This window comes from Amycolatopsis roodepoortensis, assembly GCF_024628825.1.
Lineage (GTDB): Bacteria > Actinomycetota > Actinomycetes > Mycobacteriales > Pseudonocardiaceae > Amycolatopsis > Amycolatopsis roodepoortensis.
In genome coordinates this window covers 458,210-515,043 of sequence record NZ_CP102415.1, presented here as the reverse complement: position 1 = coordinate 515,043, position 56,834 = coordinate 458,210, and the positions used below count along the sequence as shown (strand labels likewise).

The 56,834-nt window shown below is 68.1% G+C and carries 56 protein-coding genes (2 of these 56 running past the window's edge); 24 read left to right on the top strand and 32 right to left on the bottom strand.

What is annotated here, in order from left to right; all coding sequences use genetic code 11:
• The 6 genes from NQK81_RS02490 to NQK81_RS02465 form a co-directional block, all read right to left on the bottom strand.
• On the bottom strand, positions 1-235 hold the 5' end (the start) of the coding sequence (locus NQK81_RS02490) for a hypothetical protein (RefSeq protein ID WP_257486854.1). The gene continues 902 nt to the left of window position 1, outside the view; only the first 235 of its 1,137 coding nucleotides appear in the window; the start codon lies at positions 233-235; its stop codon lies off the left edge, out of view.
• A gap of 699 nt (positions 236-934) precedes the next feature.
• Positions 935-2,236 carry a hypothetical protein gene (locus NQK81_RS02485; protein WP_257486853.1) on the bottom strand — a complete coding sequence of 434 codons (1,302 nt, stop codon included), beginning with the start codon at positions 2,234-2,236 and terminating at the stop codon, positions 935-937.
• Positions 2,237-2,349: 113 nt separating this feature from the next.
• Positions 2,350-3,179, bottom strand: a protein-coding gene (locus NQK81_RS02480; RefSeq protein WP_371878847.1) for an IS5 family transposase whose coding sequence is annotated in 2 segments (ribosomal slippage) — positions 2,350-2,828 and positions 2,828-3,179 — 831 coding nt in all. Because the reading frame shifts where the segments join, the coding sequence is not laid out codon by codon here.
• 471 nt (positions 3,180-3,650) lie between these two features.
• The gene (locus NQK81_RS02475) at positions 3,651-3,866 is read right to left on the bottom strand and encodes a hypothetical protein (protein ID WP_257486852.1); all 216 of its coding nucleotides are present in this window, start codon (positions 3,864-3,866) and stop codon (positions 3,651-3,653) included.
• A gap of 157 nt (positions 3,867-4,023) precedes the next feature.
• Complete coding sequence (locus NQK81_RS02470) at positions 4,024-4,512, bottom strand: hypothetical protein (RefSeq protein WP_257486851.1); 489 nt, start codon at positions 4,510-4,512, stop codon at positions 4,024-4,026.
• Positions 4,513-4,841: 329 nt separating this feature from the next.
• Complete coding sequence (locus tag NQK81_RS02465; protein ID WP_257486850.1) at positions 4,842-6,545, bottom strand: hypothetical protein; 1,704 nt, start codon at positions 6,543-6,545, stop codon at positions 4,842-4,844.
• A gap of 264 nt (positions 6,546-6,809) precedes the next feature.
• Between NQK81_RS02465 and NQK81_RS02460 the strand changes: the two genes are divergently transcribed.
• Positions 6,810-7,202: a hypothetical protein gene (locus NQK81_RS02460; protein WP_257486849.1), complete on the top strand. Its 393-nt coding sequence runs from the start codon at positions 6,810-6,812 to the stop codon at positions 7,200-7,202.
• A 311-nt stretch (positions 7,203-7,513) separates the two neighbouring features.
• On the opposite strand, the gene NQK81_RS02455 is transcribed toward NQK81_RS02460, so the two are convergent.
• Both NQK81_RS02455 and NQK81_RS02450 read right to left on the bottom strand, forming a co-directional pair.
• The gene (locus NQK81_RS02455) at positions 7,514-7,999 is read right to left on the bottom strand and encodes a hypothetical protein (RefSeq protein WP_257486848.1); all 486 of its coding nucleotides are present in this window, start codon (positions 7,997-7,999) and stop codon (positions 7,514-7,516) included.
• A gap of 1,223 nt (positions 8,000-9,222) precedes the next feature.
• Positions 9,223-10,062, bottom strand: a complete 840-nt coding sequence (locus NQK81_RS02450; protein ID WP_257486847.1) for an aminoglycoside phosphotransferase — start codon at positions 10,060-10,062, stop codon at positions 9,223-9,225.
• Between the two features lie 108 nt (positions 10,063-10,170).
• Between NQK81_RS02450 and NQK81_RS02445 the strand changes: the two genes are divergently transcribed.
• Positions 10,171-10,902, top strand: coding sequence for an AAA family ATPase (locus NQK81_RS02445; RefSeq protein WP_257486846.1), 732 nt, complete (start codon positions 10,171-10,173; stop codon positions 10,900-10,902).
• On the opposite strand, the gene NQK81_RS02440 is transcribed toward NQK81_RS02445, so the two are convergent.
• Positions 10,899-11,822, bottom strand: a complete 924-nt coding sequence (locus NQK81_RS02440) for a radical SAM/SPASM domain-containing protein (protein ID WP_257489980.1) — start codon at positions 11,820-11,822, stop codon at positions 10,899-10,901. The genes NQK81_RS02445 and NQK81_RS02440 overlap by 4 nt on opposite strands.
• A 426-nt stretch (positions 11,823-12,248) precedes the next feature.
• On the opposite strand from NQK81_RS02440, the gene NQK81_RS02435 reads away from it, so the two are divergent.
• From NQK81_RS02435 to NQK81_RS02425, 3 genes are all read left to right on the top strand, one after another.
• On the top strand, positions 12,249-13,145 hold the full coding sequence (locus NQK81_RS02435; RefSeq protein ID WP_257486845.1) for an endonuclease domain-containing protein: 897 nt from the start codon (positions 12,249-12,251) through the stop codon (positions 13,143-13,145).
• A 246-nt stretch (positions 13,146-13,391) separates the two neighbouring features.
• Complete coding sequence (locus tag NQK81_RS02430) at positions 13,392-14,708, top strand: hypothetical protein (RefSeq protein ID WP_257486844.1); 1,317 nt, start codon at positions 13,392-13,394, stop codon at positions 14,706-14,708.
• Between the two features lie 141 nt (positions 14,709-14,849).
• Positions 14,850-15,368: a hypothetical protein gene (locus NQK81_RS02425; protein ID WP_257486843.1), complete on the top strand. Its 519-nt coding sequence runs from the start codon at positions 14,850-14,852 to the stop codon at positions 15,366-15,368.
• A gap of 154 nt (positions 15,369-15,522) precedes the next feature.
• Here NQK81_RS02425 and NQK81_RS02420 read toward each other — a convergent pair whose 3' ends face one another.
• Entirely contained in the window at positions 15,523-15,888 is a 366-nt protein-coding gene (locus NQK81_RS02420) for a hypothetical protein (protein ID WP_257486842.1), read from the bottom strand.
• A 142-nt stretch (positions 15,889-16,030) separates the two neighbouring features.
• On the opposite strand from NQK81_RS02420, the gene NQK81_RS02415 reads away from it, so the two are divergent.
• Positions 16,031-16,306: a hypothetical protein gene (locus tag NQK81_RS02415; RefSeq protein ID WP_257486841.1), complete on the top strand. Its 276-nt coding sequence runs from the start codon at positions 16,031-16,033 to the stop codon at positions 16,304-16,306.
• Positions 16,307-16,325: 19 nt separating this feature from the next.
• Here NQK81_RS02415 and NQK81_RS02410 read toward each other — a convergent pair whose 3' ends face one another.
• The 9 genes from NQK81_RS02410 to NQK81_RS02370 form a co-directional block, all read right to left on the bottom strand.
• Positions 16,326-16,490, bottom strand: a complete 165-nt coding sequence (locus tag NQK81_RS02410) for a hypothetical protein (RefSeq protein WP_257486840.1) — start codon at positions 16,488-16,490, stop codon at positions 16,326-16,328.
• A gap of 23 nt (positions 16,491-16,513) precedes the next feature.
• Positions 16,514-17,125 carry an ATP-dependent DNA ligase gene (locus NQK81_RS02405; RefSeq protein WP_257486839.1) on the bottom strand — a complete coding sequence of 204 codons (612 nt, stop codon included), beginning with the start codon at positions 17,123-17,125 and terminating at the stop codon, positions 16,514-16,516.
• Positions 17,126-17,892: 767 nt separating this feature from the next.
• Positions 17,893-19,299: a pyridoxal phosphate-dependent decarboxylase family protein gene (locus NQK81_RS02400; RefSeq protein ID WP_245976228.1), complete on the bottom strand. Its 1,407-nt coding sequence runs from the start codon at positions 19,297-19,299 to the stop codon at positions 17,893-17,895.
• Positions 19,300-19,307: 8 nt separating this feature from the next.
• The gene (ribA, locus tag NQK81_RS02395; RefSeq protein WP_116050402.1) at positions 19,308-20,573 is read right to left on the bottom strand and encodes a GTP cyclohydrolase II; all 1,266 of its coding nucleotides are present in this window, start codon (positions 20,571-20,573) and stop codon (positions 19,308-19,310) included.
• Complete coding sequence (locus tag NQK81_RS02390; protein WP_116050404.1) at positions 20,566-21,900, bottom strand: MFS transporter; 1,335 nt, start codon at positions 21,898-21,900, stop codon at positions 20,566-20,568. The genes ribA and NQK81_RS02390 overlap by 8 nt, the downstream gene beginning before the upstream one ends.
• Positions 21,901-21,934: 34 nt before the next feature.
• The gene (locus NQK81_RS02385; RefSeq protein WP_116050406.1) at positions 21,935-23,071 is read right to left on the bottom strand and encodes an LLM class flavin-dependent oxidoreductase; all 1,137 of its coding nucleotides are present in this window, start codon (positions 23,069-23,071) and stop codon (positions 21,935-21,937) included.
• A gap of 5 nt (positions 23,072-23,076) precedes the next feature.
• Positions 23,077-23,910, bottom strand: a complete 834-nt coding sequence (locus NQK81_RS02380) for an alpha/beta fold hydrolase (RefSeq protein ID WP_116050408.1) — start codon at positions 23,908-23,910, stop codon at positions 23,077-23,079.
• Positions 23,907-24,314 carry a RidA family protein gene (locus NQK81_RS02375; RefSeq protein WP_116050410.1) on the bottom strand — a complete coding sequence of 136 codons (408 nt, stop codon included), beginning with the start codon at positions 24,312-24,314 and terminating at the stop codon, positions 23,907-23,909. The genes NQK81_RS02380 and NQK81_RS02375 overlap by 4 nt, the downstream gene beginning before the upstream one ends.
• The gene (locus tag NQK81_RS02370) at positions 24,295-24,840 is read right to left on the bottom strand and encodes a flavin reductase family protein (protein ID WP_116050412.1); all 546 of its coding nucleotides are present in this window, start codon (positions 24,838-24,840) and stop codon (positions 24,295-24,297) included. Before NQK81_RS02370 ends, NQK81_RS02375 begins: the two co-directional genes overlap by 20 nt.
• Before the next feature lie 129 nt (positions 24,841-24,969).
• Here NQK81_RS02370 and NQK81_RS02365 point away from each other — a divergent pair, with 129 nt between their 5' ends.
• The gene (locus NQK81_RS02365; RefSeq protein WP_162830257.1) at positions 24,970-25,608 is read left to right on the top strand and encodes a TetR/AcrR family transcriptional regulator; all 639 of its coding nucleotides are present in this window, start codon (positions 24,970-24,972) and stop codon (positions 25,606-25,608) included.
• Here the strand turns inward: NQK81_RS02365 and NQK81_RS02360 are convergent.
• Positions 25,598-27,034 (bottom strand): aldehyde dehydrogenase family protein, encoded by a 1,437-nt coding sequence (locus NQK81_RS02360; protein WP_116050416.1) that lies wholly within the window; start codon positions 27,032-27,034, stop codon positions 25,598-25,600. The genes NQK81_RS02365 and NQK81_RS02360 overlap by 11 nt on opposite strands.
• Positions 27,031-28,632, bottom strand: a complete 1,602-nt coding sequence (locus NQK81_RS02355) for a class I adenylate-forming enzyme family protein (RefSeq protein WP_162830258.1) — start codon at positions 28,630-28,632, stop codon at positions 27,031-27,033. Before NQK81_RS02355 ends, NQK81_RS02360 begins: the two co-directional genes overlap by 4 nt.
• 103 nt (positions 28,633-28,735) lie before the next feature.
• Between NQK81_RS02355 and NQK81_RS02350 the strand changes: the two genes are divergently transcribed.
• Positions 28,736-29,956, top strand: coding sequence for an acetyl-CoA C-acetyltransferase (locus tag NQK81_RS02350; protein ID WP_116050421.1), 1,221 nt, complete (start codon positions 28,736-28,738; stop codon positions 29,954-29,956).
• 221 nt (positions 29,957-30,177) lie between these two features.
• On the opposite strand, the gene NQK81_RS02345 is transcribed toward NQK81_RS02350, so the two are convergent.
• The 4 genes from NQK81_RS02345 to NQK81_RS02330 are packed head-to-tail and all read right to left on the bottom strand — an operon-like array spanning position 30,178 to position 34,549.
• Positions 30,178-32,535: a site-specific integrase gene (locus tag NQK81_RS02345; RefSeq protein ID WP_116050423.1), complete on the bottom strand. Its 2,358-nt coding sequence runs from the start codon at positions 32,533-32,535 to the stop codon at positions 30,178-30,180.
• 17 nt (positions 32,536-32,552) lie between these two features.
• A complete protein-coding gene (locus tag NQK81_RS02340; RefSeq protein ID WP_116050425.1) occupies positions 32,553-32,885 on the bottom strand; it encodes a helix-turn-helix domain-containing protein in 333 nt (110 codons plus the stop codon).
• A gap of 13 nt (positions 32,886-32,898) precedes the next feature.
• On the bottom strand, positions 32,899-34,071 hold the full coding sequence (locus NQK81_RS02335; RefSeq protein WP_211323322.1) for a tyrosine-type recombinase/integrase: 1,173 nt from the start codon (positions 34,069-34,071) through the stop codon (positions 32,899-32,901).
• A 43-nt stretch (positions 34,072-34,114) separates the two neighbouring features.
• Positions 34,115-34,549, bottom strand: a complete 435-nt coding sequence (locus NQK81_RS02330; protein ID WP_257486838.1) for an ATP-dependent DNA ligase — start codon at positions 34,547-34,549, stop codon at positions 34,115-34,117.
• Between the two features lie 465 nt (positions 34,550-35,014).
• On the opposite strand from NQK81_RS02330, the gene NQK81_RS02325 reads away from it, so the two are divergent.
• The 3 genes from NQK81_RS02325 to NQK81_RS02315 all read left to right on the top strand — a co-directional run bounded on the left by NQK81_RS02325 (position 35,015) and on the right by NQK81_RS02315 (position 36,691).
• The gene (locus tag NQK81_RS02325; RefSeq protein ID WP_257486837.1) at positions 35,015-35,149 is read left to right on the top strand and encodes a hypothetical protein; all 135 of its coding nucleotides are present in this window, start codon (positions 35,015-35,017) and stop codon (positions 35,147-35,149) included.
• Between the two features lie 49 nt (positions 35,150-35,198).
• Complete coding sequence (locus NQK81_RS02320) at positions 35,199-35,570, top strand: hypothetical protein (RefSeq protein ID WP_257486836.1); 372 nt, start codon at positions 35,199-35,201, stop codon at positions 35,568-35,570.
• Positions 35,571-35,971: 401 nt separating this feature from the next.
• Positions 35,972-36,691, top strand: a complete 720-nt coding sequence (locus NQK81_RS02315) for a hypothetical protein (protein WP_257486835.1) — start codon at positions 35,972-35,974, stop codon at positions 36,689-36,691.
• 76 nt (positions 36,692-36,767) lie between these two features.
• Here NQK81_RS02315 and NQK81_RS02310 read toward each other — a convergent pair whose 3' ends face one another.
• Positions 36,768-37,841 carry a DUF5005 domain-containing protein gene (locus NQK81_RS02310; RefSeq protein WP_257486834.1) on the bottom strand — a complete coding sequence of 358 codons (1,074 nt, stop codon included), beginning with the start codon at positions 37,839-37,841 and terminating at the stop codon, positions 36,768-36,770.
• Positions 37,842-38,245: 404 nt separating this feature from the next.
• On the opposite strand from NQK81_RS02310, the gene NQK81_RS02305 reads away from it, so the two are divergent.
• Together NQK81_RS02305 and NQK81_RS02300 are read left to right on the top strand one after the other, a co-directional pair.
• Positions 38,246-38,920, top strand: coding sequence for a class I SAM-dependent methyltransferase (locus NQK81_RS02305; protein ID WP_257486833.1), 675 nt, complete (start codon positions 38,246-38,248; stop codon positions 38,918-38,920).
• Positions 38,913-39,527, top strand: a complete 615-nt coding sequence (locus tag NQK81_RS02300) for a DUF6624 domain-containing protein (protein ID WP_257486832.1) — start codon at positions 38,913-38,915, stop codon at positions 39,525-39,527. The genes NQK81_RS02305 and NQK81_RS02300 overlap by 8 nt, the downstream gene beginning before the upstream one ends.
• Positions 39,528-39,546: 19 nt before the next feature.
• Here the strand turns inward: NQK81_RS02300 and NQK81_RS02295 are convergent, their stop codons facing one another.
• The 3 genes from NQK81_RS02295 to NQK81_RS02285 all read right to left on the bottom strand — a co-directional run bounded on the left by NQK81_RS02295 (position 39,547) and on the right by NQK81_RS02285 (position 41,644).
• Positions 39,547-40,371, bottom strand: coding sequence for an SAM-dependent methyltransferase (locus NQK81_RS02295; protein ID WP_257489979.1), 825 nt, complete (start codon positions 40,369-40,371; stop codon positions 39,547-39,549).
• 195 nt (positions 40,372-40,566) lie between these two features.
• A complete protein-coding gene (locus tag NQK81_RS02290) occupies positions 40,567-40,923 on the bottom strand; it encodes a histone-like nucleoid-structuring protein Lsr2 (protein WP_257486831.1) in 357 nt (118 codons plus the stop codon).
• A 196-nt stretch (positions 40,924-41,119) separates the two neighbouring features.
• The gene (locus NQK81_RS02285) at positions 41,120-41,644 is read right to left on the bottom strand and encodes an NUDIX domain-containing protein (protein WP_257486830.1); all 525 of its coding nucleotides are present in this window, start codon (positions 41,642-41,644) and stop codon (positions 41,120-41,122) included.
• 136 nt (positions 41,645-41,780) lie between these two features.
• On the opposite strand from NQK81_RS02285, the gene NQK81_RS02280 reads away from it, so the two are divergent.
• Together NQK81_RS02280 and NQK81_RS02275 are read left to right on the top strand one after the other, a co-directional pair.
• Positions 41,781-43,145 (top strand): UDP-N-acetylglucosamine--N-acetylmuramyl-(pentapeptide) pyrophosphoryl-undecaprenol N-acetylglucosamine transferase, encoded by a 1,365-nt coding sequence (locus NQK81_RS02280; protein WP_257486829.1) that lies wholly within the window; start codon positions 41,781-41,783, stop codon positions 43,143-43,145.
• Between the two features lie 538 nt (positions 43,146-43,683).
• Positions 43,684-44,220: a hypothetical protein gene (locus tag NQK81_RS02275; protein ID WP_257486828.1), complete on the top strand. Its 537-nt coding sequence runs from the start codon at positions 43,684-43,686 to the stop codon at positions 44,218-44,220.
• 176 nt (positions 44,221-44,396) lie between these two features.
• Here the strand turns inward: NQK81_RS02275 and NQK81_RS02270 are convergent, their stop codons facing one another.
• Positions 44,397-45,524, bottom strand: coding sequence for a helix-turn-helix domain-containing protein (locus NQK81_RS02270; protein ID WP_257486827.1), 1,128 nt, complete (start codon positions 45,522-45,524; stop codon positions 44,397-44,399).
• Between the two features lie 136 nt (positions 45,525-45,660).
• Entirely contained in the window at positions 45,661-46,071 is a 411-nt protein-coding gene (locus NQK81_RS02265) for an NUDIX hydrolase (protein WP_257486826.1), read from the bottom strand.
• A gap of 152 nt (positions 46,072-46,223) precedes the next feature.
• Between NQK81_RS02265 and NQK81_RS02260 the strand changes: the two genes are divergently transcribed.
• The 8 genes from NQK81_RS02260 (at position 46,224) to NQK81_RS02225 (ending at position 55,247) form a co-directional block, all read left to right on the top strand.
• A complete protein-coding gene (locus NQK81_RS02260; RefSeq protein ID WP_257486825.1) occupies positions 46,224-47,024 on the top strand; it encodes a TauD/TfdA family dioxygenase in 801 nt (266 codons plus the stop codon).
• A gap of 248 nt (positions 47,025-47,272) precedes the next feature.
• Positions 47,273-48,520 (top strand): class I SAM-dependent methyltransferase, encoded by a 1,248-nt coding sequence (locus tag NQK81_RS02255; RefSeq protein ID WP_257486824.1) that lies wholly within the window; start codon positions 47,273-47,275, stop codon positions 48,518-48,520.
• A gap of 46 nt (positions 48,521-48,566) precedes the next feature.
• Complete coding sequence (locus tag NQK81_RS02250) at positions 48,567-49,283, top strand: uracil-DNA glycosylase family protein (protein WP_257486823.1); 717 nt, start codon at positions 48,567-48,569, stop codon at positions 49,281-49,283.
• 89 nt (positions 49,284-49,372) lie between these two features.
• Positions 49,373-50,152, top strand: a complete 780-nt coding sequence (locus tag NQK81_RS02245) for a TIR domain-containing protein (RefSeq protein ID WP_257486822.1) — start codon at positions 49,373-49,375, stop codon at positions 50,150-50,152.
• Positions 50,153-50,315: 163 nt separating this feature from the next.
• Positions 50,316-52,103, top strand: coding sequence for an AMP-binding protein (locus NQK81_RS02240; protein ID WP_257486821.1), 1,788 nt, complete (start codon positions 50,316-50,318; stop codon positions 52,101-52,103).
• Positions 52,100-53,236 (top strand): beta-ketoacyl synthase N-terminal-like domain-containing protein, encoded by a 1,137-nt coding sequence (locus NQK81_RS02235; protein WP_257486820.1) that lies wholly within the window; start codon positions 52,100-52,102, stop codon positions 53,234-53,236. The genes NQK81_RS02240 and NQK81_RS02235 overlap by 4 nt, the downstream gene beginning before the upstream one ends.
• Positions 53,233-54,201, top strand: coding sequence for a beta-ketoacyl synthase N-terminal-like domain-containing protein (locus NQK81_RS02230; RefSeq protein ID WP_257486819.1), 969 nt, complete (start codon positions 53,233-53,235; stop codon positions 54,199-54,201). Before NQK81_RS02235 ends, NQK81_RS02230 begins: the two co-directional genes overlap by 4 nt.
• Positions 54,202-54,245: 44 nt before the next feature.
• Positions 54,246-55,247, top strand: a complete 1,002-nt coding sequence (locus NQK81_RS02225; RefSeq protein ID WP_257486818.1) for a thioesterase domain-containing protein — start codon at positions 54,246-54,248, stop codon at positions 55,245-55,247.
• A gap of 69 nt (positions 55,248-55,316) precedes the next feature.
• Here NQK81_RS02225 and NQK81_RS02220 read toward each other — a convergent pair whose 3' ends face one another.
• Entirely contained in the window at positions 55,317-55,691 is a 375-nt protein-coding gene (locus NQK81_RS02220; protein ID WP_257486817.1) for a hypothetical protein, read from the bottom strand.
• Positions 55,692-56,166: 475 nt separating this feature from the next.
• Here NQK81_RS02220 and NQK81_RS02215 point away from each other — a divergent pair, with 475 nt between their 5' ends.
• Positions 56,167-56,834, top strand: the 5' portion of a protein-coding gene (locus NQK81_RS02215; protein ID WP_257486816.1) for a phosphotransferase enzyme family protein. The gene runs 433 nt beyond the window's last position; 668 of the gene's 1,101 nt are visible here — the first part of the coding sequence; its start codon is at positions 56,167-56,169; its stop codon lies off the right edge, out of view.

The following is a 56,834-nucleotide window of genomic DNA, read 5'->3' as shown; positions in this document are numbered from 1 at the left end:
GCGAGAGGGACCGGCCCGGCAGCGAGGTGGAGTGCCGATAGTCCTCGACCGGCGCGGCGCCCAGAAACGCCTCCTCCAGCAGCCGCTCGATCATCACGCCTTTCCCGTCGGCGGAGTCGCGTAGCGTGGTGAGTTCCTGGAGCAGCAGCGCGCGGGGCCACACCAACTCATAGTCGGCGGACTCAAGCCGCAACCGCGGTCTACCGGTACCCGACTCGAAGAAGGGATCGCTCACACCGGAAACCATAGCCAGCCCTGCTTCACCGGGGCGGGTCACGGGGTACCTGGCAGCAGCTCGCGACCTGCTTCAACGCCTGCTACGCAACGTGTCGCACCCTGGCAAACACCCTGCAAGCATCGAGTTGCGCGAATCCGAAAACCATCGCTTGCGAACGGGAACCCCGCTGCCGAGCGAAGCGCCTGTCTGTAGGCCTTGTTGGCGTCAGTCAGGTGCCTCGCTACAGCTATGCCGTGGTTATGAGTGGCACCTACTCGACGATCCTGTGCAGCGCGGTGGCGACTACTGCCGCGACGATGGCGGCTGCGGTCAGGCTGCCGGCGGCCGACGCCGCCGCTGCGCTGATGCCGCTGATCACCAACCACCGAATCGGCAGCCGCGTGCCGTCGGCGGTGTTAGCTGAAGTCGGATGCGATTTGCGTGTAGGCCGTACAGTAGTCACGAGCTCTGCTTCCTGTTGCGGGTTGCGGTGTTCGAACAGGCGGTCTCCGGCTCCACCCGGAGGCCGCCATCTTCACTACTCCACCTTGATCGGTAGCCGCGTCGAAGGTAGCGCGGGCAGCGACGCAACACTACGAGTTGTGTGCACTCTTTCGAGAGACGACAACGCTACCGGCAGGTAATGTCGGTTTGGCTGCGCACTGAGCGTGCCCCAACGCTGCGCGCCCCGATCGGACGCTTCGTCTCGGACGAAGGCTAGGTGCCGCGCGACAAGCGGACGGCATACTGATTGACGTTCATGAGCAGGATCTGCGCCGCCCGCCCCAACGCCAGGTCAGCGCTGGGGCCCGCGAACGTAGCGTCGATGAGTTTCCCGCGCAGGCGACACCGGGCGGTGGCCACGAACGGTGGACCGGATTCTGTGGCCCGGGTGTCCAGGTCTGTGATGGCGTCCCAGGTTTCGGCCGCCCGCAGCGACTGCCACGCGGACGTGCCGGGCACATGCGGGATCGGGAGCCGCTCCAGCGGGGCCAACGGAGCGTTGGTCATGCCGGCCAGGTGCGCGAGAATCCGGACCTGGGCGTGCTTGCGGGCATCCCACTCGTCCGCACCGGGGCACGGCCCGATCTGGTGCTCCGCGCCGTCGACCTCATATCGAGCCTCGACCTCGAACGCGTGCGCGCCGCCGATCACCCGAACCCGCTCGTAGCGGACCGGATCACGCCACAAGCCGAGTTCGTCGAAACGGTCGTACAGCACAGTGGGGATCAGATGGTCGTCGGCGGACTCCTGGAGCAGGTGCAGCACCGCGAGCCGCGCACGATCCCACTGTGTCCCGAGGGTCGCGAACAACAGAACGGGGATCTCTCTGCCGTCCATCAATCCCAGCTGGGAGCGAATCTCGCATTGCTCGATCACCTCCCTCGGCGCCTCCCCCTCATCGGCCACCGCGACCAGCACCCCGAAGAACTCGTTGGAATCCAACGAGGACAGCCTTTGCCCGAGCGATGGCTGCGGGGTGACCGAGACCGGCGACCGGATCGCTTCCCTCCAGGGGACGCGATCAGGCAGTGGAACTTCGACATGGCGGATCACTGGGTCTGCCGGCTGTGGCAGATTCGCGAGACGGGCGAGCAAGCTGACGTAGGCGGCGTCCGCCACGCTGTTCGAGTCGAGGCCGCACCGCTCGTCTCGTGCGACGGTCACGGCCCCGACGGTGACCGAGGCCTGCGCGACAAACTGTTCCCCGGCCGCAGTCATGACCTTTCGAGACGTGGCTCGCCGGAATGGAGAGCCGATCTGCGCGCAGTGCGCGGACAGGACGGCGGCGGCGTATTCCGGCTGCCGCGCGAGGCTCTCGATCACCAGGCGGCGCACACCAGAATTCGTCATCGCCGGCGGCGCCAGCAGAAGGGTCCGCATGTCCGCTCGGGTCAGCGTGCCAGCTTGGGAACGGCGGTGGATCTCGTCGGCGCCGTCATCGCCAACGACACCGCCGACGATGTACGGCCGAAGCCACACCGGCCGGGCGAGCCGCGCCACCTTCGCCATCACCACAACCTCTCCTTCCACGTCAACGCCGCCCTCACCTGACACCCCGTGTCCAATCGCATCAGCCAGCTGCCGGCTGAAAGCGGTACTTCGGCAAAGTGTCTGACTTAGAGCTTGTCTCACGTGGTGAGTTTGCGGAGTTTCTTGTGGCAGGTGAGGCTGGCTCCGAGGATGAGGAAGGCGAGGAAGTGTTCGGCTTTGCGTTCGTAGCGCAGGGTCAGGCGCCGGTATCCGGTGAACCAGGCCATGGTTCGTTCGATCACCCAGCGGTGTTTGCCGAGCTTGTCTTTGGATTCGATGCCTTTGCGGGCGATGCGGACCTTGATGCCGCGATCGCGGACCCAGCGTCGCAGGTCGGGCTGATCGTAGGCCTTGTCGGCGTGCAATTTGGCCGGCTTGCGACGCCGCGGACCACGACGGGAGCGGATCGCCGGGATCGCCTTCACCAGTGGCTTGAGTGCGTGGCTGTCGTGGGTGTTGGCGGCGGAGACCGCGACGGTGAGCGGCAGCCCGGCGCGGTCGGACAGGGCGTGGATCTTCGAGCCGGGTTTGCCGCGGTCGACCGGGCTGGGACCGGTCAGAGATCCCCCTTTTTCGAGCGTACGCAGGCTCCGTCCACGATCGCGCGGCTCCAGTCGATGTGGCCCTGGCTGCCGAGTTCGTCCAAGAGTGCGTGGTGCAAGTTCCGCCACAGACCGGCTTGGGTCCACTGGCCGAAGCGGCGGTGCGCGGTCTGGAACGGCACCCCGAACGACGGTGGCAGATCCCGCCACGCACAACCGCTGGTCAGCACGTACACAATCGCCGTGAACACCGCACGAGCGTCCACCGGGGCAGTGCCGCCGCCCTGCGGACGCGGCTCGAACACCGGGATCAACGGCTCAACCAGATTCCACAGCTCATCCGGCACCAACCGCAACGACAACCGATCAACCACGGCAAAGATCATCGCGCATCAGCGACCGATCGCCACGTAAGACACGCTCTTACTGGGTTCCGATTCCGGGCCGAGCTGCTCCGAGCAGCAGCTCGGTCCAGCGAGCGCTGGGTGGCGGTGCTGATGTGGCACCGCCACCCAGCTGGGTACCCACCCAGCCCAAGCGAGTCTCGGGCACGCGGATCATCGCATCGTGCACCGACAATCCTCGCAGGCCGCCGACATGTTCCGGCAGCGGTCCTACCCTGGCACCTTCGTCATGGTCACCCGACGCGGCCCCTGCTCGTTCAGCCGCGCTGCGACCACGCCTCGGGCCACCTGGATCTGCACTGGAGGGCAGTGTCCGCACATGCCGCAGAATTCTGCGGTACGACCTTCGAGACCTCGTCCAGAGGCATGCCGAACACGTTCATCGGCATATCAAGCCCACCGCGAAGGTGTAACCGCTAGGCGTACATCGTGTGTCGCCCGACCAGCTCGCCACTACCCGGCCATTCGGCCTGTCCGGCGAAGAACGAACGCGATCAGCGACACCAGCCGGACGAACAGATAGTCCCTGGTGTCGTCGTTAGGCAGTTGCTGGGCGTCACATTCGTGGTGTCGGATGGCGAATTGGTTACCTACCTGCGTCAGCGCAAGGAATTCTGCCTCCACCACGGTGCGAAGTTGCGGCGATGACGGCACCGCATCGTCGAGCAACCTCGTGACCGACTGCTTCTTCGTCCCCTACCCCGCCAGTTCGAGCGTTTTGAGCCGCTCGAACGCGTCCCACAGCTTCTCCAGGGCGTCCTGCCGGTCGGCAGGACGCCGAGAGAGAGAAACCGCGACACTGCGTCGATCAGCTTCTCGTCCAGGATCAGGTCCCCGGTATCCGGCTGAAACTCGGATGCCAGGGAGCGTGCCTCGACAGGTCCCAGCCGAATGACGAGCCCGTCGTCGCCGATCGTGAACGCGATCCCGTTCCGGGCGAAGAGAAGTTCCACGTCCCGGCGAACTGTTCCTGCCCGAGGTTCAGTGAGGAGCCGCCCGCGTCGAAACCCATGGGCTCGTCGAAGAAATAGTGCATGTGTCGGGAGAAGTCGTGCCAGGTTCGGCGGGTCGGCTGATCGATGTGGCGCATCACGAAGTCGACGATGTCCAGCGCCATTGTCGTGTCGACAGCGGACAGTGTGTCGAGAGGATGTTCCGGCAGGTCCGGTATGTGCGCGTCCAGCGAGTCGAAGAACGCCACCTCGTCAGTGCCCGTTATCGCATCGCCGTCCGGGCAGTTGCGCCCGGGGAAGTCCCGCGCGAGCGAACCATCGCCCAGCAGCCGGCGGATCAGCACAATCAGCCCCTTCCACACCGTCGGGGAGATGTCCTCGAGCGCACGCGGAACCGGCCGTCCAGCGCAGTCGGAGTAGAAAGGGCTGTGAGTCACCGCAGCAGTCTTGCACTCGGCAGGCCGGTGCGACACCTGACTTCATCGACCGGGTAACACCGTGGAAGGGGTGTCCCGCTCGGCTGCCGCGCTGCGCCCACCACGGCCGTCGGCTCCGGAACAGGCCGCGCAAACCGCACAGAGGAACGGCCACCACCTCGTTCCAGATCCTTGCCACGCTGGTCACGTCCGCACATGGCGGACGTGACCAGCGTCGGCATCACGAACCAAGCCAGTAGGCCAGTGCAAATTCGCTACGCGGCCCGGCTCCCCTCGAGTCTCCGATGCAAGGCGCTCGGCAGGTGCACCAGCCGCAGGACGGCGGTGCCGTAACGCAGTTCGGTGTGGTCGACGGACCTCTTCATCCGGCACCCGGCGATCCCGCATACCGGATCTGTCAGGGCCTGAATCAGGTCTTCCTCGTAGGGGTAGGCGTTCCATTCCAGTGTCCAGTGATCGTGGGATCCCCAGAGTTTGCGGTTCCTGTTACCGGGCCTTCCGAGCCATGGTGTCCGGCCGAGCGGGTCGTGCCACCACGATCCGATCGCCCACGTGCCTGCGGGGTCCCGGGCCTCCAGCCGCACGATCACGCCGGCGAGAAGCATCGTCATGTCCGGTGTACGCGGAGGAAGACTGGCCAGGGCGACGCGCTCGTCCTGCTGCAGTGGCACTGTGGTGGCGGGCCAGTGATCAGTGCGCCAGCCGTGGTCGTGCCGCGTCGCGGTGCATCGTGGGGGCTCGTCGGCGCTGGTGATGGTCATCCGTCCGCCCGTCGGCACATGAATCAGGCGGAAGGTACTCCCCGTGGGCCGGCATTCCAGCCGCAACCCGGGAAGCCCGAAGTCTTCGCTGGTGCGTAGCAGCCAGTTCGTGAGGTTGTCGGAGGCGTTCGTGTGGATCACCAGTTCGTCGGCGCGGGGTGACACGGTCATGGAGTAGGCGGTGACGGTGTGCACGTCGCGCCATCCTGGCGGCGCGGCGTGCGGGCCCTTGTTGAAGACGTGGAGTGCCAGCAACGCCCTGAGTTCCCGTTGCGGGCCGGAACACCCGTCGATGCCGGGATCAGCGGGTGTGATGCCGCGCTCGGCGATGTCGACGTCCTCACCGAGGTATGCCGCTCGGTCCGCGACCATGCGCTGTCGTTCCCGCTTGCCGGCGGCTGTAGCGCTCCGTGCGAACACGATCCGTTCCCCATCTGCGAGGCGCTGCGGGATCGGTTCCACACCGGGTATCCGGCACGCGGGGTGCGTGAGCACCGTGGCGACGTCCGCGCTGCTGGAGCCGCCGCTCCACCGGACCTGGAGGTCATCCGTGTTCGTCCGGACGTCGCTCCAGTCAGCGTCCTTCCACAGGGCATACCGTCGCAGGAGCGCGCTCATCACGCCGTCGCGCAGATCCGGCTTTGCCTGGGACGCCGCGATCTCGGCCGGGTGCCAGCGGCGTCGGCCATCTCGCCAGATTCTCACGTCCGGGTCCTGGTGGTCACCCAGGTACTCCTGTACCTCGTTCCAGCGCTTGCGCGTGACGCCGCGCAGACGAACGGATGCCACCGGGCACGTCCCCAGAACACGGAGATCGAGGTGGTTCCCGCTGGGCTCGGGCCTCAGGCCGGGCACGCCGGACAGGCCCTCGTGCCACAGACTCGGCAGCGCGGCGGCGAGGAACCCTTCCAGTGCGCCATCGGAGATCTTCAGGGTGATCCGGCCGGGGAAGGGGCGGACCATCTCGATCACGGCGGCGGGATCGTCCGCGTTGTTCCGGAAGATGGGGAACCATTTCTCGGCGTTACCGATCGCGAGCAGTAACCCGGCCTCCAGCCGCTTCTGCTGTGGTGTGGCAGCGGCGGGGAACCGTCCCCAGCCCCGGTGATAGTCGCCGCTGATTTCGCGAAGCCATTCGCCGGTGCAGCAACGGCGGGCATGCATCCACTCCGGATACGCTGAGTTGTTCTGTGGCATGGGACATCCTCCGTCGACGTTCCCCGGTCAACGTCGATGTGAGGGTTACCCGACGACACCGAATTCACAAGCTGATCAACCCGCGGTGCCACCCTCTGGTGGCTCGGGGAGGCACGCACTCCACACCGGGATCGGGAGGCACCTCGCTGGCTGCCGCGACAGCCAGGCGCAGATTACCAAGCACTGCCGGGACACCGGGATACACCCTTCCCTGCGATCTGAGGGGATCGTCGTCCGCCTGGAGTCGTCGGGCACGATGACGGCATGACGCCCGGCGGACCGTTCTTCCACCGCATGGCAGGTTCCTTACAAGATCGTCTCGCCGCGACCAGCCACGCCTGGGAACGCGTGGAACTCGCCCACGCGCTCTGGCGCGTCAGCGGCGACCACAGCGACGCACTACCCGCCCTTCTCGACCAAGCCCGCGCCGACGCCCCCGGAGGCAACTGGCGAGCACGATTCATCGCCCTCGAGTACCTCGGGCACATCGGAACACCAGCCCTCAGCGTCTTGCCGACGATCGACGCATTCCTCGACCAGGACCACCGGGTCCTGTCCGGCCTCGGCGGCCGCACCGGACACGAACTCGCCGACGACCTCCACTGCCAAACCATCGCGATGCGGGCCCGCCACCGCATCGCCCCGCCCCTGCGCTAGCGCGTATCAGGACGTCACACGGCACGCCACACGAGCGAGACGCCAATGTGCCGGCCTCAGCGCCAGCCCGGTGCTGGTCTGATACGCGCAGACAAGACGGGAGGCGAATGGACGTGGAACCGGCATCAGCGTGTTGAGCCCGCTGACACAAGTGCCTTGTTGCACAGGTTCCCGTTAACTCGCCGAGGACCAGCCCCTGTGCCCGCCGACTTCGCGTGAGCGAACAGAAAAGCTGCAACCTCCAGAGCCGGCCTGGCTCCTTCGGAGAGCTGGCATCGACACACTGCGCTCGTCCGGCTTGCCGGCGGTGGTCACGAACGTGGCTCGACCTTCACCAACCGGACCTGCTCGCCATCGAGTAGAAGGGAATCGACCAGGTCATCGGTGATGTCGTCGTGCTCGCCCGCCCGCACGGTCACAGTGATCGCGAACTCCTTCAGGGCCTGCCGGAGTCGCTGGGGCAAGGCAGCGAAATCCGCGGTCTCCTCGGCGTTACCGCTGAGCGCCACCAGAGCTTCCCGCGGCGCCTCGATCCCAGACACACCGGTGTCCGCCACGGACGCCAGCCCAGCCTCGGCGATCGCTTTGGCAGCGGACTGGCGTAGGGCGACCGCGGCGAGGTACTCGATGACCTGATCGCGGCCGAAGGCCGGTGAAGCGGCGGCCGCCACGGCTCTCGCCGAGCAACCCTCCTCCAGGAAGTCATGAGTGATCGCCTCGACCACGTTGCGCCGTGCTCCCAGGAAGTTCTCCACCTCGACCTTGGTGTTGGTCGCCTTCTTCGGTGTGTCCGTCACGAGCCCCACCCTAGCGGTGTCCTGGATTCAGGACAACCTGATTCCAGGACACGGGCGTCATGAGTGCCAATTCGGCGACGCGCTCCCCCAAGGCGCCCTGTAAGGCGCTGTAAGGGCAGCTGCGGCCAATTTCGAGGTCAACTCCCCCGATAGTTCCCGCGAAATTAGTTCGCCGACTAGCTTCAGCTAAGGAAACGATATTTACCCAGTGTCACCAATACTGAAGGCGCCAATAATAAGCCCGATCTAGGCGAGTATTAATAGGGCAAGATTAATTAGTATCGCGGACGAAGACTATGACTCAGAGTCAGTAATCCTGCTGGCCAGCAAGACTTCTGGCGTGTCTCGTCAGCGAGACGACCGTCCCCGCGGCTCACTTTCCGAATCCGCGAATTCGACACGCACCCGCCGACGCCACAGCCGCGGACCTTCGCTACTCTCTACGAATATCGGCGCGAGCCGATTGGGTCGTGAGGATTCAAGTTCCAGGGCGGCTGACTCCGGGGGAGGCAGCCGCAAGGTCCGTCTTCCAGTCAATGTCAGGCCGGAACCGGAAGGAACAGGATGGAGCACGGCTCAGAAGATGACGATGATGAGGCGCGCCGCGTGAGTGATCAGCGGCGCGACCCCACCAGGTGGCAGAAGCTGATCTGGTGGGGCCCCGTCATCATCCTGGCAAGTCAGCTGGCGGCACTCAGTAACACACTGATCCAGCTGATAGGCCGCTGAGGTCGGGTGGTCAGTCGTCTTCACCGGCTGGCCACCTGACAAGTTCACCCGGAAGGGATACCTGTTTTGCTGTTTTGACGCCCAGCAAGGTCGATGCTAGCCCATTGCCGACATGGGTACCAACCACGTCGTTTTGTTACCTTGCTGAGACATTGCATCTCGCCAGTGACGCCGTCTCGCAGCAACGCACCCGAGCCACCATCCTCGAACTGAGGCCTGATGAACTCGGCTGACCCCGCTTCCGAGGACGACTCCACCAAGGAATTCCACAATGGATGCCCCTTGCAACCACAGGTGGAGGAATAGATCTCTGGCCTGCCAGGCATCCGACTAATATCGTCACGACAACCCCACCTACAGCTGTTTCACCTTGCGTGAGTTGCTCGTGGCGTGCCGGTGTCAGCGCCAGCACGGCTGACCTGCAGGATGGTCAAGCCCACAGATGGTTAGCAGGCGTTCCGGCTCCGCACAGTCGCCGATTCAGTGGCTCCGGTTCACAGCTGCTGAAGCACTGAGGCTGCGTGCTGGTGAAGCGGCTGCGCAAGGTCGAGATGGTCGCCGGCCTCGACACGGCACAACAGCTTGGTGACGGCGGCGAGCTGGGCGACCCGTCCGCTGTAGCTGTCGAGCTGGTCGGCGAAGTGCGCTCGTACCTGATCGGCGGCATCTGGCTGCAGGATGCTTGCGCAGTAGAGGACTGCGGTGTCGTAGCCGCGCGGCGCCCATCCCCAGTGTTCCCAATCCAGCATCCACAACGACGGCGCGGTGAGGTTGCCCCAGTGCAGGTCGCCGTGGGCGCACGACCACTCGAGCCTGTCGAGGTCGATGTCGACGCCGAAGGCCGCGAGCAGGCGATGGCGAAGGACGTCATCGCCGATGATCACCCGTTTCGTGTCCCGCACCTGCGCGACCGCGCTCAGGCCGTCGGCCAGGGCGGTCCACCACGAGGGAGGCAGATCGACCCGGTTGCGGAGCACCATGTCGTCGGCGATCGCCGCGTCGGGCACGTAGGTCATCACCTCGGCGCGGACACGTTGCTCGCCGATCTGCCACTCACGCACGTCCGTCAGTTCCGGCTTCGGCACGCGCGCGAACGCCTCTCCCGTGGCGTCGCTGGTGCCAGTCCAGCTGTCCGTACCGGCCCAGTGGGCGTGTTCGCTGGTGACCCGCAGCCAGCAGGGGCCGTCGGAGGTGTCGATCCGGGCTCCTACGGTGCGATCGTGCCAGCCGAACACCGGCCGCCCCGCTAGGGTGCCGTTGACCTGGTCGGCCGCGGCCAAAAGCTGTCCGGTGAGCCAGCCGCGCTGGCTCGTGGCGTCGTCGTCGATCGTCATTGCAGAGCCCGTCACAAGGCGGTGTGACGGAGTGGCACTCACCTCCGTCGTCCGCCTCAGTGTAAGACGTGGTCATACGCTGTATGACCGGGGCATACGCTGGGCGTCATGCTGATCGACCACATCGAGGTGACCTCCGGCCTCACTGACGGTGATGACTCGGCCTGGCCGCTGACCGTTCCAGCGATCCGCGACGTGGCGAAGAACGGCCTGAGGTTCACCAGCGACCTCGTCGTGCTCGTCGGTGCCAACGGCAGTGGCAAGTCCACACTGCTGGAGGGCATTGCCGAGGCCTACGGACTCGATGTCCGCGGCGGTCACGGCGCCCGCCGCTACTCAAGCCCCCTGGAGAAAGGCCCGCTCGGCGAAGCCCTCCGCCTGCACCGCACCGCCGAGGGCAGCCGGTTCACCAGGCGCAACGCCACCGGGTTCTTCCTCCGTGCCGAAACCGCCCACGGCATGCTGGCCTACATGACCGACATGGGCATCGCCGGCTACGGCGACCGCCTGTCCTGGGAGGTCAGCCACGGAGAGTCCTACCTGCAGGCCATCACCGGACGCTTCGACGGGCCCGGCCTCTACCTGCTCGACGAGGCCGAAGGACCGCTGTCGTTCCACTCCACCCTCCTGCTCCTGCATCACCTGCGCGAGCTGGTCACCATGCACAACGCACAAGTCATCTACTCGACCCACTCCCCTCTGGTGGCCGCGTTACCCGGCGCGCAGATCCTGGAACTGTCCGAGGACGGCATCCACGAACAGCAGTGGGAAGACCTGGACACGGTGCGGCTATGGCAGGCGTTCCTCCGTCACCCACAACGGATGTTCGACGACGACTAGCGGGTCGGGCGGCACTGCATCGGCCGGCACGGGCTGTCGGTCCGCGGGGAGCACCGGCGGCTCGGTCCCGGGTAGTTCGGGGAACAGAACTGGTCCGCCGGCGAGCACTGTTTGGGCGCGCACGGCGATGTCATCGGTCCGCACCGCGGTCCGCAATTGATCGGATTGCAGTTCGGACTGCAACGTGGCTGGCACCCCTGCGCACCGTCCGAGGTGCCGCGGCTCTGGAATACCCGCTGAAGGCTGGTCACGGTCTCGCGGGCGCGGGAGCTCGAGAGAATCTCGGCGAGCCCGACATCGAGGACGTTACCCATCGGAAGCCAGCGGCTGAACACACACGGCCAGACCTCACCGTCCGGGGAAATCGCAGCCACACCGTCCCCGCAGCGTCCGCACAGCTGCTCGACGCTCTCCCCCTGATCACGCACACCCCGCCCCACCTGGCGTACCTGGTCGTATCCGACAGCCGGCACACCAAGATCGACCAGTTCCGTCTGGGCTTGTGCCGCGCGCTGCCCGCTGCCAAGGTCGATCACCCCTGCCCGCAGCGGGATCCCGCGCCGGACCGCCTCAGCCACGTTGCCCTTCGTGCGAGCGTGACTGGGGCGCCTCGTGATCGCCGCATGCTGGGCGGGATCATCGGAGTAATAGCTGGTCGCCAGTGACACTCCTGGCTGGGCGAAAACGTCCCAGAGCTCATCGGTGACGTGCACGAGATTCGTGTAGACCTCGACCAGCAGTTCAGACGCCAAGGCGTACGTAACGAAGTCCGCCAAGCCGGCATGCAACGTCGGCTCACCACCGATGAACTGCACAACCTCCACGTCCATCGCCACGGCCTCGTCGAGAACACGCCGCCAATCGGCATCGCTCATCGAACCGTGGTCACCCCAAGGCCCCGATTCGGCATAGCACTGCACACATTCCAGCTGACACTTCCCGGTGATCTCCAACCACAGAAACGACGTTCGCCCCACCGACGACCTCCAGGCTTCGATCAACCCCTCGCCCCAGTGTTGCCCACGCCGACGACATGATCACATCTCATAACCCGGCCGGCCCAGTGGGCGCGCTTTCACAACCCGGTCACAGCTGACGCCACGCGACGGAAAAAGTGAACTCGTGAGCGCGCACAGGCGGCGTCGCAGACCGACCCGCATTCATCCGGCAATCCGCATTTGTCGGTGCCGCGCACTACAGTGCGAACACATGCCCGTCAGCGCGTTCACCCCCACAGTGCCGGCAGGCCGGCTCGGCGACGCACCGCCCTTGGCGCGGCCATGACGTCCCGTCGAGCGCCACCCCCTGGCCTGGACGAATGGCCGGAACATCGGCAGGAGGCGCTGTTGTGGCGGTTCGCGCTCACACTGGACTACGACGGCGTGGACGACTACGTTCGCGCGAACGCGGACACCCCTTGCCTGAATCCGGACTGGCGGCCGCCAGGGGGGCATCTGACTGCTGTGCTCGGCGACGATGGCCGCCACCACCTGTTCCGCGATCAGGTGGCATTGTGTACCGGAGTGTTCTATATGAGCGAGGTAGCCGCGGCGATGCGTGACCGGCGTGGGATGAGCCGAGGCCTCGACGCCACCACTCAGACCGCTCTCGGGGCTCGGCTGGTTGCCGAGGCCGAGGAGCTCCGCCGCCAATTCGCGACAGAGGAATACGTCCGCCATGACGGACGTATTCCACATGACCGGATCTGCTCCTGGTGGACCGATGGAACAAGCTATCGGATGTTCGCGCCGAAAACGGCACCGCCCGAACACCAACGTCGCCCGCTGACCGACGAGCAGGTGACGTGGAGCGTCGGTCTGGTCGGCGGTCCGGTCGACCCGTCCACAGTGCCGCCGTCGCGGCGATGCACGTTTGTCGGCGGCCGGAGCGTCTGGCCCGCCTACCTCGGGACCGATCGCCTGAGCCGGATCAGGCAGCAACTGACCGACCACGCCGGACCGCTCTGTCACGCGTGTGGACGGACCACCGGCATGGTGGTCGACCACGACCACTTCACCGGCATGTGCCGCGGCCTCGTTTGCTGGGACTGCAATGCCTGGCTAGACACCTGCCCCCACCTCAAGGGCTGCCCCTGGGCGGAGTACCTCAACGCACCGCCCGCTCTCGGCCTACAGCTACGCCACCCGCAGGCGGCCAAGGACCACCAGCATGACCGTGCCCGGATCGACTACCTCGGCTTCGACCCGATCGCCCCGGCAAGATCATGGACACGTCGACGCTGACACCGGGAGAGATCAGGAGTGGTTGAGTTCGGAATGCGCGTAGCGCGCAAGGTTCGGGGTTCGCCGCCAGGATCCGCGCAGCCTCCGGCATTGCCGGACGCACCAGGCGCTGGATAGGCCCTCCCCCGTGCTGCGCGCTATGGTCCGAGGGTGGGAACGGGGCGCACCTCCGAGGGCACGGCCGGCACCACGACGTGGTTGGTCGGGGTGCAAGGCTCTGCATCGGATCGCGAGCCGCTCAGGGTGATGCGGCACGCGACTCGGCCTGGCCTGCCCGCTCTGCCCTATGCGCATATCGCCGCCGACGAACGACGAGCACCGTTGCGCGATATCGAGGGCGCGACGATTCTCTACGTTCCGGCTGGTGTCATGTCCTGGAATCTCGGGCCGCGACTACCGTTGTCCGAGCGGGTCCCACTGGTCTTCCGGCACCGCCCCGACATCTGCATCATCGCCGCTGCCCTCGACGACCGGCGGTGCTGGGCACAGCTGCGCGACACTGCCCCGGTGGTGTTCACGCTCGCGCCGGACTCGACCGTCGACCCGCTGCTCATGGCGTCGATCCTGTACTTCCACAAGATCTCCTCGGGGCGGACGTGGATGCCACACCAGCTTCTCGGGACCACACTGGACGTCCAAGTGGACGGGATCACCGTCGCCGTCACGATCGAAAACCCAGCCCCCGCGGACGAACAACCACCTGACCTGCTCGCACCACGCCCGACCGTTTCCCCCCGCGGCCGGCACACCCCGCGGCCATCGTGGTCCGACGCCGTGGACCAGGCGGCCACCCACACACGCGACCATCCACTGGCCAAGCCCGTCACGGTCGGCACTTTCGCGCTGTGGCCCCTGGCCGTGTACGCGACCGGGATCGAAACCGGCCAGTACGCCAGCACGGTAACTCTCGAACAACTTCGCTACCGTCTCGGCGAAGCCTGGTATGCCGAGGACTGGCCCTTGGCCGTGTCCCGGTGTCTGCGCTGGCTCGTCGCGCAACTCCGCCACGCCGGCCACAGCGCCGTCCTTCCGTCCCCGGCGACCAGGCCCCTAGGCGGCCCACTCGATGCCCTGAGGATCGCTGCGGACATAGCGCTGAACCATCTCCACCGACTCACCTCACCGCGGCATGATGACCCCGTCGTGGCCGCATGGACCGAACTGACCCGCTCGATCGTCGACATCAGCCCCGCTGACGAGGGCAGCGACGGCCTTGTCTGGCCCACGACCTACCGGTGGAGCGACCACGCGCACACCGCCTGGACCGTCATGGTCGACCGGGTCGATTCCTTGCTGATCGCGCACCACGGCGGGCTCCTCCCCGGAACACGAGTGCGCATCCAGGCTCCCCACGAACCCGCCATGAGCGGCAGCGGGGCGACCACGGAGATGGGCACATCCGGCTGTGCGGTGATTCGTGCACCGCTGTGGACCTTCGACCACGACCGTCGTGTCGTCGCCGGACCTCCGCAGCGCTACTTCCTCACACCTCCCTCGAGGTTCGACATGTCGGTCCCCGTCGATGCCGACCGGCTGGTGATTACGCCCTCTGGCGCCGACTGACGAAGCGAGCCCTCGGTCGCACGATGATGGAGTTGCCGCCTGCGTCCACCACACTGCCGGCGACGGCGGCTCCGGCCGTGCCGTGACCCCGCCCACTGCCGGACCTCCCCAGACCGGCGTGGATCTGCCACAGTGATCGGCATGATCGCACCGGCCCCCGACCTATCCGACGCCGAGCTGACAACCCTGGCCGAGAGGCTCGGCCAAGCCGTCACCCGCGGCGAACTCGCCCGCGAGACCGCGATCGGCGAGTTGCTCGACCAGGCCGACGGCGGGCTCACCCCAGTCGGCGCGGCCGAGATGATCGACCACTGGAACCTCGACCTGCCCGACTATCGCGAGGCCTTCGAAGATCTTGTCGGCCCACCCGAGGCCTTCGTGGCGACGTCTCCCGATCAGCGGTTCGAGCAGGCACGGCGACTGCTGCTGATCAGCCTGATTTCCAGTGACATCGAGGACCTGGGCCAGGACGTGGCCGCCGGACGCCGGACCCGCGCCGACGCGATCACCGCCCTGCAGAACAACGCGGACACAGCGCTCAGCACCGAGGACGCCGGACGGCTCGTCGACGACTGGGCCACCGTGGGGATCCGCCACTCCCGGGCGCTGCGGTTCCTGGTCCGCCTCCTGCCCGCCTCCGGCACCGGTACAGGCGCCTAGCCCGCCCTAGACTCGGTCCATGACCACCAGCACCGGGCCGTCGTGGGCTGACGCCGTGGTCGCCGCTGACGCGATGACGGCCTGGCACCAGCGCGACAACCGGGACCCGGAGGTCGCCGTTCCGGCCGAGACCGTACAGCTGCTCGCCCTCGCGTTATGGCGTGTCGCCGCCGACACAGGTGTGTCCATCGACAACACGGGCCTGGGTAGGCCCGTTGTGACTTACCTCCGGAACCCGCAGGCGCTGCTGGCTGGGCCTGCACCGACCGACGCGCCCGCGCTCGGGCAGCTCGACCCGACCGATGGCGTGCTGGAGACCGCGGAATGGATCATCACCCGCAATTTCAGGCAGCACGACCCCGGTGAACGGCTCGGAGCCACCGACGACGGCCTCCCGGACGGCCTCACGGTCCGAGAACGACTCGACGAGATCGACCAGGACCCCGCCGGCCAGCCGCCGCTGCCCGCAACCACGAAACTGGACGACCAGGCACTGCTGGTCACGAAGGAACTCGCCCATCAGCGGTGGATCCCCACCGACACCGAACGCCGGATCGCGGAGGCTGCGGTACTCGCGCTGAGGACCTTCGACGCGGTACCGACCGTGTTCGACCGATCGTTGGCTGGCGCGCCTCCGGCGGCTGGCGCAGAGCCGCGACCTGGTGCGCGACCTGGCCGAGCGGCATCGATCAGACATCTCGCCACACCTGGACGGCCTGCTGGCCGCGACCACAGACCTGCTCCACGTCGTCACCGCACCCCTGCCGGAACTGGACTCCGCGTGGTCCACCCGGCCCGCGCAGCAACGCCTTCCTCACTGGGAACGGCTCCATTTCCCGCTGGAGACCCGGGCCCGGATCACCGAGGCCGAGCGCACCGTCGGGTTCACCCGCGTCACGCTGGTGAACGTCTGCACCGGCGAGCTCGGCCAATGGTGATGTACCGGGGTGACAGGAGTCAGGCGGGCTTCCTCCAGTAGAAGTTGTGGCGAAGCAGACCACGGTCGACGACCGCGTTGGCGCTCACCAGTTCCCAGCCCGCGACCGCCATCTCGTTCATGTGCTGGTCGACGGCGGTGGCGGGACCTGTGCTGCTGTGGTGGTAGATCCAGCGTTGGGTCATAGCTCCCTTATAGCGGACGGTGTCTAGCCGTCCAGGTCCTCGATGGTGAGGTCGGTTCGCACCCGGTGCACCCTCGGCCGCAGGCGGCTGGTGAACGACGTGACGGAGGCCTCGGCTTCGACTTCGACCACGAGGTCGGGCCGCACCGGCCGGAACTCGGTCTGGCCCCGGCCGAACACGGCCGACGACACTTTCTGCGGTGGCTCCCCAGTCGGCATGACGTGCTCACCGACCTGTGCCGCCACGGCCGGGGTGACCGGCAGGGACAACCCGATCCTGCGTAACCGACCGGTCTCGTCGGGACGGGCCAGGACGAGTTCGCTGGGCCGGTCAGCGGTACCGGTCACGCCAACCACGACGGCGTCGACGACGGTCATCGTGCGGATCTTCACCCAGGCCCCGGTGCGGCCGGGCCTGTAGCGAGAATCCCCGAGCTTCGCGACAAGGCCCTCGATGCCCACCTGGCTGGCCTCCGGGTTCATCCACTGCATCGCGACGTCCCGGTCGGCTGTGCTCGGCGTCAGTTGCAGTGGCGGCGTGACACCGGCGAAGAGCCGCGCGAGCTGGTCCCAGCGCGCGCGATACGGCCTCGTCCGGTAGTCGGTGCGCTGATCGGCGAGCAGGTCGAAGGCCAAAGTACACGAGTTCGCGAAATCTGACGCTACTTGGAGCGGGAACCCATCACGGGACGGCCATGTTAGGTCGGGCGAGCGTGAAGATCCGTCCGTCAGGCCGCCTTGGCCTGGCGCGGTCGCCCCCTCATTCTGGTCATCGCTGAGGAACTCGATCGACCAAGGCCCAGTGGGCGGAGTGTCCGGGCCGCGGCAGCCACACCCCCATTCCCTTTGGCTTTCACCTGCCTCCGGGCGTCTGCGCTCCTGAGATCCGCGACCCGCTGGACCTCGCGCACCTGCCATGCTTCGAACCTTCGAGCGATGGAGAGCCGAGAGACCAGTACGGCGGCCGTTCAGGAGCAGAGGCTCGCCGAAGTCGGGTCGTCGTGTTGACGGCAGCGCCCATGATCGGGAAGCACCTGGCGCATTCGCCGGCGATCTGTTCGAGGGTTCGTTTGACCTTTGATTCCCGGCCAGGCGGAGCAGGCTCATGCCAAGTTTCCTCAGCGTCGCCACCGGCGTAGGCGTGCTGGTCGAGTTCTTGCCAGACGACGTCGCGGATCCAGTGGCTGCGGTATCAATGACCAACTGTCCGTGGACGAGTGCCGCGATCCGGGCGGGGTCCTTGGTGCCTGGGGATCTGTAGCTGCGCGATCACGATCGTCTGCTGGTGCTGCAGCGCGGAGAGGATCTCGCTGCCCGCCGCGCTGCCCGGGGCCGATCGTGTCCCGTCCATGCCGTCCATCGCCGGCGCACGCAGGTCGGCCGTTGGGCCGCCGTCCCTACCGTCACCGGCAACGGCGCTGTCGCGAGCGGGGGACGGCGCCGCTGATGACGTCGAGGGCCTCGTCGACGTGTGCGCGGTGGGTGCGGTAGCTGAGCACACACAGCCGGAGCGTGAGCCGCCCGTCAAGGACGGTGCTGGAGCAGAACACCCGACGCGTGGCGTTGATCCGCTGGAGTAGCGCGCGGTTGCCCGGGTCCCCACCTGGCCCGCGGAAGACCACGGTGCTGAGCTCGGGCAGCTCCAGCGGTTCCAGGTCCGGGTGCTGGGCGAGCCGGGCGTGGGCGTGGCGGGCCAGGTCGAGCTTCTCGTCGAGCGCGGCGCGGAACGCCTCGACGCCGTGCAGGTGCAGCGGGAACCACAGCCGCAGCCCGCGGTGCTCGCGGGTGAGCTCGGACCCGAGGTGCGCGTAGTCGGGCAGCGCCGTGTCCCCGATGTCCTGCAGGTACGCGCCCCGGTCGTCGTCGGTCAGGGCGCTCGCGAGCGTGGCGGGGTCACGGACGAGCAGCACCCCGGTGCCGTAGGGCAGAAAGAGGCTCTTGTGCGGATCGAGGGTGAGCGAGTCGGCGCGCTCGACTCCGGCGAGGCGGGCCCGGCCGCGGTCGGTGAACTGGAAGAAGCCGCCATAGCAGCCGTCGACGTGGAACCACAGCTCCTGATCGGCCGCGATCGCGGCGAGCTCGGTGAGCGGGTCGACCGCCCCGGCGTTGGTCGTGCCCGCGGTGCTGACCAGCAGGAACGGGGTGAGGCCGGATGCGCGGTCCGCGGCGATCGCGGCGCGGGCGGCAGCTGGGTCGATGCGGCGCCCGTCGCTGGTGGGGACGAGCCGGACCGCCGAACGCGGCAGGCCCGCGATCCGCGCGGCCTTCATGACGCTGTGGTGTGCCTGATCGGACAGGTAGAGCCGGGCCCGGCTGAGGTCGGTTCGGCCCAGGTGCCGTTCCCGCGCGGCCACGACGGCGGCGAGCAGAGCCTGCGACCCACCGGTGGTGATAAGTCCGGTCGCACCGGCGGGCAGCCCGAACACCGACGCCAGCCAGCGCAGCAGCCCGTCCTCCAGCGCGACGAGACCCGGGGCGAGGTCGGCGAGGCCGGTGTAGCGGTTGAGAACGCGGGCGACCAGCTCGGCCACCGCGGAGCTGGGCAGCCCGCCGCCGGGGATGTAGCCGAAGTAGCGCGGACCCGCCGTCTCGACGGCGAGCGCAGCCGCCGACCGGACCGTGTCCAGCAGCTCCGGCAGCGGGGCGGGGGCAGCGCCGGGCGGCCGACGGAACGGTTCGAGGTCGGCGGGGCGACGGCCGTCGGCCGGCGCGCCGCCGAGACCGGTCAGGAACTGCCCGAGGGCGGCCTGCACCGGCGGCAGCAACTCGTCGAGCGGATGCCGCTCAAGCGCGTGGTCGACGTGGTCCACGGTTCCTCCTAGCCGGCATCGCGCTCGGCGTCGTCGACGGGCTGGTCGAGGTGCGTGAGCTGGTGCCCGAGCCGGTCGCGCTTGGTACGCAGGTAGCGGATGCTCGCCGGCCCGCCCGGCAGCTGGTGCGGCGACCGCCTGACGTCGAGGCCGGAAGCGGCCAGCGCATCCAGCTTCGCGGGGTTGTTGGTCATCAGCTCGATCCGGTGCACGTCTAGCTCCCGCAGGATCGCGGCCGCGGCCTCGTAGGTCCGCTCGTCCGCCGCAAAGCCGAGCCGCAGGTTGGCCTCGACGGTGTCGAGGCCCTCATCCTGCAGGTCGTAGGCGCGCAGCTTGCCGCTGAGCCCGATGCCGCGCCCCTCGTGTCCCCGCAGGTAGACGAGCACGCCCCGGCCCCGCTCCGCGATGCGCTGCAGGGCGGCCTGCAGCTGGGGGCCGCAGTCGCAGCGCAGCGATCCCAGCGCCTCGCCGGTCAGACACTCCGAGTGCACCCGCACCAGCACAGGATCGGCTCCGTCAGGATGGCCGCCAACGTCGCCCATGACGAGAGCGAGGTGCTCGGTGCTCGCGTGGTCGCGGTAAACGGCCGTGCGGAAGACCCCGTATGGGGTCGGCAGCTGCGCCGTCGCGGTGCGTTCGACGCCAGCGCACTGACGGCGGTGGGCGATCAGGTCGGCGACGTGCACGGTTGCGAGCCCGTGCATGGCGGCGAACCCGGCCAGTTCGGCGGGCCCGGCCATCCTGGTTGGGTCGGAGGGCGAGACCACCTCGCAGAGCACGGCCGCTGGACGGAGCCCGGCGAGCCGAGCCAGGTCAACTGCCGCCTCGGTGTGACCGGGCCGGGTGAGGACCCCGCCCTCTCGGGCCCGCAGCGGCACGACGTGACCCGGGCGGGTGAGCTCGGCCGGGGCCGTCGCGGGGTCGGCGAGCAGCCGGGCGGTCCGAGCCCGGTCGCGGGCCGAGATCCCGGTGCCGACGCCGTCCCGGGCGTCCACGGTGACCCGATAGGCCGTGCCGCGCGGCTCGGTGCTCGCCGCGGTCATCGGGGAGAGGTGCAGCCGGTCGCAGGCCTCCCCAGCCAGCGCCACGCACACGAAGCCCGAGGTGTGGGCGACGACGAAGGCCATCGTCCGCGCCGTCACGAGCTCGGCGGCGACGACGAGGTCGCCCTCGTCCTCCCGGCCCTCGTCGTCGATTACGAGAACCGGGCGTCCGGCGCGCAGGTCCTCGGTAGCGCGCCGGAGCGACGCCTCGCCGCGGTCCTGGTCATTCACGAGCCACCACCACCTCCGTCGCCGCGGCGAGTTCGACGGTCCGCGTTTCGCGGAACGCCAGGACGCAGACCAGGCTCAGAACGCAGATGCCGGCGACGTAGATCGTAACCGGCCACGAGGCGCCGGCGGCCTCCTGCAGCGCGGTGGCTACGAGCGGCGCGAGCCCGCCGCCGAGGATCGCGCCGACCTGGTAGGCGAGTGACGATCCGCTGTAGCGGACGCCGGTCGGGAACAGCTCGGCGAACAGCGCACTCTGCGGCGCGTACGCCGCGGCGAGGCCGTTGGCCATGCCGATCACCGCGAGCACGATGAGCACCGGGGCCCGCGTGTCGAGCAGCGGGAAGTAGACCAGCGACCAGACCAGCAGCGACCACGAACCGATCAGATAAACGCGCCGTCGGCCGATCCGGTCCGAGAGCCCCGCGTACACCGGGATCAGCGCGAACCACACGAGCGCGCCGACGAGGACCGCGGAGAGCATCACGCCCCGCGGCACCTGCAGCTGGCTGGTGCCGTAGGAGAGCGTGTAGACCATGAAGAGGTAGCCGATGCCGTTCGTCGCGATGAACGAGCCCGCGGCGATCGCCACCGTCCGCTTGTGCCGGCGCAGCAGCTCCAATACGGGGGTGTGCTCGCGGGTCTCCCCGCGCCGTTCGGCGGCGACGAAGACGGGGCTCTCCTCCACTCGCAGTCGGATGGCGAGCGCAATCACGATGAGCAGGGCGCTCGCGAGGAACGGCACCCGCCAGCCCCACGAGGCGAACTGCTCGGGGCTCGTCAGCAGCGTCATCCCGAGGAAGGCGAGCGTCGCGAGGACGAGGCCGGCCGGCACCCCCATCTGCGGCGCGCTGCCGTACAACCCGCGCCGGCCCGGCGGGGCATGCTCGACCGCCATCAGCGCCGCTCCGCCCCACTCCCCGCCGACGCCGATGCCCTGCACGAACCGGAGGACGGTCAGCAGGACCGGCGCGGCGACGCCGATCGTGGCGAAGTTCGGCAGCAGCCCGATCAGTACGGTCGCCGCGCCCATCAGCGCGAGCGAGGCCACCAGGCTGGTTTTGCGACCCAGCCGGTCGCCGTAGTGGGCCATCACCACGCCGCCGAGCGGGCGGGCGAGGAAGCCCACGGCGAACGTGCCCAGCGCGGCGAGGGTCGCGGCGGTCTGCGAGAGCGCAGGGAAGAACTGCGGCCCGAAGATCAGCGCGGCCGCCGATCCGTAGAGGAAGAAGTCGTACCACTCGATGGTCGTGCCGAGGAAGCTGGACGTGACGGCGCGCCTTGCGGCGCTGCGGTCGCCGGTCGCAACGGCGGGACTGGCGTTCTGCACGGCGGTCTCCTGGGGTGGGCGGGGTATGTGAGTCTCAGTCGCCGAGCTTCGCGATGACCTTCTCGCCGAACTCGGTGATCGCTTCGAGCTCGGCACCGGGGTCGAAGCAGTTCGCGTGGTGCCAGAGGAAGACCTCCTCCACGCCGAGCTCTTCCTGCAGGTGCTCGAGCTGGCGCAGCGCGTCGTCCCCTGTGCCGGTGAGCTGCCGGCCGAGGGGGACGTGGTAGGGCGTGACGTCGTAGGCGTAGGCGAACAGGTCGCGGAACCGCTCGGCGTACGCCTCCGAGGCGCTGCGCGTGGGCTGCACCAGCAGGTGACCGCCGACGGCGAGGCCGCCGCCTGCCGGGACCAGGCGACCGACCGAGGCGGCCTCCTCCGCATAGACCTGCTTCGTCGTCTTCAGGAACTCCTCGTCCTCGACGAAGGAGACGAGCGAGACGCCCTCCTGCGCCCAGAACCGCGCGGTGGTCATGCTGAACGCGAACGGTGAGTACAGCGGCGGGTGCGGGCGCTGCTTCGGCTTCGGAACCACCGAAATCTCGGTGAGCACCCCGTCACGGGTGCCGCGTCCGGAGTCGAGGGTGGGCGGGAACTGCCAGGGGACGTCCGCGGGCGGGACCTTCCAGACGTCGCCGTCGTAGGAGAAGCAATCCTCGGTCCAGGCCCGGCGGATGATCTGGAAACACTCCTTGAGCAGGGCCCGGTTGCGCTCGTCGGCAGCGGACTTGTCCGAGGTGGCGGCGCCGACGCCGACGTGCTGGCCGAGCACCGACGCGTAGCGCGGGGTGTTGCTGCGGGAGAAGCCGCAGAAGGTGCGGCCGCCGGTCATGTGGTCGAGGACGGCGAGGTCCTCGGCCACCTGCAGCGGATTGCGGCACGGCAGGGGGATGCCCAGTTGTCCGACCGTCATCGTGGTCGTGTGGGCCGCCATGTGCGCGCCGTAGAGGACCGGGTTGGTGTTGACCTCGACGCCCTCGGCCTGGAAGTGCTGCTCGGTCCAGCACACACCGGAGAAGCCGACCTCCTCGGCGTGGACGACCTGGGCAGTCATCCGCTCCAGCATCGTCGAGAAGCGCTCCGGGTCAGCGCCCGGCAGCGGCTGGCCGGCGAGGCCGCGGCGCAACTCATCCGCGCTCGCCATGTAGGGGATCTGCAGCAGGTAGAAGCGCATGTCGGTCACTCCTTGGTCTGGTCCTGGTCGGCGAGGAAGCCGAGGGCGACGTGGTTGAACTCCTCGGCGAGCTCGATGTTGAAGGCGTGCGCGGCGCGCTTGCCGGTGAACAGGTGCCAGCGGGCCCGCGGGAGCTGCTCGTAGACCCACCGGCTGTAGCGCGGGGGGAACGATGCGTCGAGCTCGCCTGCGGTGACCAGCACCGGGACGTCGATCCCGGCGAGCTGACTGCGCGTGTCGTGGTGGCGGTCGGCGTGCAGGTGCCCGCGCAGGCCGGGGCCCGCCTCCAGGTGCGGGTTCGTGATGAAGGCCGCGGTGACCGTGTCGGCGACCCGCGCAGGCGTGCGGGTGGCGAGGTAGTGCGGGCTGAAGACCCACATCTTCACCGTCCGGAACGCGGCCTGCCGGTCGCCGCGGGCGAGCGCGTCATCGGTGGTCGCGATGAAGGCCGAGCGCAGCCACTCGTCGGCGTACGCCCACGTAGCGTGCAGCTGGGCGCTCGCGACGGCGGCGGGGTGGCGGATCGCGAGCTGTTGTGCGATGCACGAGCCGAGCGAGTGGCCCACCACGTGTGCCGGCCCGAGGTCGAGCGCCCCGAGCAACGAGGCGACGTCGTCGGCCATCACCTGCGACGAGTACGACTCCGGATCGCGGTAGATCGTCGAGGCGCCTGCGCCGCGCATGTGTGGTGTGATCACCGTGTACTGCCGGGCGAACACGTCGCGCTGCTGCGCCCACCAGGTGTCGTCGCACCCGGTGCCGGCGATGAGGACGACGGGCGCCCCGTTGCCGGTGACCTCGTAGTGGATCTCCGGCCCGTCCGGCACCTGGTGGATCATCGCGGGTCTCCGACGGCGGCTTCGGCCTCCACCTCGATCAGCGCGTGCTCGTCGACCAGCGCGCTGACCTGCACCATCGTGATGGCCGGCAGGTGGTCGCCGAAGACCGTGCGCCACGGCTGGCCCAGGGTGCGGACGGCTCCGCGGTACGCGTCGAGGCTCGTGAGGTAGATCCGCAGCGCCACGACCCGACCCGCGCTGGTGCCCGCTGCCTCGAGCAGCTGCGCGAGGTTGGCCAACACCGCCGTCCACTGCGCGGTGAAATCGGCGTCGGTTGCGACGGCCCCGGTGGCCGGGTCGCAGCCCAGCAGCCCCGACACCGCGAGGCGGTCACCCTGCCGGACGGCGTAGGCGTAGCCCTTCGCCGGTGCCCATCCCGGCGGATCAATGCGTGCGAGCGACATGCGCGTCGTCCTCTCGTCGTCGTGCGGGATCCCGGAGCTCGGATGTGGAGAGCAGCTGGCCCCGCGCGAACACGAGCGCGTCACCGATCGATGTGCCCCCGATCGCCGCGGCGAGCCCGATGAGGATCAGGTGGTCCCCGGCGGAGTGCACGGCCGTCGTGCGGCAGTCGATCCACGCGAGGGCACCGTCCACGACGGGCGACGCGGTGTCTGGGGACGGCCACCAGTCCACGTCCGCGAAGCGGTCCACGCCCGGGCGCGCGAACCGCCGGCACAGCTCGGCCTGGTCACCGGCCAGCACGCTCACCGCGAACCGGCCGCTCTCCCGGATGGCCGGAAGCGTGGTCGAGCCACGGGCCATGCAGAACCCCACCAGCGGCGGTTGCAGCGACACCGAGAAGAACGAGTTGACGGCCACCCCGCGCGGTTGACCCGCGCCGTCGGTCGTGCAGATCAGCGCGACTCCCGTCGCGAAGCTGCCGAGCACCTGCCGGAACCGCGCCTCGGTGATCCCACCGCTGGCCATCCCGTCACCTCCATCCGAACTAACGTTAGGATGGATCGCGGTAGAGGGGTCTGTCAAGGGATCGTCCTAACGTTCGTTCGGACCTGTTACGGTCGCTCGGAACGGCGGGAGCACGATCGGGAGGCACGGATGGCTGGAGCGCAGGAGAGCGCTTCCGAGAAGACAGGGGGACGCCCGCGACGCACCCGACTGGAGGACGTGCTCGACATCGCTGAGCAGCTGTTCAGCGAGCAGGGCTTCAAGGCGACCTCGATGCGAGGCATCGCGGCGCGGATGGGCCTCAAAGCCGGGAGCCTCTACACCCACGTCTCCTCGAAGGACGAGATCCTCTGGGAGATCGTGGAGCGGGTTGCGCGCATGTTCACCGACTCCGCTGAGCGAAGCGCCCGGTCGGAAGGCTCCGCGCACGACCGCCTGCGCGCGTTCATGCGCGGCCATATGCGGATCGTCGCCGAGCACCGGGCGATGGCCAGCGTGCTGCTCATGGAGTGGCGCGAGCTGTCGCGGGCGTCGGACAAGGACATCCGCGGGATGCGCGACGCCCACGAGGCGTTCCTGAAGGAAATTCTCGACGCGGGCGTGATGAGCGGGGAGTTCCGCGCCGAGCACGTGAAGTGGGCGCGGCTGCTCATCCTGTCCGCGTTGAACTGGTCGAGCCAGTGGCTCGACCCGAATGGCCCCGAGTCGGCCGAGGCGGTCGCGGACCACTTCTTCGACCTGGTGGTCCGCGACCGGCTCGGCACCGGGGAGCAGCCGGTCAGCCCGTAACCACCGGTGGCCGCTGGATTGCCTTGACCACCTGGAACTCCTCGATCCCGAAGCGGCCGAGCTCGCGACCGTATCCCGAGAGCCTTCGACCGCCGAACGGCGCGGCTGGGTTGAAGGGGGCACCGTTGATGTCGACCTGCCCCACCTGCAACCGCCGCGCCACGGCGAGCGCGCCGTCCGGGTCGCGCGCCCACACGCCCGCAATGAGCCCGTAATCGCAGTCGTCGGCCAACCGGACGGCGTCGTCGACGCCATCATGCGCCTGCACCACGAGCACCGGGCCGAAGACCTCCTCGCGCGCCACGCGCATCCCGGGCGTGACGTCGGAGAGCACCGTGGGCGCGACGAACCAGCCGCGTTCCAGGCCGGGCGGGGCCGCGGCACCGCCGGTGACCAGCCGGGCGCCCTCCTCGAGGGCCTGCGCGATGTGCTCGCAGACGCGGGACCGCTGCCGCTCGGAGACGACCGGGCCCATCCGGGTCGTCCGGTCGCGCGGGTCACCGAGCCGCCACATGACTGCGACGCGCTCCGCGATCTGCTCGGCCTCGCGCAGCCGCGCCCGCGGCACAATGAGGCGGGTGAAGGCCGAGCAGACCTGGCCGGAGTTGAGGAAGCAGCGGTTGACCGTGTCGGTCACGGCCGCGTCTAGATCGGCGTCGTCCAGCACCACCTGCGGCGACTTGCCGCCCAGCTCGAGGGCGACCGGCCGGACCCGCTCCGCGGCGAGCCGGGCGACCCGCCGTCCTGCGGCGGTCGACCCGGTGAACGAAACCATGTCGACGCCCGGATGGGAAACGAGCGCCTCCCCCGTCGTCGGACCGTCCCCCGGGACCAGGTTGACTACCCCGGGCGGAACCCCGACCGCGTCGAGGATCTCCGCAAGCAGGAACGCGGTGCCCGTCGTCTGCTCCGCGGGCTTCGCGACGACCGTGCACCCCGCCGCCAGCGCTCCAGCGATCTTCGCGGCCAGCTGGTGCAGCGGGAAGTTCCACGGGGTGATGCATCCGATGACGCCGACCGGCTCGCGCACGACGAGGGAGTGCCCGACCTCCTCGGCCAGTTCGGGCTCGTCGAGCACATCGGCCGCGCCGGCGAAGTCCGCCACCGCGAGCCCGACGTGCACGCGCCTGCTGATGCCCAGCGGTGAACCGAGCTCCGCGGTGACCAGATCGGCCAACTCCGCGGTGCGTTCCCGCACGCCGTCGGCGACCCGACGCAGCAGCGCGGCACGCTCCCGGCGGGACGTCGCTGCCCATCCGGACTGCGCGGCGCGCGCCGCCGCGACGGCGGCGTCGACGACCTCCGGGCCGGCTACCGGGGTAATCCCCAGCGGCTCCTCGGTGGTCGGATCGACCACAGGGACCGCGCCGGTCCCGGGGCACGGCACCCACCTGCGGTCGATGTAGGCGCGCTGACGTTCGATCATGGGGTCTCGGCTCCGTTCGGGAGTGCGTGGTAGAGGTCGGAGGTGGTCCACGGGGCGCGAGAGGACACCTCGTCGCGGAGCAGCGACTTTGCGATCTTGCCGGTGGGCAGCCGGGGAACCTCGCGCCGGAAGAAGATCAACCGGGGCAGCTTGTAGCCGGCGAGCCGCTCTCGGCAGAACGCGCGTAGCGCCGCGGGATCGGGGGCCGCGCCGGTCATCGGGACGACCACGGCGCCGACCAGCTCGCCCCAGTGTTCGTCCGGCACCGGAACGACCGCGACCTCGGCGACGTCGGGATGCCGGGCGAGGACGAGCTCCACCTCGCTGGAGTAGACGTTCTCTCCGCCGGTGATGATCACATCCTTCAGGCGGTCGCGCAGGTGCAGGTAGCCGTCGTCGTCGAGCAGTCCGAGGTCTCCGGTGCGCAGCCAGCCGTTACGCAGCGCGGCGGCCGTCTGCTCCGGGTTCCGCCAATACCCCCGCATGACGCCCGGCCCGCGCACGGCGACCTCTCCCACCCGTGCCGGAGGCAGCGCCTCCCCGCGATCGTCGAGGATGCGCAGCTGCACACCGGGGACGGCACGGCCGACCGAGGACGTGCGGTCACAGCCCGTGCCGCCCCAAGCGGTCGCGTACTCCGCCGGCTGCAGGTAGGTGGTGAGGAGGGTCGTCTCGCTCTGGCCGTAGATCTGACCGACGTTGCAGCCGAAGGCCGCGGCGGCACGGCGCGCGAGTGACTCCGGTATCGGTGCCCCGCCGAAGTCGATGGTGCGCAGGACCGTGGGGCGCGGTGCACGCTCCTGCTCCTCCACGATCGCCTTGAAGATCGTGCCCGTGGCGATAAGGCGGGTCACCCGCTGCTCGGAGATCACGCGCAGCGCGGTAGCCGGGTTGAAGTTGATGAGGACCGTGCGCGCGCCCTGCAGCCAGTACGCGACGGGAGCGGCGAGTACGACATGGAACATCGGACCTGCCACGAGGTACGTGTCGTCGGGCCGGATCCCGCAGACCTCCACGAGGGCTCTGGCGGTCGCGAGCATGTTGTCGTGGGTGAGGACCACACCCTTCGGGCGACCGGTGGTCCCACCGGTGTAGCAGATCCAGGACGGATCGGATGGCGCCGTCTCGACGCCCGTGCGGCGACATGGGGCGACGTCCTCACACTGGCTGCGGAGGTCGCCCGCGCCACCATGCGCCCCGTAGATCCACGGCTCCACGCCACCGGTGTCCACCTCGTGGACGACATCGGCGAACTCCTCATGGACGAGCAGTGCAGACGGTGCGCAGTCGCGGAGGATCGCGGCGATTTCCTCCGGGGCAAGGCGGTAGTTGACGGGGGCGTAGACCGCGCCGATCTTGTTCACCGCGGCGTAGACGGGTACCAGCTCGAGGCCGTTCCGCGCGAGCACACTCACCCGCGCGCCTGGCCGGACCCCGCGCTGCGCCAGCACGGTCGCGAGGCGCTCGGCGAGGTCGTCGACCTCTGCCCACGTCAGCGCGGCGCCGTCGGATCCCATGAGGGCCTCGGCGTCCGGCGCGCGTCGGGCGTTCCGCTCGATGATCTGGTGGACCAGCACCTCGCCGCGCCCTTCTTCCATAGTGTCTTGGCAGCAACCCAACTTCGTCCTAACGTTAGTTCGGACAGTGGCAGCATGTCCAGAACCCGCACGAGGGTGCGGGCCACCACACCGAGGAGCACCCATGCCCGAAGCCGTAATCGTCTCCGCGGCCCGGTCCCCGATCGGCCGCGCACACAAGGGATCGCTCACCACGATCCGCCCCGACGACCTGACGGTGCAGATGGTGCGCGCCGCCCTCGCTCAGGTCCCGCAGCTCGACCCGGCCGACATCGACGACCTCATGCTCGGCTGCGGCCTGCCCGGCGGGGAGCAGGGCTTCAACATGGCCCGCGTGGTCGCCGTCCTGCTCGGCCACGACTCCGTGCCGGGCACGACGATCACCCGCTATTGCTCGTCGTCGCTGCAGACCACGCGGATGGCCCTGCACGCCATCAGGGCGGGCGAGGGCGATGTGTTCGTCTCCGCCGGCGTGGAGACGGTGTCCAGGTTCCAGAAGGGCGACTCCGACTCCCACCCCGACACCCACAACCCGGTCTTCGCCGACGCGGAGGACCGCACCCGCCACATCGCCGAGAACGGCGCCGACTCGTGGAACGACCCCCGCGCTGACCAACACCTGCCGGACATCTACATCGCGATGGGGCAGACCGCGGAGAACCTCGCCCGGTTCAAGGGCGTCACCCGCGAGGACATGGACCACTTCGGCGTCCGGTCGCAGAACCTCGCCGAGAAGGCCATCGCCAACGGCTTCTTCGCCCGCGAGATCAGCCCGGTCACCCTGCCCGACGGCACCGTGGTCGAGAAGGACGACGGGCCGCGCCCCGGCGTCACCTACGAGGCCGTCTCCCAGCTCAAGCCGGTCTTCCGGCCGGACGGCCGCGTCACGGCCGGCAACTGCTGCCCGCTCAACGACGGCGCCGCCGCCCTGGTGATCATGTCCGACACGAAGGCGGCCGAGCTCGGCATCACCCCGCTCGCCCGCGTGGTCTCCACCGGGGTCACCGGGCTCTCCCCCGAGATCATGGGCCTCGGCCCCGTCGAGGCCTCGAAGCAGGCGCTCGCCCGAGCCGGCATGACGGTCGACGACGTCGACCTCGTCGAGATCAACGAGGCGTTCGCCGCCCAGGTCCTGCCGTCGGCCCGCGACCTGGGCGTCGACGAGGAGAAGCTGAACGTCAACGGAGGCGCGATCGCGCTCGGCCACCCGTACGGCATGACCGGGGCCCGCATCACCACCACCCTGCTCAACGGCCTGCGCACCCACGACAAGACCATCGGCCTGGAGACCATGTGTGTCGGCGGCGGCCAGGGCATGGCGATGGTCCTCGAACGGCTGAGCTGACCACCCGGAGTACCTGGAAGACAAATGCCGCTAGCACTATGCGCCACTCTTCTGATCAGCGGGACGCGACAGCAGCTCATGATCGCGGCGCTCGACGTGGATCATTCCGTTATGGCTGCTCGCCATGATCGGCACCATGACGCTCGGGTTTACTCGCTGTGCCGGGAGTCGTGAGCACGCGGATCGGCATCGCGGTACTGGTCGTCCCCTGGCCGAGCTAGTCATCGGGTTTTGGGCAACGCCTTGTCGGGGTGGGCCGCGTTCACGTACTTCACCGCGGTGGAGGGGTGGATGCCGAAGAGGCGGATGAGGTGAACTGGATCGGCGGTGTGCTGCGCCTCGTGCAGGACGCGGTCGCGCCACAACTGCTTGGGGACCAGGCCGACCTGGTCGAAGGCGGCTCGCAGCCCGCAGTAGCTCAACGGCGGGCGGGCCGGGTGGTGGGCGGACTGGCTGGTGATGAACAGGTGCGGGTTGGTGGTGTCGAGCCAACGGCGGTGGCGTTCGGTCAGCCAGGCGTTGATCAGATCCACGGTCAGTTCGTCGAGGTAGACGGTGTGCGTGTGCCCGCGGCGAGGGACTCGGATGACCAGCCGGATGAGGTCGAGATCGTCGAGGCGCAGCCGGGTGACCTCAAGCGGGCGAAGCCCGTGGACGGCCACCAGCGCGACCAGCAGCCGAGCGCGGGGACCGTCAACCTCGTCGAGTAGCCCGCGTAGCCGGTCGCTGGGCAACGGAGCCGGCACGCGCACCGGGGTGCTGAGCGAGATCCTGGCCATCGGGTTGTGGAAGACGAGCCGTTCCTGCTTGAGGGCGGCGAAGAGCGTGCGCAGGACGTGGTGCAGGTCGCGCGCTTGGCTGCCGTGCCGGCGGGCGAGTTCCTCGCGAATGTGGGTGGCGGTGATCTGGCGCATATCCAGGCCGGCCTCGGCCCAGCAGAGCAGGACGGGTAGGGCGAGGGAGAGGTAGCGGCGGATCCGCTCATAGCTGGCGGGCTGGTGGCGGCGGCGCCCCTGGCCGCGCAGGACCCGCACCCAGGCGTGCAGGTGGCCGGCCATCGGTTCCGGGAGTGTGTCGATCCTGGCCGCGATGACGTGTTGGTGGTGCCGATTGCGGCGATTGGTGTCCAGGTCAGCGACTGCGGTGCTGGGATACCGCTGCTGGTCGGCCCGCAGCCGTTGATCGGGCTCATCTGGTTGTAGGAGGCCGTGTTGGTGGAGGAAGTCGAGCACGCGGCGGGTCGAGGGCGAGGTGGCGCTCGCGGCCAAGGCGCGCACGTCGCGTTCTCGGAACGGCGCCCGGGCGCCGAGCCAGGCCAGTAACGTGCGCAACAACGCGGTGCCGCCCGGCGCCCCACCCCCGCTACGAGCCGGTGCGTTAGCAGTGAACTCGGCGAGCAGCGCCGCCGCTAGCTCGGTGAGCGCGGGCAGCTCATCCGCGGTGAGGGCTCGGATCGCGCTCCAGTCACGATCGACCGTGAGCAGCGTGTGCTGGCCGGGATCAACCAGATGCGGCGACGGTGGACGGACCGTGGCCGTGGTGGCGCGGCGTCGTGCCCGTTCCCGCAGTGTCGGTCCGGACTCCTTGTGTGGGGTGAACCCCAGCACCCCGGCCTGGGTCGAGAGGCGGAAGGCGAGATCGCCGGCGAAGGTCAGCTGCGTATCCCGCCCGGCCAGCGGGCCGAACTCGCGCACGACCAGCAGACACCCCCGGCACAGGCCCTCCTCAGCGTGGAGGGGCAGGAGATCGCGCCGGCAGCGCCCGCATCGACCCGGCGGATAGCGGACGCGGTCGTCGCGCCAGCACGCGCAGCCGCGGCAGCGGCGTGTGGTGATCCCCCAGCTGTGGCAGTCCTCGCAGCCGCGCACTGGGTGGCGAGGTGGAGCAAGTGCCCGACGTGGCCGCAGCAGCCCCGCGTGATCGAGCACCTGGGCGCCCGCCGCCTTGAGCGGCAGCGCGATCTGGTCGAGTACCTCCTCGTTGACCAGGGTGTCGCCGTCGGCGTCGCGAACAGCGAGGGCGAGCCGGAGCAGGCTCATCACCATCCGCGGCCACGTCGGGCTCAAACCTGCTTCCGCGGCCATCGCTTCGGCCTGGGCGACCAGCATCACCTCCTCCGGCCAGCGGCGCTCGGCGATCCGGTGGCGGTCGGCCCGCACGAGACGTCGACGCGGGGAAGGCAGCAGGCTCAGCTGCCCGGGAACGACGGCCGGGAGAAAACCGGGATCTCCGCGGGCCTCCGTGACGACGCGCGGGGTCAGGGCCGGAGCCGGGTCTCGCCGTGAGCTGCGGGGAAGGCTGTAGACCGGTCCGAGGCCGAGCCCGACGATGTGCAGGTGCAGCTGGTTGGCGAATGGCAGGCCCACTGCGCGCCCTGCGCTGAGCTCGGCGCGGGCGGCGATCACACACCCCCGGCACAGATCGTCGCCGTCGACCGGCAGAACCCGCAGGCAGCCCCGGCACTCCCGCCGGCCGGCGCTGTGCGCCTGCCAGGACTGGCAGCTCGCGCACTGGCCGTCGCGGCCGAGCTTGATCTGGCCCCAGGCCAGGCACGTCTCGCACTGGCGGGCCCACCGCACCCGATGGCCTCCTCGGGTCAGTTCGGGGGCCGACGTCGCCGCGGCCCGTCCTTGCGTGGCACCGGGCGCACCGGCCCGGGCTCGGCACCGGCTGCCGCAGCCTGGGGTGCCTGCTCGCTGCCTTGTCGATCGGTCAGCGGCTCGGCTTCGAGCAGGTCCGCGACCGTGCAGTGCAGGGCCTGACAGATCCGGTCGAGATCATCGAGGCGGACCGTCACCGGGGTGCCACCCCAGAGCGCGGCGACCTTGCTCAGAGACGGGTTGAACCCAACCTCCCGGAACGCGGCCAGCAGGTCGGTCGGTCGCCAGATGTCGCGCTTGGCCGCGACCCAGCGCAGATTCCACTTCATCCCAGATTCCTGTTCATCGCAGGCTCCCCGCGTCGCGCACCAGCCGCTGCGTCGCTCGGCTGGCCGCCGCCCGGCCGGCCTGTTCCGGATCGGCCTGCGCGCTGGCCAGATAGCGGACGGTCGTTGTGGTCCACTCATGCCCCAACAGCTTCTGCACCTCCCACAGCGTCATCCCCCGTTCGTAGTTGTGCGTCGCGCACGCATGGCGCAGCAGGTGCGGGTGCAGCTCGGCGACCGGGCCGGGCAGAAAGCGGCGGGAGGCGGTCTTCAACGCCCGCCGGAACGTCGCTGGCACCACCGCGGGCGCGATCGGCATGTTCAGCGCGGCCACCAAAGGCGGAGTCCGCTCAGAGGGGAACAGCGGCGCCAGCGGGTGCTCCGGGTCGTCGCGGAACAGGCCGCGCACGTCCTCGACATACCACCACAGCAGCTCGCGGCCCTGCTCGAACAGGAACGCCTCCCGCTGACGCGGGCCGGAGCCGCGCGCGCCCTTGCCCTCCACCAGAAAGCGGCCCCACTGCCCGGACTCCCAGTGCACATCGGAGATCCGTACTCGACACAGCTCGCTCGCCCGGACCCCGGACAGGTAGGCGATCTTGGCCATCACGTAATCGCGGCAGGCGACGGCCTCCTTGCGGGCATCGGCCAGCACGTCGCGCCACCCGGCGAAGAACCGTGTCATCGCGGTCTGCGACGGCGGCACTCGCAGCCCGAAGTCTCCACGGTGACGGGGCCTGTTGAACGGGTCGACCGGAGACTCGACCGCCGCGCCGAACAAGCGGCTGATCTCACTCGCGTAGCGCTGCTCCAGGAACGCGAAGTATCCGTCGATCTTCGTGATCTTCGCGCGCACGGTCGCCCGCGCCCGCTTCCCCGGACCAGCGAAGTAGTGGTCCAACTGCTTGGGCTGCAGCCGCCACGGCACAGTGTCGTAGTACTCGCACAGCTCGATGACCGGCTTGACCAGCTGATCGATCGTGCCGGGCATCAGCCCGGCGGCATCACGCGCCCACTGATACTCCGCCAACGTGTCCAGATAGAACGAGCGCTCATCCTCCGGGGCGATCGCGGCGGACTGGCGCCGCTGCAAGGTGAACACATCGGCCAAACCCGACCCGGCGGCCTCGTCCCTGCCCGCCAGCACCTCCTCGCCAGCGACCCGCAGCCGAGTGTCAGAATCCCTCACGAACACGTAGATTAGACGATCAACTCGCAGATTCTGCGAGTGGCTATCGGAATCTCACGCCACAGAGCTGACAGGGCTGGGCGGAGCCTGACCTGTTCAGACCCGAACCTGACCCGCCGAAGGCGCCCTGGGAACCCGTGCGTGCTCCGGTTACGTAATACACCGTGATGCCCTCCGCCGCGCGGGTGCGCGGTGTGGAGGTCAGCGCCCCGAAGTCCAGCCGGCCACCGCGCAGGGCGACGAGCTCGCCGTCCAGGACGACATCGCCCAGCTGTGCCGCCGCGTGCACGATCTCCGGGAAGCGGCTGGACAGGTCGTTGTCCCGACGGGACTGCAGCACACCGTCGGCGGCGAAGAGCAGGGCACGCCAGCCGTCCCATTTGGGCTGGTAGATCCACTCGCGCCGGGGACGAGAGACCGGGACTTCCCGCGTCGACTGTGCCTGCGGCGGTGGCACCGGTGGCCGGAGCACGGCCATCACGTCACTGTTCCCGGAGCACGCATCCCGGACCTCCCGCGAGCCAATCCGGTGCCCTGTTCGAAGCGACTTCGCTCGTCCAGCGACGGTAACCCGGATGGCGCAATGACGCCGGATTTCGTAACCCGACCGGGGTGACGCCACGGCTTCCGTGCAGGACACGTCGGGCGGCCTGTTTCATGCGCGGGCTGGAATGCGACATAACCGGAACGACGAGCACGGGAGGTGTGGCTGGATGGGGCGTGACCGTAGGGTGCAGTTGCGCTGGGCGATCAAGACGGTGACGATCGGCGATTTCGACGAACGGCCGGTGACGCTGTCGTATCCCGGCATTGCGCTGGTCCGGCACCACGGTGACGAGGTCGTGGGCGAGGTGTGGCTGCCCGTGGGGAACGACGAGCCCAGCTTCGCCGACGACGAAGCCCTCATTGTCGAGCTGCGGACGTCAAGGACCAGGACAATGGCGTGCTGTGCGGGACTTGTCTGTCCGAGATCAACGACCGGCTGGCCAGCTATTGGACATCGTCGGCGACCGGCGACACCGACCCAGCTGCCCAGGCGGGCACCGTACCGGGCGACAACGAGGCCATCACCGCCTAATCCGACCGCACCAGCGCTGATTCCCTCCGAGCGGGGCTATCGTGGCACGATGTTCCTTCCGGTTCCGCGCGAGCGAGTCGAACTTGTCGAGGTAATCGGTCCCGACGGCACCGGCAACGATCAACTGGTGGCCATCTGGGACTCAGAGGACGCCCAAACCGGGCTGACGCTCATGGCCGGCCTGCCTGACGGTGAGCTCAAACGGTGCTTCATCCCCGCCTGGGAAATCCGGGCCCACAGCACCACGCAGTTCCTATTCGAAATCAGCTTCTGCTTCCGGTGCCATGGCGCGCGCCTGGCCGGGCCCACCGTATCCCCCGAGCACGCCATGATTCACGGCTTCGACGCTGAGCACTCCACCAGTCGAGAACTGCTGGCGCGGCTACAAGCAGCTGGTGAGGCCTCTGGGAGATCAGACTGATCCGCAGCACTTCCCGGGCACGCTCAACGTTGTCGTGGGTGGCATCGTGACAACCTCGTCGACCGTGCCGACGGGGTCCTCGAACTCGCGGTCTCCCGGTGGAGCTCGCCACGGGTGACGGCCTGGGCCAGGCCTGCCCCGGGTAGTGCCCGGCCACGCCCGTGGTACACCGGAGCTCGCCGGCGATCTTCCCGCAGCCGTCGGCAGGCGACGTCGATGAACCTCGGCGATATCCCAGGAGTGCTCGCGCGGCAGGGACCGATCCCAAGAGGCGGACTCGGCAAGCAACGGGTCATCAGTGCACGGTCCCGATTCGGGTTGAGAGCCATTCAGGTGATCGTTTCCGCGCGATGGTCCGACACGGTAGGTGTCGTCGGGCAACCCTCGCTAGCGTGAAGAATGTGAGCGCTGCCGATGACCACGAAACAGCTACCGGCCCCGCTCCCCACCGTGCGGGAGCGGCCTGGTCACCTCAGGACACCGCGACCCTGCTCGACGGGCTCCGCAACGGGGTGCCGGTCGACGATCTGGCGGAGACGCTGCAGCGCACGACCAGCGCGATCCAGGCGCGCTGTAAGAACATGCTTCCGCCGGATATTCAGACCACGGTGCTGCGGGCCGAGGCAGACCTCGTTCTTCGCGACAGGCTCGCCACCGATCCGGAGTTCGACCCCGCAGCTAACCTTGATGCCAACCTTCGCCGGAAATGGAACACCGAACGCGACGAGATCCTGATCCAGGGCTGGGGCAACAGCCGCCCCATGGCCGAGCTGGTCGCCGCGGTGGACGCGACCGAGATCGACATCGCCGGGCGCTGCATCCGACTGGGGCTGGCTCCGGACAGCCTCGTTGTCGCCGAGCGCCTGGGCTGCGTGCCCGACGGCGGGCTGGACTTGCGCTGCCGCATGATGCGTGACCGCACCGCCGCCAGCGTCTGGGTGCTCGTCATCGATGGCCTGCCCGACGGTCTTCACATCTCCCTGCACGCGACACCCGACGACGCGCATGCCCACTTCGCCGCCGTTACGGCAGCCAGCGCGCCCGACGACGCCATCACCGCCACCGTCGCACAACGAACGCTCGGCTCACCCCATGGGCCCGTCGAAACCTGGACCGCCTGAGCGACACACCGCGACCAACGCGGCCACGCCGCACCGAGTGGGCTCTCGCGGACGCCGTCACGCCGGTGGCGTCCGATCACGTCTCCACCGGCGGCCGAGCGCTGATCCGAACCCGCCAGAACCTGGGCCGGTAGATCGAACGGTCCGCCATCACATCCGCATAGGTCGAGTTCACGTTGTATGCCAACAAAAAACTGTCATCTGCGAGCCGGAGCAGTGTCGGGTTGTAGGCATAGCGGGTTCCCGCGTTCTCCGGAGGGGCGAGGAGCATGTGCGGCCCGGACCAGGGGCCACCCGGACTGTCCGCCCGGTATGCGACGATCGGCCATGTCCCGAACTCCCTCCGGGTGTCGGAGGTGACCAGCAGCCAGCCGGACTCGGGCCCGGGTAACGGGACCACGCTGATCTCGTTACTGACGCCGGTGAGCAGGCGGGTGGCCTCGCCTGGCCGCGGGGACCAGCCATCGACCGTCCAGTACCGCCACCGCCGCCCCGGCTGGGTTGCCGAGGTTGAGGCCAGCAGCAGGTGCTTGTGCTCGCCTTCATCAGCGACGCCGTAGACGAGTAGCTGGTCGCCGTCGCGGTGAACCGCGGCGCCCCACTGCACGCCGGTCTCGTCGTTGACCGGAGTGCGGCTGAGTACCCGAAGGTCCGGCAGCGACAGTTCGACGAGGATGGTCCGCACCCACGCGAAGTCCCACTCGCCTTTCACCGCGTCCGGTGCCGTGGCTCGGTATTCCTGGAAGAACACCCATGCTCGGTGCTGAGCGGCAGGAATGGCGGGGTCATCGATCGCGATGCCGTGTCCGGCCCACAACCACCGCGACAGCCCATCCGGGCCGACCGAGTTCAGTGGCGGCACCAGGGCCTCCGGTTCGGACGGTGTACCGCCGAGGACTGTCCGCAGCCCTCGGCGCGCGAGGTCCTCCACGACGATGCAGTTGTGCACCCACCGCCCGCCGGCGAGCATCGTGTCCGAGAACAACCACAGACGTTCATGTCCGGCAAGCTCGATGGCGATGGCGGAATCGCCGCCCATCCACCCGGTTTCGGTAGCGGCATGCACGGCGAATTGATGACCAAGAGAATGCGGTGCGGGGTCAACGGCGATGATGAAGTCGCCGGCCTCATCTGGCTGGGTGCAATTCACAGCTCATCATGGCAGTCTCCAGTTGGTGGCTGGCGGCCAAGCACCGTCCGGACGTCTGTTGGCCGGCAGTCCGCCCGCTCCACTGTTCTGCTGGCAGGTAGCCGAGCAGCCCAGCTTGAGCGTGACAGGTCCGCCGTTGGTGTCGCCGACGCAGCAGCAATCAGCGTGGCTTCTCCGGTTGAGGCAGGATCACCCGGGAATCGAGGTTGAGACTTCAGTAAACCTCGGTGGGAGCCGATAGCATGGCCGTTTGTGACCGCTCGCGCCGGGACTATGTCAGCAAGCTTGCTGCGCGGTTCAAATCCCGCGTGGACTGCCCGACCGCTCCGCCCACACACGCTGACACGGCAGCTCAGGGCACGTTACGTCGTTGGCGGAATCTCCGAGTCCTCCGGTTCCGGCCGATGAACAGCGTCTACTGGAACCGCTATGCCTCGCGCACGGCCCGCGCCGTGTCTGATCTGGCCTCCGCTGAACCGTTCGGATGGACTCAATATCCGTCCCATGGCCCGGGCGCCGAATTGCTTGGCCAGCCGCGCACGGCTCTCGAACTGGGGTGCGGTCACGGTGATGCGGTCGCGGCCCTGGCGATGCGCGGCGTCGACGCGACCGGTGTGGACGTGTCGGGCGTGCAGTGCGAGCATGCGTGCCGCCGGTGGGGGCATATCGCGGGCGCCCGGTTCGAACACGCTGACGTGCTGGAGTTCCTGACCGCATCGGGCCGGTCCTGGGATGTGATCTACTCGATCTGGGGCGCGATCTGGTTCCTCGACCCTGCCGTAGTGCTGCCGCTCCTCCGGGAACGGCTGACGCGCGGCGGGAAGCTGGTGTTCGCGCACGCACCGCCGGTGCCGGGAGCATATGGAATCCAGGGAACCTACGGTGCCCCGTTCAGCGCCGAACCACAGTGGGTGTACCGGTGGTCTTACGAGCCCGAGATGTGGGCGGAGTTATTGCACGATAACGGCTTCCGCACCCTTCACGCCCGTGTCGAGGCCGCACCGGACCCCGGGAAGCTGGGAACCTTGATCGTCGAAGCAGAACGGCCGGGGCCAGCCAGAAGCGGGCACGATGAGTAAACGCGACAAGACCGCCGACCGGGCGATTCTGCGGAAGGAGCTGCTGCACCGCGCCGAAACCGACCAAGCGGCACGCCAGGACCTCGACCCCGACCATCCGACACCGCTGCAGTGGCAACGGGTGCACGACGTCGACGCCCGCAACACGGCGTTCCTGGCCTCGGTGATCGATCGTGTCGGCTGGCCCAGCGCGCAACTGGTGGGCTCGGACGCCGCACACGCCGCGTGGCTGCTCGCCCAGCACGCCCCAGCGGAGAAACGGGCACGCTGGTTTCCGCTGCTCGCCGCGGCCGTCGACCCCGACGACGACGTCGCGGTCCGCGACCACGCCTACCTGGCCGACCGCGTCGCCACGGACGTACGGCAACCGCAGCGCTGGGGCACCCAGTCCTTGTGCTTCCCCGGCAGAGGATGCCGGCTGTATCCGCTCGAAGACCCGGCTGGAGTGAACACACGGCGCCGGTCGATCGGGCTGGAACCGCTCACCGAAGCCGACCTCGCCGCCGCCTACCCCAGCTACGGCAGTATCGACACAGCACGGGGCGGGGCAACTCCTCCACCACGGACTCCCCCGTCGCCTGCGGGCACCGACGACCTCGTCGGCTAGAGGCAGGTGCGCCAGCCGGTCAGTGGGTGCGTGCCACGCCCGCCAGGCCGCGGGAGCGTGCGGCGTCTTTGCCGATCCCCGCGGTGTCGGGGTGCCATTGCGGTAGCCACACCAGGCCGGGTTCGACCAATTCGAGGTCTCCGAAGAACTCGGCGATCTGCTCACGCGAGCGCATGATCGCCGTGTGGTTGGTCCGGCGCCCGTACTCCTGCGCCACCTTCTTGTCCGCGTTCTGCGTCTCGACGTCCTCCGGCGCGACATGAATGTGCGAGAGCGCCAGGAAGCTACCCGACGGGAGCATCGCGCGGTGGAAACCGAGCGCGGCGTGCGGGTTCTGCTCGTCGGGCATGAAATGCAGCAGGGCGACCAGCAGCAGTCCGATCGGCTCGGTCCGGTCGATCAGGCCCGTGTCCATCACGCGGTCCCACAGCAGGCGCCGGTCGAAGAAGTCGGCGTCCAGCGCGGCGTGCCGGTTCGGGTCCGCGGTCTGCTCGAGCAGGATCTGCGCGTGCGCCTGGGCGATCGGTTCGTTGTCGATGTAGACCACCCGGCATTCACCCGGCGCGACCTCGTCGGCGACCTCATGCACGTTTCCTTGGGTCGGCAGTCCGGAGCCGATGTCCACGAACTGCCGAATGCCTTGCCCGACCATGAAACGGACAGCCCGGCCGAGGAACGCCCGGTTCGCGCGCGCGAAATCCCGGATCTCCGGCAACACCGCGAGCTGCTGCTCTGCGAACGCCTGATCGACCGCGTAGTTGTGCGTGCCGCCGAGCAGATAGTCATACACCCGCCCCACCGAGACCTTGTCCACCGACGCGGCGACACGGGCGGCTTCATCCATGCTCATCGTGTACCCCCAAGTCTTCGGATGGCGCATCAAGTACCGGCACACTACCGGCTCCGGGAACGACGCAAGGCCCGGATCGTTGCCACGAGCCGGTGTTGCCCGCGCCAGCCATTCCGGCCGATCCGGCGCCGGCTGTGGTCACCGGCAACGTCGGAGGGACATCCGTCGATGCCCCTCCGAGCATCGACGCTACCTCTTCTTGTGGTACGCCTCGACGATTTCGGACGGGATCCGTCCACGATCGTTCACCTCGTACCCGTTCTTGCGTGCCCAGGCACGGATGGCCTGGTTCTGTTCACGGTCGGCCAATGTCGGCGCCTTGGATACCGGTGACAGCGCGGCCGTGCCCACAACAGCCCTACGTTTCCGTCCCCCGGCGCGGCGACTGTGTTCGACGTATTGTGCCAGCGCGTCACGTAGTTCTTCCGCGTTGTCCGCGGACAGATCGATCTGATACGTCACGCCGTCGAGAGCGAACTCGACGGTCTCGTCCGCTTCCGTGCCATCAATGTCGTCGACAAGACTTACCAAAACTTGCTGGGCCACGCCACGTCCCTCCAGAATGAGATATCGATCCACAGAATAGTACGCGCGAACCGTGACCGCCTATCACGCGCACCCTGAAATTCGGCGGAGGACGGAAACGAACTCCTCCCTCCGAGTCCTCCCGGATACCGGCTACGCCCGCAGAAACCAAGCTAAGTCGCTGCGCATAGGCACGCACACACCAACCACGACATGCCTATTCCTGCCCCGTTTGCGGCGGCACTCCGGCTACGGGAAGCCCAGTTGGTGCTATGTCTGCATGCTGCTGCAGGATCGCGAGAATCTCCAAACCCTGGATCCGCGAGTCTTCCGATATGCCGTCTGCGTGCGCGAGCTCATCCGCGTTGAACCACTGCACCTCGGACTCGGCGTCGCCGGAATAGTCGCCGTCCGGTTCAGCGACGAATACGTGGTCACAATGCACGTGGAGCGTATCGGTGTGGTTGTCGGGACCGGCCGGGACCTCGGCGATCCACCACGGGGTCCCGATCGTCCGGTGAGGAAACCGGGTCGGAAGTGGCAGCGGCAGCAGCCTGCACCGCACTCCGGCCTCTTCGCGCACTTCGCGCACCGCCGTCTCGCCGATGGTCTCCCCCGGTTCCTGATGGCCACCGGCCGGCAAGGTGATGTGCAGGCGGTGGTGCCAGACAAGCCCGATAAACCACCGCATCTGCCTACGTTGCACCAGGAAAGTTGACGCTGTCTGCTCTGTGATCGTCACGAACCAGGTTCCCATCTGCCAGATCGCCTATACAACCCTGTCATCCTGGCAGCAGGTCTGCGCAAGCCAGCGGCATCTACGCCGATGTCCTCGCGCCCACAGCTGAACTCACCCTCCCATCCTTATTGGGTCCATAGTGGACGATATCGCCGCCGATGCCCGAGGTGGCGGGAGTACGCTCAACCGTCATTCCTGCTTGTGGAAGAATCTCGCGCGGAAGCTGGCGTTCACGCCGGATCACCGTCGCCCTTCCCGGCAGGGCGAGAAACAGCGGGTTTTGACGATGAACAAGCACAACGCCGCACAGGCCGGCACTCAGCACGATCAGCAGCCGGAGCGGCGGGCGTTCCGGTTGCTGGTCACGGGCGGCGGGACGGGCGGGCATACCTATCCCGCGCTGACCACTATCCGCACTCTGCAGGCCCGGTTGACGGATCAGGGCAGGACCGTCGAGGTGCTGTGGGTGGGAAGCGCGGCCGGATTGGAAGCCCGCGTCACCACCGACCAGGGGATCCCGTTTCAGGCAGTCGCCACCGGAAAAATCCGCCGTGCGCGCAGCCCGCTGAAGATGCTGTCCCGCGCCAATCTGACCGACATGGCCCGGATCCCGCTCGGCGTTGTACAGGCACGGTCGGCCGTGGCGCGTTTTCGGCCGGATGTCGTGCTGGCGACCGGTGGCTACGTCGCCGTGCCGGTCGGGGTGGCGGCCCGGGGGTGTGGCCGTCCGCTGGTCATTCACGAGCAGACGTTGCGGCTGGGCTTGGCGAACCGGGTGCTGGCCCGGCTGGCGGCCAGGGTGGCGGTGTCGTCGGAATCGACCCTGCCGCTGCTGTCTCCCGCCACGCGGAAGCGTGCTGTCGCGACGGGAAACCCGGTGCGCGCGGAGGTGCTCACTGGTGACGCTGACCGGGCGGTGAAGGCGCTCGGCGTGCAGGGTTTCGATAATGCGCTGCCCACGGTGTATGTCACCGGCGGCGCGCAGGGTGCCAGGCAGATCAACGAGCTCGTCTCGGCGATCCTGCCGTGGCTGCTGGAGCGGGCCAACGTCGTGCACCAGTGCGGCACCGCCGCGATCGAGGCGCAGCGGGAGTGCGCGGCGGGGTTGCCCGCGGATCTCGCTGCCCGGTATCTGCCGGTCGACTTCATCGGCGCGGAGCTGCCTGATGTGTTCGCACTGGCAGACGTGATCATTTCGCGCAGCGGGGCGGGGACGATCGCCGAGGTGACCGCGCTGGGCATGGCGGCGGTGTTCATCCCGTTGGCGTCCTCGGCGGGTGGCGAGCAGGCCCACAACGCGCGGCATCTCGCCGACCAGGGCGCCGCGGCCGCGCTGCTGGGCACCGACGTCACCGCGGCGGACCTGCGCGACGCGGTGGCGCCGCTGCTGGCAGATCCACAGCGGCGCCGCACCATGGCCGATCTCGCCCGCGCGCTGGGCAAGCCGGACGCCGCGGATCGGCTCGTCGACGTCGTTCTGGACGCGGCGCGGGAGCGTCGGTGATCGTGGTTGCTGGCCGGTGTTGTCAGCGGCGGGATTGTGTCGTGGTCCGCGTCCAGCCGTCGCGGTCGCCGAGCAGGTGGCCATTGCGCTGGCGCGGACTCGGGAAACGATCATCGGCTGTGGCGACGGTTGGTACCCCCGACGGGCAGTTCGGAGTCGGGGACCAGAGGTAAGCCGCCCACCGAGTCCGCTGTCACCTTTGTCCGACATGACGTACCCCCACCCCCATTGCGCATTGCCGGACGATCGCTCAGCGCGCAGTGCGTCCTCGCGAGACGGGTGAGTCCAGAGTGTGTTCCCTTGAGCGCCGTTTCTGTCGGAGACGGCGCCCCGGGGTCGGGACATGCCCGTCATCGCTGTTTCGTCTCCGGAGCTGTTCGGCGAGGAGCGCACCCTCGACCTTGGCCACCAGGCACGCGGCCCCAAGCCACTGCGACAGAATCGGCCGTAGTCGAGGAGGCCTCGCCTCCTCGTTCACGGTGCGATGTGAGGCCAATGGAAGAATCCGGGTGATATCGAACACGTGCGGTGAGCCACAATGAACACCGTGCGTATTGCTGACTACACCCTGATCTCTCAGGACTGCCACGAGGACGGATCCGGATTCGCGGGGTTCCGCCGCCATCCCGATGTCACCGGTCTTGGCTGGCCCGACGACGTGCTCGAGCAATGGCTCTATGACCACGCGGGCAACGAGGCGTTCCTCCTCGACTATGCCGATGTCGACCTCGCACAGATCACCTGGGAGGTCGAAGCTGCTTCCACGGACCTGCTGGTCGAGACGCCGACCGGTGACTCAGACCGCGACTGTATTGATGAGTTCGCAGCCAACCCCGATCATTGGATCGGGGTACGCCACAAAGGAGTTCATAGGGGTGTAGCTCTCTGCTGGGAGACCCACGGCACGTGGAAGCGATGGCCTGTGCTGATAGAGCGTTCACTGTTGACTCCCTCGGCGCCAGGGTTGCAGGTCGTCGAGGGACGAACACGGATCGGGATCCTCAAAGGTCGCCATCGGCAAGGTGACTTTGTCTCTGCTCAGCATCTGGTGTGGGTCGGCCGGCCTCGACGCTGACGCTGACCGCGCGGGAGTTTGCTTCCCGACACGAGTGACCGGCGGGTCTCTGCCAGTGCATCAATGGCGTCGTGGTCCACCTCGGCGGGTCCTAGCACGTCATTGAGGACCCGCTGCTGCCAGAGGAGCGTGACAGGTACCTTCGCGGGAGACGGTCTTCGGGATGTCGCGAAGGATCAGGTCGTTAGGGCCAGCATCGAGCGCAGCCTGCTCAACGCACTGCGCCCGTCTTCGGCGACGGCGTGCAGGCTGTGATTGTCGGCCGCACGAACGACGCGCTGGAGCTGATGTGGCAGTCGCCGGTTTTCGGCGGCGTGGATGGCGACGGTGAGTGTCTCGGCGGAGCCGTTGTGATCTCCCATAGCTGCGAGGGTTTCGCCGTGGGTGACGTGTTCGATGACCTGCCATTGCGGTGCGGCGGGGGCGGTCGCGGCGGGCCGTGACAAGACATTCAAGGCGTCGACAGGGCGGTTGAGGCACACGAGGCCGCGAGCGTGGATCTCGCGGAGAGAGAACGGGTTCAGCAGCATGCCGTCCTGATAGGGCACCTGATCAAGCACACGGTGGCATTCGGAGATCGCTTCGGTGAAACGATGTTCGTGGCGTGCTTCGCCCGCGGCTCGGGCGAGGAGCGCGACGGCGGTGCCGCGGTCGTCGGGGGTGGTGGCGATAGCGGCGGCGTGTTCAAGGCGGGCGATCGCGGCGGGCAGCCGGTCTGCTTTGCGAAGTTCGTTGCCGTGCATGCGCAGGGCGTGCCCGAGGAAGGCGGGGTCGTCGAGGTGGCGGGCGATCAAGAGGGCTTTGCCGGTCCAGACAGCGGCGCCGGTGAGGCGCTCCTCGGGTAGGACCGTTCCCAGGGAGACCCCGAGGGACAGGCGGCCGTGGGCGAGCAACCGTAATGTGTGAGGGTCGAGTCGGCCCTCGGCGGCGCGGGCCTCGAGCCGGGCGACCAAGGGCCATAGCTCGTTGACGGCGTCGACGGCGCGGCCCGCCTGGCGCGCGATGTCGGCCAGCCGGATGACGCTGTCACCGAACTGGACAAGTGCGGCGAAGTCGGCGTCGTCGGGATCGGTGACGCCGAGCAGGTGATACGGCAGGCCGAGACGATGCGCGAGGTGCTGTCTGGCACGGACGCCGTCAAAGGACCGTTTCCCGGTCTCGATCATCGCGATGTAGGACTTGTCGTAGTCCAGCAGCTGCGCGAGGTCCTGCTGGGACAGACCGTTGATAGCGCGGTAGGCGCGCAGGATGGTCGGCAGATCCCGGGAGGCGAACGCCCTGGCGGCACCGGGGTCGGACCACATCCACACCGCCGGTGTGAGCCGGCTCGGAGCGGTGGTGAGGGAGGCGGTGCTGCTGCGGCAGGCGGGACATGTTCCGGTCTTCGCGAACTCGCCGAGGCGGTGTCCGCAGCGCTCGCACCGCTGGCCCACGACAGGCCTACCAGACCGTGCTGTCCGCGGCCAGGCGAGTGAACCAGGTCGCGATCGACCGTTTGTAGCCGTCGGGCATGACCAGGTCCTGGACCTCGCCGGCGGTGAATTCGCCGACGCGTGTGTGTTCATGGCTCACGACCGGTGCGGCGATCGTGGTGGCGCGGCAGCCGTAGGTCACGATGAACACGTCTTTCTTCGCGACGTCGATGTGGTACATCCACGAATCGATGATCTCCACGACGTCGACAGCGACGTGCGTCTCCTCGCCGATCTCGCGGGCGACACATTCCTCAGGGGTCTCGCCAAGTTCGAGCCGCCCACCAGGAAGTTCCCACTCGTCGCGTTCGTTGTGCAGCAGCAGCACGCGGCCCGAGCGCACGACGACGCCTTTGATCGAGACGGGGTAGCCGGGCATCGCCGACAAACCTCCCTGTGCAAGGAACGAATAGAGGTGCTCAGCACCGTAGCAGCCACCCGGTGACATCGGCCGCTGACGATCTGTCAGTGGACACAACCGGTGATCACCGGTTGTGCTGGACGCCCGCCACACGATGAAGGAAGTGCCGGATGACCACGCTGGGGAACACCGAGGCACCCCCGCCGCCGCTGGACGTGACCCACCCTGATGCCGCTGAACGGATCACCGCGGCACTGGCCGAGCACGGCGTCGCCGTGTTCCGCGGAGTCACTGGCCGGGCGGCGCTGCTGCGGCTGGCCACCGAGCTCGGTTCCGTCGTGTTGCACCCGCACAGCGATCCCGAGGGCGTCACCACGATCACGGCCCGGTCGGGGGCGACGCGTCCAGGGATGGCCGCGTTCACCGATAACGACCTCACCCCGCACACCGACCGCTCCAACCTGTCCTCTCCCCCGGCCGTGGTGATGGCCGTATGCTCGCGGGCCGCGCCAACCGGCGGGGAAACCGTGCTCGTCGATGGGAGAGCGGTGCACGCGGCGCTGTGGGCGCACACGCCGGAAGCGGTCGCGGATCTGGCGGGCGCGCGCGGTGTGCTGTTCGGCGGGGCGGCCGGGTATCTCGGCGCGGTTTTCGAGCCTCGGGCCGATGGGCGGATCGCGATACGCCTCCGGCTTGACGACCTGGCGCGGTTCTCCCCACGGGCGCGACGGTGGCTTCCCCTGCTGCGGCAGGCGATCCGCGAGCACTCCGACACGCTGGCACTCCCGGCAGGACATGGGTATGTGGTGAACAACAGGTGGTGGCTGCACGGCCGCCACCGGTTCTCCGGCGACAGGGTGATGTGGCGTGTCCTGCTCGACCCTCCCCCGGGTCGCGTTCATACCGGGTTCCTCCCCGCAGCGGCCACCAGTCTGCCCCGTCCGCACCCGAGAATGAACGAATCCACGTGAATCCGCCGCAGCGCCCGTGCACGGTCATCGCTGGCCTGCTCCACCGCACCTCGCTCAACGTTGCGCTCGCCGGGCCGGGCAACGCGGCGATCAACTCCGCCCGACATGCCGAGGCTAACCGCTGTCGTTAGCAGTCGAGGTAGTTGAAAAAGGGCGTCCCGCCCCGAATCCCATGAGCAGGCCAGTCCGGCCCGCGTCCACGAAGAGCGATGGCATCCCCGTGCGCGCATGTGAGAAACGGAGTCCAGATGAGCCCGAACAGTGCCTTGTGGATGAACTACGTCATCGGCATCGCGCGACAGGGTCCGCGGACCGGCCTACGGGTAGGGATTGCGCTCGTCTCCCAGCAGGACGAGTTGATGTGCTCGGCCTTCGAGGGTGAAATCCACGGCTCGTCCTGGTATCACTCTCTCCGGACCCGAATCGATGAACTCGGAATAGTCGGCGCGCACTGCGCATATCTGACGATCAATACCCTGGCGGCGAACCATTCGTTCGACCTCGCGGAACTGGTGAAGGAAGTGCGCATCGAGCGGATTTACGTCGGCCTGCCCGACCCCGCGCTGACGAGCTACCTCGATGGCGACCCCGTCACTTCCCCAGGCCAGGTACATCGCTTCCCTGACGATCTGCAGCGCAAGATTCTTCAGCAGAACCAGGACTTCTACGAGGCGAGCGAGCAGAACATCGGATGCAACCCACACTACTCCACGAATCGCATTAGCGAAGCCGTCTCCACCGGATTGCAGGCGCGAGGATTTCCGCTCTCCAAGAGCGACGTCACCGCGAACAGGGGACGACCTGCGCTCGCCACCTTGATCTGCGAGCGGTATGGCATTAAGGACGCGGAGGCTGATCGCGCCGTCAACGACGCGCTGTCGGAAGCATTCGACACGAAGTACGGCACGTATGACGACGCGTACGATGCTCGTGCCGCCGGCTCAGGCTGGACGGACGAGTTCATGTCGGTATACAGCAGGTCGTCGCCAAGATCTCTGTCTGCCATCAACATCCTCAACGTCGGTGTCGGCGCCGGCCACGAAGCAGTGGCCCTGTTTTCCGACTGTCCGCGCATCACTTTCCTCGACATCGCGGAAAGTGGCCTAGCGAATATCGGTGCACACCTGCCGTCATCGAGAACCGTCGTCTCCAGCGCCGAGGACCTGTCCTCCCTGCCAGGTAACAGTTACGACCTGTATGTGAGCTTGAGAACCTACAACTCGTCGTTCTTCGATACGTCGGCGGCGGTCTCAGAGGCACGCAGGGTACTGAAGCCTGGCGCTGTTATTATCGTCTCCGTGGCGAACGGATTTCTGCATACCCGGCAGGGCAGCGTCGTACCGGGACTGCTTTTGCCCGGCACGTACTTCGTCGACCTCTACCGGGGGATGGACACCGTCAATCTGATTGGCGCGGAGCTCGACTGCGCTGGATTCAAAGAGATCCGGATTCACTCCACAAGCACCGAGATTTACCTATCCGCTGTCGCCGCCTAACTGTTCAACCACCTCACCAGCCAGTGCCCAGGGAAGGACATCTGCAATGAGCGGGCCAACGACGGTTGCCAAGCGGATCTTGCGATTCAACGAGAAACTCGCCGGAACCACGCTTGAGCTGCCTCCCGGCTTCACGGCCATCAACCCGTTCATCGGGCCCCAGAAAGAACGTGTCCGCGAGGTGACGACCGCGTTCTACAGCAAGTACTACGATGACGACAAGCCGCGCCGACTGGTCCTGGGGAGTTCGCCCGCCCGCCGCGGCACCGCCGTGACCGGGGTCCCGTTCGAAGACGCCAAGCTCCTCGAAAGCGACACGGGAGTCGATGTCGACGGCTATGCAGTTAGCCGGCCTTCCGCCGGGTTTCTGCACGACGTCATCGGGCGCTACGGGGGCCGCGGCAAGTTCTATGCCGATTTCGTCATGAGTTTTGTGTGCCCTCTCGGCCTGACGAGAACGAACTCCAAGGGAAATGAGGTCAACTGCAACTATTACGAGAGCAAGCAGCTCGTGGCGCTCCTCCACTCGTTCCTCGTGGACTCGCTGGAACGCCAGCTGGAATTCGGAACCGACACTTCGGTGTGCTACTGCATCGGCAGCGGCGAGAACTTCGCGTTCCTCTCGAAGCTGAACGAGAGGAAACACTTCTTCCGGAAGATCATTCCTTTGGAACACCCACGCTTCATCACTCAATACAACCGGGGCAGGGAGGATGAATTCGCCGAAAAGTATCTCAACGCGTTTCGCGACAATGGCGATTAGGCGCGGCATCCTCCGCAACGCTCGCCAGACCCTCAGCTAATTCGACGAAGGCCGGGCCTCAACGTACCCGGAGCGAGAAGGAGAGCACTGTGGCGACCGAGGGCAGGGTCCTGGTCCATTTCGACTCGGACCGCGCAAGCGTCTACCGCTCACAGCGCGGCGAGCTGACGATGCTTCAGAAGCAGCCGCTTGCGTTTGACGAACACGGGGCCCCGGAGGCGCTGGCAGAGCGTATCGCCGAGTTCTGTGCCGGACTCACGGACGTTTGCGAGGTCGTCAACAACAAGACAACACGCCTCTACGCCACCGGCGCCTTTCAGCAGCTCCCGCATCCGCAAGCGGCCGCGCTCATCAACGCCGTCTATGTCGACACCGGCCTCTATCTCAACATTGTCGCCCCGGAGCTGGAGCAGTTCTACCTGCACACAGGAAGGACCACGTGCGGATCGGACGCCATGCTGGAGGGCCTCACCCGGCGGGAAATCCGGAAGGCTGTTGTCTGCGGCAGCTTCCAGCAGTCACTGGGGTACATCGAGGGTGTCATCGCGCGTCTGCGCGGCCGCGGTTCCGCGGTGCTGAGTCCCCCGTCGACGAGGGTCAAGCCGGAGACCGAGGGTACCGACTTCATCCTTTTCGACTACCAGGACTTCCTGAAGAATGAACGCGACACGTGGCGGCACAAGTACGTGCACCTGGACACCTTCCGGCAGGCCGACGCTGTCGTCGTCTGCAACCCCGGCGGCCGCGTCGGGAAGGGGACCATCTTCGAGCTCGGTTTCATGTCCGCGCTGTCCAAGAGGGTCATCTTCACCGAAGAGCCCCAGGGCATCTCGGTCTTCTTCCCCTGCGAGGTCGGTCTGGACGCCTGAGCGCTCCCGCTGGCCGCTACCCCGTCCCACCAGGTCCTCGTGTTCTCCGCCAGAGCCCACGGCGTCGCAGCGTACGGCATCAGGCCGCAGCAGATTCCCGGGTGCGGCTCTTCCATGCAGGTCTCATGTCTCGACTACGACGATAGGGAAAGGATCTCCGCCGGTGAGCGATGCAGAAGCCGTCGACACAGTCCTCGACAGGCTGCGAGCGATCGTGGCGTCCGTTCTCGAGGTCGACAAGGACGACATCGAGCCCGATGCCCTGTTCTATGAGAATCTCGGCATCAGCTCGCTGGAGAAGGTCGCGATCACGGTCGGAATCGAGCGGGAGTTCGGAGTCCTGTCTCCTCAGGAGTCAGCAGCCGTTACCAGTCTGGGCACCGCGGTGTCCGTGCTCAGCGAACGCGTGACACGCCTCCCTGAGATCGACTTGATCGACCGCCTGGTGGAGGGTCATGTGTCCGCGGGCCGCGGTGGCAGAACCAGCTACCTCGACCCCTTATCTGGGGAGATCACCTACGCCGCCCTCCTGGAGGCTGCTCGTGGGTACGCGGGCGCCCTCAGCGCAGCAGGCGTTGCGGCGGGCGCCCGCGGTCTCCTGGTCGCCGACGACTCCGTGGCGACCGTCGTCGCCGTCCTTGGCCTGTGGTGGCACGGCTGTGTGCCCGTGGTGGTCAGCCCGATGCTGACGGACGGCGAAGTCTGCTACATCGCCGAGAACTGCGCGGCCGCGATGGTGCATCTGGACGCGACTTCCACGAGGCAACGTTCCCTGGAGGCGCTGTTCGGGACGACGACTCGGTTCTCCGGCCACGACGTCCGCGCCGCTCTGGCCGCGACCGAGGACGGTCCCGCTTACCGCCCGCAGGAGGTTGGACGCCGGGCCGCGTGGAGGGCGGGGCGTGAGGCGCTCGTGCAGTACACCTCTGGTAGCACCGGCAAGCCGAAGGGGGTGCGGCACTCGGCGGGAGCGATCGCGGCGATGACCGCCGGCATTGGTTCCGTTCTGGCGCTGACGCTCGACGACACCGTGCTTTCGACTGCGCGGATGTCCTTCGGTTACGGCTTCGGCAATTCCGTCGTGTGCCCTCTGGCGGCCGGAGCCCGCGTCGTGCTCATTCGAGGCGCGGTTGACGTCCACTCGGTCACCGTCGCGCTGCAGCAACACCATCCCACCGTGCTGTTCTCCGTCCCACGGCTGTACGCCGCGCTGCTGAACACCTCCGCGATGGCGGCGATCGATCCCACCTCGGTGCGGTTGTGCGTGTCGTCGGGCGAGCATCTGCCCGCTCCGCTGGGCGAGCGGATCCGTACCGTCTTCCAGGCCGAGCTCCTCAATGGGCTCGGGGCCACCGAGGTGCTCCACGTCGTCGTCGGCACGCCGCCGAGGGAACATCGACCGGGCACCTTCGGGGTCCCGGTTCCCGGAGTCACCGCCACCGTCCGCGCGGCGGACGGCACACCCGTCGCCGACGGAGAGGGGGGCCGACTCCACATCGCGGGCCCCACCGTCGCCTTGGGCTACATCGGCTGTCCCGAGGCCGCGGCGGCCACCTTTGCCGACGGCGGCGCCTACACCGGGGACGTGGTGCGGCGTGCACCGGACGGCGCGTTCACCCATCTCGGCCGCGCCGACGACTTGCTCAACTTGGGTGGCTACAAGGTCTATCCGCGTGAGATCGAGAACGTCATCCGCGGCGCCGACGGGGTCCGGGACTGCGTGGTGGTTGGCGGCCGCGACGCTGACGGCCTGGAACAGGCCGTGGCGTATCTGGTCGCCCGTCCGGGCTTCGACACGGCCGCGGTGCGGCGGGCGGCGATGACCGCGATCCGTGGCGGCCTGGCCGCCTCGAAGCGGCCCGCCCGGTTGGTATTCCTCGAGGAGCTCCCGACCACGTCGACCGGCAAGCTGGCCGCCTTCCAGCTCAGAGAGGCGGCGACTCGACAGTGACCTGGGACATCACTGGGATGGCGGCCGTTGCCAACATCGGTGCCAGCCCCCGCGAGATCTTCGCTGCGTTGTGCGCCGGGCGGGAGAGCCGCCGGCCTCTGCACGCGTTCGACCCGGGCAAGTACCGGGCGACCTACGCCTACGAGATCGATGATCGGCCCGCGGGCGGGGGCGACATCCCGCTGCGCGCCACTCGCTGGCTCACCACCGTTGTTCGCCAGGCAGCTGCTGACGCGGGCTTGGGCGAGGACCTGTCGCAGGTGCCCGTGCTGGTGGGGACCACCATGCGCGAACAGCGCAGCCTCGAACTGTGGTGGCGCGATGGCGCGGACGTCGCTGTCGAAGATCTTCACTTTGGTACCGCGCTGAAGGCGGCCTGCGGGGCATCCACCACGTACACCTTCGCCAACGCGTGCTCGGCCACGCTGTACGCGCTCGGCATGGCCACTGACATGATCGAGCTCGGAATGGCCGACACGGTGATCGTCGCCGGCACCGACGCTGCCACCGAGAGCGGCTTCGGCACGCTCGACCGCGTGCAGAACGACATCCCCGACGCGCTGCGCCCCTTCGACACCACGCACAAGGGCATGCTGATGGGTGAGGGCGCGGCAGCGGTCGTCGTGCAGGGCGCAGGCACCGGCAGCGGGCCCGTGCACGCCCGGGTGCTCGGTGTGTCCATGAACTGCGACGCTCACCATGCCACCGCGCCCGACCCCGACGGCATCACCCGCGCGGTCCAGGACGCCTACCGCAGAGCAGGAGTGCGGGCGGAGGACATCGACTTGGTGATGCTGCATGGCAGCGGCACACCCCGCAACGACGAGACGGAGTCGAGCGTCCTGAGCCGCATCTTCCACAGCACAGGACCCGGTCCGCGGATGACCGCCATCAAGGCGATGACCGGTCACACCCTGGGCGGCTCGGGACTCCTCAGCCTCCAGATGGCCGTGCTCGCGATGAAGGACAACACGGTGCCCCCGGTCCTAGGACTCACGAACCCAATCCCCGAGGCCGCCGGCCTGCGCCTGGCCCAGGGCGCTCCCGCTTACGGTGACCTGACCGTCGCTCAGATCGACGCCTTCGGCTTCGGAGGGATCAACGCCGTTGCGATCGTGGAGACGGCCCGATGAGCGGAACGAAGAGTGCGCCTCTACCTGACCTGAACACCTGGGAGGTCGTCGTCACAGGTATCGGCCTGGCGATCCCCGGTGTCGCGACATACAGCGACCTACTCGGGCCGCTTCCCGGCGAGGGCGGCTTCGACCCCGCGACCGGACTTCGCGGGCGCGAGATGCGCCAGAAGGACCGTGCGTCCCGGCTCGCCCTGCGGGCCGCCGAATCCGCCCTCCACGACGCGGGCTGGACCGACCCCCACGCGTCGATCACGGGCGCAGCTGATTCGACCGCCGTCTTGGTCAGCACCAACCTCGGCAACGTCGAGGACGTCTGCGCCGCAACTGACACCATCGCCGCGGAAGGCGCGTGTGGGCTCAGCCCGCTGGGCCTGCCTTCGACCTCGAGCAATGTCATCGCAGGCTGGGTGGCCATCCGCTACAGGCTGCGCGGCCCGAACCTCACCGTCTGCAACGGCGTCACCAGCGGTCTGGACGCCCTCGCCTGGGCGCGAACCCTCATCGCAGCCGGACGCGCCGAAGCAGCCGTCGTCATCGGCGTCGAACCAGCCAATGACGTAGCGGCGAAGCTGCTCGGCGCGCGGCCAACCGACGCTGCGGTCGCGATCGTGCTCGAACCAGCGACCACAGCCGCTTCCCGTGGCACACGGCCGCGCGCCACGCTCGCCGGGTACGCACGGGCCCGGGCTCTCGCCACGGCAGTGACTACCGCCGGTGCGGCCGAAAAGCAACCCATCGGCCTGTGGCTCGGGGACGAGGCGGGCGCCGTGGCCAGTCAGCTGCCCGCAGCCGCTCGCCGGATCGACCTGGAATCCCAGCTCGGCCCGCTCTCCGGTGCACTGGGCGTTCTGCAGTGCGCTGCCGCGGCTGCCCACTTGGACAGCGACGCCACCGGGAACGTGCTCGCCACGGCTGGAGGTCCTCGCCACGACGCGGCAGCCGCCCTGGTGCTGACTCTCTAGACCCCGCCACTCGTCCATCCAGCTCAGAGCCGAGGGAAACACCCATGACCAGAACGTCCGTCAGCATCGACGATCTCCGCGCTCTGATAGCCGGCGCCCTGGAGACCGAGCCCGGGGATGTCACCGACGAGGCGCACTTCTCCGACGAGCTCGACATCGACTCGCTGCTGATGCTCGAGGTCGCCACCCGCGTGGAGACCGCGTTCGGCGTCCCAGCGAACACCGTGGCCACCAGCGGCGCCAAGACCCTCGCGCAGCTGCACGCCTTCGTCGTCTCGACGCTCGTCGGCGAGCCCTGTGCCGGCCCGGTCATCCGCCCGCGGCCACTGAACGATCCAGCGGCGCGCCTGTTCCTGTTCCACCACGCCGGCGGCTCGCACCTGCTCTACCGGGGCTGGGCGGAGCACTTCCCCAAGGACTGGGAACTCTGCCTTCTGGAGGCCCCGGGCCGCGGCCGGATCCAGCACGTGCCGCTGATCGACGACTGCGACCGGCTGGTCGACTACTTCCACACCGCTGTCGCTCCCCTGCTCGACCGGCCCTTCGGGTTCTTCGGCCACAGCATGGGCGCACTCATCGCCTACCAGTGCACCCGCCGACTCCACCACGACGGAGGCCCGCTCCCGGACTGGCTGGGCGTGTCCGCCGCCGGGGCCCCGAACACCGAGGCCGGAACAGACAGCCGCCCTCACCTGATGTCCGACGAGGAACTGCGCCGCTGGCTGCGGGACGTCGGTGGCAGCACACCGCAGCTCCTCGACAACGACGACGTCTGGACCACGTTCGCCCCGGTGTTCCGAAACGACTTCACAGTCCTGGCCACCTGGGCTCGGCCCCGTGATCCCGAGCAGCTGCCCGTTCCGCTCTCGGTATTCGGGGGCTACCGAGACACACTGATCAGCGAAGACCGCCTGCTCGCCTGGCAAGCGTTCACGACGCACTTCCGCGGACTCGAGAGGTACGAGGGCGGCCACTTCTTTGTGATGAACCATCAGCGGCCTCTAGCCGTGGCCATCACGTCCGCGATGCGTTCCGCCTCTGCCTGAATCCGCCTCAACCACCATGCCACCTACCAGAGGACCGAGGTCAAGATGGACCTGCGCAGGGCGGGGGCGTCAGGCGTCGCGGTCGACTTCGGGGTGTGTGAACCGTACGGGCTTGCCCAGCGACCGGGCGTTGGCGATTTCGGCTCGGGTGCTGTCTCCGATGTAGTCGCCGACAACGAGCACCTCATCAGCGAGCAAGATTTTCGACCGGTGCAGTTCGTCCAGGCGAACCTTCAGGTCCGCAGCCTCAGCAGGATCGGACCACAGGTCATGCGGCGATTTCAGATCACAACCCGGCTTGACGACAATCCTCCCGGCTGTGGTCTCCCGCAGATCTGCCTCAGCCATCTCGGCCATGAAACGAGTGGAGCCGCAAATCACAACAATACGCGGGAAGCTCAGCTGCCGCTTTGCCTCGGCGAGCTTCTCCACGAGCGCGATCACGTGCGGGGATGACACTATTTCCTCCTGGTGGTGCGATCCGAGGGGTTCCTGCGGAAAGGAGACCGGAGGTTACCAAGATCATTTCTCGACAAAACTTCGTGGGCGCCCGAGCGCCGGAACTGCCTGGGACGCAGCATCCCTACCTCGCACGGTGGCGCTCACGCGCCTGTCTTACGCTCCGCGTATGCGAAACCGATGCGTTCATCCTCGCCCGGAAATCCAGTCGGTTACCGCGCCCGCCGTCTCAATCAGCTGATTCACACGCCGTGCCGAACCCGGTTAGGCCAAACTCGAACGAGGGACACGCAATCGGATGACGCATTGATGAATGTGTGCACGCCGGGCGATCTCGCGGCCCTGCCGCACCTCGCTGAGCATTCGGCGACCGCGCCTCATGCCCGCGGACTGATCGACCAGATCACGTGCCGCCAGCCCATCAGCTGACCACGATCGCTGCACTTAGATAAAGGAGACCATGTCCACCGCATCCCTCCAGCTCGCCACCAAATCTGTCGGCGCGACGTCCACACCAGGCCGTGCTGCGGACGTCGAGCAAATCATGGCGATCGCCGACACGCTGGTGCTCGGCTACGGCCTCGACCCCGCAGAGATTTCGCGTATCCCAGAGGGCACCGCGACGGACAACTACTCCGTCGTGGACCAGTCGGGGCATCGGCTCTTCGTAAAGGTCTACCGCGCTCGCGACAAGTTGGATCTGGAACGAGCGTCGATCGAACTGTCCGAGTACGCCGCCGACGGAGGTGTCGCTACCGCACGGGTAATCCGCTCGAGCGAACACGAACTCATCGAGACCCGTGGTCGCCTGCCGCTGTCCCTGTGGTCCTACGTGCCGCACACCGAGACCGCCGAAGGCACCCTGTCCGGTGCGCGGTGGTCAGCGGTCGGCGCAGAGATGGGCCGCCTCCACCGCCGACTCGCCACTCATCCAGCCGCTGCGCCCACTCTGAAACCAGGTGCGACGCTGTGCGACGTCGCCGCCGCACGTGACCGCTTCGATACCCTGATTAGTGCGTACGAGCACAAAGTCGGTCTCGGGAAATTCGAGACCTGGGCACTGCAGGCGGTGCGCGAGCGACAAGCCGTTTTGGGGGACGTCGAACGTATCCTTGCTGCACTTCCACC

What these genes read in the sequence shown, in the direction of transcription:
- NQK81_RS02360 (WP_116050416.1), bottom strand. Translation starts at nt 27,034, where the DNA reads ATGATCGAACGTCAGCGCGCCTACATCGACCGCAGGTGGGTGCCGTGC.
- NQK81_RS02365 (WP_162830257.1), top strand. Translation starts at nt 24,970, where the DNA reads ATGGCTGGAGCGCAGGAGAGCGCTTCCGAGAAGACAGGGGGACGCCCG.
- NQK81_RS02380 (WP_116050408.1), bottom strand. Translation starts at nt 23,910, where the DNA reads ATGATCCACCAGGTGCCGGACGGGCCGGAGATCCACTACGAGGTCACC.
- NQK81_RS02330 (WP_257486838.1), bottom strand. Translation starts at nt 34,549, where the DNA reads ATGGCCGTGCTCCGGCCACCGGTGCCACCGCCGCAGGCACAGTCGACG.
- NQK81_RS02425 (WP_257486843.1), top strand. Translation starts at nt 14,850, where the DNA reads ATGATCGCACCGGCCCCCGACCTATCCGACGCCGAGCTGACAACCCTG.
- NQK81_RS02300 (WP_257486832.1), top strand. Translation starts at nt 38,913, where the DNA reads ATGAGTAAACGCGACAAGACCGCCGACCGGGCGATTCTGCGGAAGGAG.
- NQK81_RS02450 (WP_257486847.1), bottom strand. Translation starts at nt 10,062, where the DNA reads ATGACGATCGACGACGACGCCACGAGCCAGCGCGGCTGGCTCACCGGA.
- NQK81_RS02320 (WP_257486836.1), top strand. Translation starts at nt 35,199, where the DNA reads ATGTTCCTTCCGGTTCCGCGCGAGCGAGTCGAACTTGTCGAGGTAATC.
- NQK81_RS02445 (WP_257486846.1), top strand. Translation starts at nt 10,171, where the DNA reads ATGCTGATCGACCACATCGAGGTGACCTCCGGCCTCACTGACGGTGAT.
- NQK81_RS02260 (WP_257486825.1), top strand. Translation starts at nt 46,224, where the DNA reads ATGACCACGCTGGGGAACACCGAGGCACCCCCGCCGCCGCTGGACGTG.
- NQK81_RS02375 (WP_116050410.1), bottom strand. Translation starts at nt 24,314, where the DNA reads ATGTCGCTCGCACGCATTGATCCGCCGGGATGGGCACCGGCGAAGGGC.
- NQK81_RS02460 (WP_257486849.1), top strand. Translation starts at nt 6,810, where the DNA reads ATGACGCCCGGCGGACCGTTCTTCCACCGCATGGCAGGTTCCTTACAA.
- NQK81_RS02230 (WP_257486819.1), top strand. Translation starts at nt 53,233, where the DNA reads ATGAGCGGAACGAAGAGTGCGCCTCTACCTGACCTGAACACCTGGGAG.
- NQK81_RS02305 (WP_257486833.1), top strand. Translation starts at nt 38,246, where the DNA reads ATGAACAGCGTCTACTGGAACCGCTATGCCTCGCGCACGGCCCGCGCC.
- NQK81_RS02265 (WP_257486826.1), bottom strand. Translation starts at nt 46,071, where the DNA reads ATGCCCGGCTACCCCGTCTCGATCAAAGGCGTCGTCGTGCGCTCGGGC.
- NQK81_RS02355 (WP_162830258.1), bottom strand. Translation starts at nt 28,632, where the DNA reads ATGGAAGAAGGGCGCGGCGAGGTGCTGGTCCACCAGATCATCGAGCGG.
- NQK81_RS02385 (WP_116050406.1), bottom strand. Translation starts at nt 23,071, where the DNA reads ATGCGCTTCTACCTGCTGCAGATCCCCTACATGGCGAGCGCGGATGAG.
- NQK81_RS02295 (WP_257489979.1), bottom strand. Translation starts at nt 40,371, where the DNA reads ATGGATGAAGCCGCCCGTGTCGCCGCGTCGGTGGACAAGGTCTCGGTG.
- NQK81_RS02430 (WP_257486844.1), top strand. Translation starts at nt 13,392, where the DNA reads ATGCGGCACGCGACTCGGCCTGGCCTGCCCGCTCTGCCCTATGCGCAT.
- NQK81_RS02225 (WP_257486818.1), top strand. Translation starts at nt 54,246, where the DNA reads ATGACCAGAACGTCCGTCAGCATCGACGATCTCCGCGCTCTGATAGCC.
- NQK81_RS02255 (WP_257486824.1), top strand. Translation starts at nt 47,273, where the DNA reads ATGAGCCCGAACAGTGCCTTGTGGATGAACTACGTCATCGGCATCGCG.
- NQK81_RS02410 (WP_257486840.1), bottom strand. Translation starts at nt 16,490, where the DNA reads ATGACCCAACGCTGGATCTACCACCACAGCAGCACAGGTCCCGCCACC.
- NQK81_RS02465 (WP_257486850.1), bottom strand. Translation starts at nt 6,545, where the DNA reads ATGCCACAGAACAACTCAGCGTATCCGGAGTGGATGCATGCCCGCCGT.
- NQK81_RS02250 (WP_257486823.1), top strand. Translation starts at nt 48,567, where the DNA reads ATGAGCGGGCCAACGACGGTTGCCAAGCGGATCTTGCGATTCAACGAG.
- NQK81_RS02370 (WP_116050412.1), bottom strand. Translation starts at nt 24,840, where the DNA reads ATGGCCAGCGGTGGGATCACCGAGGCGCGGTTCCGGCAGGTGCTCGGC.
- NQK81_RS02340 (WP_116050425.1), bottom strand. Translation starts at nt 32,885, where the DNA reads ATGAAGTGGAATCTGCGCTGGGTCGCGGCCAAGCGCGACATCTGGCGA.
- NQK81_RS02275 (WP_257486828.1), top strand. Translation starts at nt 43,684, where the DNA reads ATGAACACCGTGCGTATTGCTGACTACACCCTGATCTCTCAGGACTGC.
- NQK81_RS02420 (WP_257486842.1), bottom strand. Translation starts at nt 15,888, where the DNA reads ATGGGCGAGTTCCTTCGTGACCAGCAGTGCCTGGTCGTCCAGTTTCGT.
- NQK81_RS02270 (WP_257486827.1), bottom strand. Translation starts at nt 45,524, where the DNA reads ATGTGGTCCGACCCCGGTGCCGCCAGGGCGTTCGCCTCCCGGGATCTG.
- NQK81_RS02350 (WP_116050421.1), top strand. Translation starts at nt 28,736, where the DNA reads ATGCCCGAAGCCGTAATCGTCTCCGCGGCCCGGTCCCCGATCGGCCGC.